The sequence below is a fragment of the Bacillus sp. JJ864 genome (assembly GCF_036963045.1).
Classification (GTDB): domain Bacteria; phylum Bacillota; class Bacilli; order Bacillales; family Bacillaceae_G; genus Bacillus_A; species Bacillus_A pseudomycoides_C.
In genome coordinates this window covers 299-50,125 of record NZ_JBALLY010000135.1, presented here as the reverse complement: position 1 = coordinate 50,125, position 49,827 = coordinate 299, and the positions used below count along the sequence as shown (strand labels likewise).

At 37.3% G+C, this 49,827-nt stretch carries 50 protein-coding genes, 3 riboswitches and 2 other annotated features; of the genes, 42 read left to right on the top strand and 8 right to left on the bottom strand.

From position 1 onward, the window contains the following. Window positions 1-125 precede the first annotated feature (125 nt). The 21 genes from ilvE (at window position 126) to V7024_RS19150 (ending at window position 20,394) form a co-directional block, all read left to right on the top strand. Window positions 126-1,022, top strand: a complete 897-nt coding sequence (ilvE, locus tag V7024_RS19250; protein ID WP_335522817.1) for a branched-chain-amino-acid transaminase — start codon at window positions 126-128, stop codon at window positions 1,020-1,022. Window positions 1,023-1,036: 14 nt separating this feature from the next. Further along, the gene (gene ilvD / locus V7024_RS19245; protein WP_335522815.1) at window positions 1,037-2,704 is read left to right on the top strand and encodes a dihydroxy-acid dehydratase; all 1,668 of its coding nucleotides are present in this window, start codon (window positions 1,037-1,039) and stop codon (window positions 2,702-2,704) included. Window positions 2,705-2,727: 23 nt separating this feature from the next. Next, window positions 2,728-2,954: a binding site (T-box leader), on the top strand. Window positions 2,955-3,027: 73 nt separating this feature from the next. Continuing rightward, complete coding sequence (ilvB, locus tag V7024_RS19240) at window positions 3,028-4,722, top strand: acetolactate synthase large subunit (protein WP_335522813.1); 1,695 nt, start codon at window positions 3,028-3,030, stop codon at window positions 4,720-4,722. Continuing rightward, on the top strand, window positions 4,722-5,237 hold the full coding sequence (gene ilvN, locus V7024_RS19235; RefSeq protein WP_335522811.1) for an acetolactate synthase small subunit: 516 nt from the start codon (window positions 4,722-4,724) through the stop codon (window positions 5,235-5,237). The genes ilvB and ilvN overlap by 1 nt, the downstream gene beginning before the upstream one ends. A 27-nt stretch (window positions 5,238-5,264) precedes the next feature. Then, entirely contained in the window at window positions 5,265-6,275 is a 1,011-nt protein-coding gene (gene ilvC, locus V7024_RS19230; RefSeq protein WP_335522809.1) for a ketol-acid reductoisomerase, read from the top strand. A gap of 1 nt (window position 6,276) precedes the next feature. Further along, window positions 6,277-7,800 (top strand): 2-isopropylmalate synthase, encoded by a 1,524-nt coding sequence (locus tag V7024_RS19225; RefSeq protein WP_335522807.1) that lies wholly within the window; start codon window positions 6,277-6,279, stop codon window positions 7,798-7,800. Window positions 7,801-7,814: 14 nt separating this feature from the next. Continuing rightward, complete coding sequence (gene leuB / locus V7024_RS19220; RefSeq protein ID WP_335522806.1) at window positions 7,815-8,879, top strand: 3-isopropylmalate dehydrogenase; 1,065 nt, start codon at window positions 7,815-7,817, stop codon at window positions 8,877-8,879. Beyond that, window positions 8,879-10,273 (top strand): 3-isopropylmalate dehydratase large subunit, encoded by a 1,395-nt coding sequence (gene leuC, locus V7024_RS19215; protein WP_335522803.1) that lies wholly within the window; start codon window positions 8,879-8,881, stop codon window positions 10,271-10,273. The genes leuB and leuC overlap by 1 nt, the downstream gene beginning before the upstream one ends. Continuing rightward, complete coding sequence (gene leuD / locus V7024_RS19210; RefSeq protein WP_335522801.1) at window positions 10,251-10,829, top strand: 3-isopropylmalate dehydratase small subunit; 579 nt, start codon at window positions 10,251-10,253, stop codon at window positions 10,827-10,829. The genes leuC and leuD overlap by 23 nt, the downstream gene beginning before the upstream one ends. Before the next feature lie 440 nt (window positions 10,830-11,269). Further along, window positions 11,270-12,532 carry an ATP phosphoribosyltransferase regulatory subunit gene (hisZ, locus tag V7024_RS19205; RefSeq protein ID WP_335522798.1) on the top strand — a complete coding sequence of 421 codons (1,263 nt, stop codon included), beginning with the start codon at window positions 11,270-11,272 and terminating at the stop codon, window positions 12,530-12,532. After that, a complete protein-coding gene (hisG, locus tag V7024_RS19200) occupies window positions 12,508-13,143 on the top strand; it encodes an ATP phosphoribosyltransferase (protein ID WP_335522796.1) in 636 nt (211 codons plus the stop codon). The genes hisZ and hisG overlap by 25 nt, the downstream gene beginning before the upstream one ends. Before the next feature lie 14 nt (window positions 13,144-13,157). After that, on the top strand, window positions 13,158-14,450 hold the full coding sequence (gene hisD / locus V7024_RS19195) for a histidinol dehydrogenase (protein ID WP_335522794.1): 1,293 nt from the start codon (window positions 13,158-13,160) through the stop codon (window positions 14,448-14,450). Next, window positions 14,450-15,034 carry an imidazoleglycerol-phosphate dehydratase HisB gene (gene hisB, locus V7024_RS19190; protein ID WP_098915487.1) on the top strand — a complete coding sequence of 195 codons (585 nt, stop codon included), beginning with the start codon at window positions 14,450-14,452 and terminating at the stop codon, window positions 15,032-15,034. The genes hisD and hisB overlap by 1 nt, the downstream gene beginning before the upstream one ends. Window position 15,035: 1 nt before the next feature. Next, on the top strand, window positions 15,036-15,641 hold the full coding sequence (gene hisH, locus V7024_RS19185) for an imidazole glycerol phosphate synthase subunit HisH (protein ID WP_335522791.1): 606 nt from the start codon (window positions 15,036-15,038) through the stop codon (window positions 15,639-15,641). Continuing rightward, window positions 15,638-16,357, top strand: coding sequence for a 1-(5-phosphoribosyl)-5-[(5-phosphoribosylamino)methylideneamino]imidazole-4-carboxamide isomerase (hisA, locus tag V7024_RS19180; protein ID WP_335522789.1), 720 nt, complete (start codon window positions 15,638-15,640; stop codon window positions 16,355-16,357). Before hisH ends, hisA begins: the two co-directional genes overlap by 4 nt. Then, the gene (gene hisF, locus V7024_RS19175; protein WP_335522787.1) at window positions 16,351-17,109 is read left to right on the top strand and encodes an imidazole glycerol phosphate synthase subunit HisF; all 759 of its coding nucleotides are present in this window, start codon (window positions 16,351-16,353) and stop codon (window positions 17,107-17,109) included. Before hisA ends, hisF begins: the two co-directional genes overlap by 7 nt. Further along, window positions 17,106-17,411 carry a phosphoribosyl-AMP cyclohydrolase gene (gene hisI / locus V7024_RS19170; protein WP_098915479.1) on the top strand — a complete coding sequence of 102 codons (306 nt, stop codon included), beginning with the start codon at window positions 17,106-17,108 and terminating at the stop codon, window positions 17,409-17,411. The genes hisF and hisI overlap by 4 nt, the downstream gene beginning before the upstream one ends. A 15-nt stretch (window positions 17,412-17,426) precedes the next feature. Beyond that, a complete protein-coding gene (locus tag V7024_RS19165) occupies window positions 17,427-17,750 on the top strand; it encodes a phosphoribosyl-ATP diphosphatase (RefSeq protein WP_335522784.1) in 324 nt (107 codons plus the stop codon). A gap of 12 nt (window positions 17,751-17,762) precedes the next feature. Continuing rightward, on the top strand, window positions 17,763-18,782 hold the full coding sequence (locus V7024_RS19160; protein WP_335522782.1) for a histidinol phosphate phosphatase domain-containing protein: 1,020 nt from the start codon (window positions 17,763-17,765) through the stop codon (window positions 18,780-18,782). A 110-nt stretch (window positions 18,783-18,892) separates the two neighbouring features. Next, window positions 18,893-19,051 (top strand): DUF4025 domain-containing protein, encoded by a 159-nt coding sequence (locus V7024_RS19155; RefSeq protein WP_335522780.1) that lies wholly within the window; start codon window positions 18,893-18,895, stop codon window positions 19,049-19,051. A 371-nt stretch (window positions 19,052-19,422) separates the two neighbouring features. Next, a complete protein-coding gene (locus V7024_RS19150; RefSeq protein ID WP_335522778.1) occupies window positions 19,423-20,394 on the top strand; it encodes an NAD(P)-dependent oxidoreductase in 972 nt (323 codons plus the stop codon). A gap of 38 nt (window positions 20,395-20,432) precedes the next feature. On the opposite strand, the gene pssA is transcribed toward V7024_RS19150, so the two are convergent. Together pssA and V7024_RS19140 are read right to left on the bottom strand one after the other, a co-directional pair. Further along, a complete protein-coding gene (gene pssA / locus V7024_RS19145) occupies window positions 20,433-21,137 on the bottom strand; it encodes a CDP-diacylglycerol--serine O-phosphatidyltransferase (RefSeq protein WP_098915457.1) in 705 nt (234 codons plus the stop codon). 426 nt (window positions 21,138-21,563) lie between these two features. Next, on the bottom strand, window positions 21,564-23,450 hold the full coding sequence (locus V7024_RS19140; protein ID WP_335522775.1) for an LTA synthase family protein: 1,887 nt from the start codon (window positions 23,448-23,450) through the stop codon (window positions 21,564-21,566). A gap of 191 nt (window positions 23,451-23,641) precedes the next feature. Here V7024_RS19140 and V7024_RS19135 point away from each other — a divergent pair, with 191 nt between their 5' ends. The 8 genes from V7024_RS19135 (at window position 23,642) to V7024_RS19100 (ending at window position 31,820) form a co-directional block, all read left to right on the top strand. After that, the gene (locus tag V7024_RS19135) at window positions 23,642-24,037 is read left to right on the top strand and encodes a DUF3888 domain-containing protein (RefSeq protein WP_335522773.1); all 396 of its coding nucleotides are present in this window, start codon (window positions 23,642-23,644) and stop codon (window positions 24,035-24,037) included. An 89-nt stretch (window positions 24,038-24,126) separates the two neighbouring features. Further along, a riboswitch (Lysine riboswitch) is annotated at window positions 24,127-24,308 on the top strand. A gap of 178 nt (window positions 24,309-24,486) precedes the next feature. Further along, window positions 24,487-25,803 carry a diaminopimelate decarboxylase gene (lysA, locus tag V7024_RS19130; protein WP_335522771.1) on the top strand — a complete coding sequence of 439 codons (1,317 nt, stop codon included), beginning with the start codon at window positions 24,487-24,489 and terminating at the stop codon, window positions 25,801-25,803. A 180-nt stretch (window positions 25,804-25,983) separates the two neighbouring features. Further along, a riboswitch (SAM riboswitch) is annotated at window positions 25,984-26,092 on the top strand. A 69-nt stretch (window positions 26,093-26,161) separates the two neighbouring features. Beyond that, the gene (locus V7024_RS19125) at window positions 26,162-26,305 is read left to right on the top strand and encodes a YezD family protein (protein WP_098915449.1); all 144 of its coding nucleotides are present in this window, start codon (window positions 26,162-26,164) and stop codon (window positions 26,303-26,305) included. Between the two features lie 92 nt (window positions 26,306-26,397). After that, entirely contained in the window at window positions 26,398-27,102 is a 705-nt protein-coding gene (locus V7024_RS19120) for a phosphoadenylyl-sulfate reductase (RefSeq protein ID WP_335522768.1), read from the top strand. Window positions 27,103-27,129: 27 nt separating this feature from the next. Further along, window positions 27,130-28,266: a sulfate adenylyltransferase gene (sat, locus tag V7024_RS19115; protein WP_335522766.1), complete on the top strand. Its 1,137-nt coding sequence runs from the start codon at window positions 27,130-27,132 to the stop codon at window positions 28,264-28,266. A gap of 13 nt (window positions 28,267-28,279) precedes the next feature. After that, window positions 28,280-28,879 carry an adenylyl-sulfate kinase gene (cysC, locus tag V7024_RS19110; protein ID WP_335522764.1) on the top strand — a complete coding sequence of 200 codons (600 nt, stop codon included), beginning with the start codon at window positions 28,280-28,282 and terminating at the stop codon, window positions 28,877-28,879. A 156-nt stretch (window positions 28,880-29,035) separates the two neighbouring features. Beyond that, window positions 29,036-30,067, top strand: a complete 1,032-nt coding sequence (locus tag V7024_RS19105) for an NUDIX domain-containing protein (protein ID WP_335522762.1) — start codon at window positions 29,036-29,038, stop codon at window positions 30,065-30,067. A gap of 54 nt (window positions 30,068-30,121) precedes the next feature. Beyond that, window positions 30,122-30,366 (top strand) — a binding site (T-box leader). 110 nt (window positions 30,367-30,476) lie between these two features. Further along, the gene (locus tag V7024_RS19100; RefSeq protein ID WP_335522759.1) at window positions 30,477-31,820 is read left to right on the top strand and encodes a sodium-dependent transporter; all 1,344 of its coding nucleotides are present in this window, start codon (window positions 30,477-30,479) and stop codon (window positions 31,818-31,820) included. Window positions 31,821-31,851: 31 nt separating this feature from the next. Here the strand turns inward: V7024_RS19100 and V7024_RS19095 are convergent, their stop codons facing one another. Both V7024_RS19095 and V7024_RS19090 read right to left on the bottom strand, forming a co-directional pair. After that, a complete protein-coding gene (locus tag V7024_RS19095; RefSeq protein WP_020060201.1) occupies window positions 31,852-32,019 on the bottom strand; it encodes a hypothetical protein in 168 nt (55 codons plus the stop codon). Window positions 32,020-32,165: 146 nt separating this feature from the next. Continuing rightward, entirely contained in the window at window positions 32,166-33,425 is a 1,260-nt protein-coding gene (locus V7024_RS19090; protein ID WP_335522755.1) for a murein hydrolase activator EnvC family protein, read from the bottom strand. A gap of 431 nt (window positions 33,426-33,856) precedes the next feature. Here V7024_RS19090 and gltP point away from each other — a divergent pair, with 431 nt between their 5' ends. The 7 genes from gltP (at window position 33,857) to V7024_RS19055 (ending at window position 40,973) form a co-directional block, all read left to right on the top strand. Then, window positions 33,857-35,128 (top strand): glutamate/aspartate:proton symporter GltP, encoded by a 1,272-nt coding sequence (gltP, locus tag V7024_RS19085; RefSeq protein WP_098915428.1) that lies wholly within the window; start codon window positions 33,857-33,859, stop codon window positions 35,126-35,128. A gap of 436 nt (window positions 35,129-35,564) precedes the next feature. Beyond that, window positions 35,565-35,670: riboswitch (SAM riboswitch) on the top strand. A 97-nt stretch (window positions 35,671-35,767) separates the two neighbouring features. Beyond that, window positions 35,768-37,084, top strand: coding sequence for a Na+/H+ antiporter NhaC family protein (locus V7024_RS19080; protein ID WP_335522752.1), 1,317 nt, complete (start codon window positions 35,768-35,770; stop codon window positions 37,082-37,084). Window positions 37,085-37,373: 289 nt separating this feature from the next. Beyond that, window positions 37,374-37,730, top strand: a complete 357-nt coding sequence (locus V7024_RS19075; protein ID WP_098915422.1) for a flagellar basal body rod protein — start codon at window positions 37,374-37,376, stop codon at window positions 37,728-37,730. 46 nt (window positions 37,731-37,776) lie between these two features. Then, window positions 37,777-38,427, top strand: coding sequence for a PspA/IM30 family protein (locus tag V7024_RS19070; protein WP_335522748.1), 651 nt, complete (start codon window positions 37,777-37,779; stop codon window positions 38,425-38,427). 119 nt (window positions 38,428-38,546) lie between these two features. Beyond that, window positions 38,547-39,287 (top strand): cell wall-active antibiotics response protein LiaF, encoded by a 741-nt coding sequence (liaF, locus tag V7024_RS19065; RefSeq protein WP_335522746.1) that lies wholly within the window; start codon window positions 38,547-38,549, stop codon window positions 39,285-39,287. Next, entirely contained in the window at window positions 39,287-40,348 is a 1,062-nt protein-coding gene (locus tag V7024_RS19060; protein ID WP_335522744.1) for a sensor histidine kinase, read from the top strand. The genes liaF and V7024_RS19060 overlap by 1 nt, the downstream gene beginning before the upstream one ends. Beyond that, the gene (locus V7024_RS19055; RefSeq protein ID WP_335522742.1) at window positions 40,341-40,973 is read left to right on the top strand and encodes a response regulator transcription factor; all 633 of its coding nucleotides are present in this window, start codon (window positions 40,341-40,343) and stop codon (window positions 40,971-40,973) included. The genes V7024_RS19060 and V7024_RS19055 overlap by 8 nt, the downstream gene beginning before the upstream one ends. A 36-nt stretch (window positions 40,974-41,009) precedes the next feature. Here the strand turns inward: V7024_RS19055 and V7024_RS19050 are convergent, their stop codons facing one another. Next, window positions 41,010-42,551 (bottom strand): bifunctional metallophosphatase/5'-nucleotidase, encoded by a 1,542-nt coding sequence (locus V7024_RS19050; protein ID WP_335522740.1) that lies wholly within the window; start codon window positions 42,549-42,551, stop codon window positions 41,010-41,012. A gap of 241 nt (window positions 42,552-42,792) precedes the next feature. Between V7024_RS19050 and V7024_RS19045 the strand changes: the two genes are divergently transcribed. Beyond that, window positions 42,793-43,002 (top strand): hypothetical protein, encoded by a 210-nt coding sequence (locus V7024_RS19045; protein ID WP_335522819.1) that lies wholly within the window; start codon window positions 42,793-42,795, stop codon window positions 43,000-43,002. 33 nt (window positions 43,003-43,035) lie between these two features. On the opposite strand, the gene V7024_RS19040 is transcribed toward V7024_RS19045, so the two are convergent. Next, on the bottom strand, window positions 43,036-43,812 hold the full coding sequence (locus tag V7024_RS19040) for a class I SAM-dependent methyltransferase (RefSeq protein WP_335522738.1): 777 nt from the start codon (window positions 43,810-43,812) through the stop codon (window positions 43,036-43,038). A gap of 111 nt (window positions 43,813-43,923) precedes the next feature. Here V7024_RS19040 and V7024_RS19035 point away from each other — a divergent pair, with 111 nt between their 5' ends. After that, on the top strand, window positions 43,924-44,790 hold the full coding sequence (locus tag V7024_RS19035) for a hypothetical protein (protein ID WP_335522736.1): 867 nt from the start codon (window positions 43,924-43,926) through the stop codon (window positions 44,788-44,790). Between the two features lie 49 nt (window positions 44,791-44,839). Here V7024_RS19035 and V7024_RS19030 read toward each other — a convergent pair whose 3' ends face one another. After that, on the bottom strand, window positions 44,840-45,037 hold the full coding sequence (locus tag V7024_RS19030) for a hypothetical protein (protein WP_335522734.1): 198 nt from the start codon (window positions 45,035-45,037) through the stop codon (window positions 44,840-44,842). A 121-nt stretch (window positions 45,038-45,158) separates the two neighbouring features. On the opposite strand from V7024_RS19030, the gene V7024_RS19025 reads away from it, so the two are divergent. From V7024_RS19025 to hmpA, 3 genes are all read left to right on the top strand, one after another. Continuing rightward, on the top strand, window positions 45,159-46,256 hold the full coding sequence (locus tag V7024_RS19025) for a site-2 protease family protein (protein WP_335522732.1): 1,098 nt from the start codon (window positions 45,159-45,161) through the stop codon (window positions 46,254-46,256). Between the two features lie 115 nt (window positions 46,257-46,371). After that, a complete protein-coding gene (locus V7024_RS19020) occupies window positions 46,372-46,890 on the top strand; it encodes a hypothetical protein (protein ID WP_335522729.1) in 519 nt (172 codons plus the stop codon). A 243-nt stretch (window positions 46,891-47,133) separates the two neighbouring features. After that, window positions 47,134-48,342, top strand: coding sequence for an NO-inducible flavohemoprotein (gene hmpA / locus V7024_RS19015; RefSeq protein WP_335522726.1), 1,209 nt, complete (start codon window positions 47,134-47,136; stop codon window positions 48,340-48,342). 17 nt (window positions 48,343-48,359) lie between these two features. Here the strand turns inward: hmpA and V7024_RS19010 are convergent, their stop codons facing one another. Further along, entirely contained in the window at window positions 48,360-48,872 is a 513-nt protein-coding gene (locus V7024_RS19010) for a Crp/Fnr family transcriptional regulator (protein WP_335522725.1), read from the bottom strand. A 573-nt stretch (window positions 48,873-49,445) separates the two neighbouring features. Here V7024_RS19010 and V7024_RS19005 point away from each other — a divergent pair. Further along, window positions 49,446-49,670 (top strand): hypothetical protein, encoded by a 225-nt coding sequence (locus V7024_RS19005; RefSeq protein WP_335522723.1) that lies wholly within the window; start codon window positions 49,446-49,448, stop codon window positions 49,668-49,670. Window positions 49,671-49,827: the final 157 nt, after the last annotated feature.

The window sequence follows — 49,827 nt, the reverse complement described above, 5'->3', positions numbered from 1 at the left end:
ATATATAATGGGGTGTCCTTAAAATTAAAAATTTTAAATTTTCAAAAATTTCTTTGATTTATTTGAAAAGGGAGCGTAAACTAGGAAACAATAAAAATTTCAAGGATATAGGGGGGCGCTTTCAAGTGAACGAGCAATGGATTTTCTTAAATGGAGAATTTGTTCCAAAAGATGAAGCAAAAGTTTCTGTTTATGATCATGGATATTTATATGGTGATGGGGTATTTGAAGGCATTCGTGTTTACAGCGGGAATGTTTTTCGATTGAAAGAACACCTCATTCGTTTGTACGAATCAGCAAAATCCATTTTACTAGAAATTCCATATACGTTGGAAGAAGTGACCAATATTGTTGTTGAAACAATAAGGCGTAATCAATTATCCAATGGGTATATTCGTCTAGTTGTATCACGCGGGGCTGGAAATCTTGGTTTAGATCCCGATTCGTGTTTAAAGCCAAATGTTGTTGTAATTGCGGAACAACTAGCACTGTTTCCAACGGAATATTATGAAAAGGGCATCCCGGTTGTGACAGTTGCAACAAGGCGGAATCGTCCAGACGTATTAACACCACAAGTGAAATCATTGAATTACCTTAATAATATTTTAGTTAGAATTGAAGCGAAACTTGCTGGTGTGCAGGAAGCGCTGATGTTAAATGAGCAAGGGTATGTTGCAGAAGGTTCAGGTGACAACGTATTTATTGTAAAAGGCAATAAATTAATTACACCGCCAAGTTCTGCGGGAGCACTGGAAGGAATTACGCGAAATGCGATTATGGAAATTGGTGAGAAGCTTGGCTATGACGTAAGGGAAGAATTATTTACTCGCCATGATGTGTATGTAGCGGATGAAGTATTTTTAACAGGTACAGCAGCTGAAGTTATTGCGGTAACGAAGGTTGACGGAAGAGAAATTGGTGCTGGGAAACCAGGAATGCATACAAATCGTTTGTTAGAAGAATTTCGTAAGCTAGTCGTAGAAGATGGTGAAAAAATTTATGAAGAAAATCAAGTAAGTTGATAGGAGAATAACCGATGCGAAGCAATATGATTAAACAAGGTATTGACCGGGCGCCGCATCGAAGTTTGCTTCATGCGGCAGGCGTTAAAGAAGAAGATTTTCATAAACCATTTATTGCAATTTGTAATTCATATATAGATATTGTTCCAGGACATATTCATTTAAGGGAACTTGCTGATGTAGCGAAAGCTGCCATTCGCGCGGCAGGAGGTGTTCCTTTTGAATTTAATACAATCGGTGTTGATGATGGAATTGCAATGGGACACATTGGAATGCGCTATTCACTTCCAAGTCGGGAGATCATTGCAGATGCGGCAGAAACTGTAATTCAAGCTCATTGGTTTGATGGAGTTATGTTTATGCCGAATTGTGACAAAATTACACCGGGAATGTTAATGGCATCTGTTCGGACGAATGTCCCTTCTGTTTTTGTCTCAGGGGGACCGATGGAAGCTGGAAAAGCAAAAGATGGCACTCCTCTTTCATTAGCATCTGTATTTGAAGGAGTTGGCGCTCATAAATCAGGGAAGTTAAGTTTAGAGCAGCTGATTGATATGGAAAAATCAGCATGTCCAACGTGTGGTTCTTGTTCAGGGATGTTTACAGCAAATTCTATGAATACCATTATGGAAATGCTCGGTGTTGCACTTCCCGGAAATGGAACGATTGTCGCAACAAGTGAAGAACGACATAACTTAATTCGTCAAGCTGCGTCTCATTTAATGGATTTAATTAAGCGTGATATAAAGCCGCGTGACATTATTACGATAGAAGCAATTGATGATGCCTTTGCATTAGATATGGCGATGGGCGGATCGACAAATACCGTTTTACATATGTTAGCCATCGCGAATGAAGCTGGAATTAATTATGACTTGCAGCGTATTAATGATATTGCAAAGCGTGTTCCATACTTGGCGAAAATTAGCCCAGCTTCTCATTATTCTATGCATGATGTACATGAAGCCGGCGGGGTGGCAGCTATTATTAAAGAGCTTTCACAAATTCCAGGGGCAATTCATTCTGAGCGCATGACAATTACAGGGAAAAGCATCTATGAAACAGCAGAAGATGGAAAAATTTTAGATGAAAAAGTAATTCGTCCGAAAGAGCGGCCTTATCGTAAAACAGGTGGTCTTTCCATTCTCTTTGGAAATTTAGCACCAGATGGCTCTGTCCTAAAAGTTGGAGCGATTGATGAATCAGTTACCTCATTTGTGGGTGAAGCAATTTGCTTTGATTCTCACGATGAAGCAGTTGCTGCAATTCATAGTGGTATTGTGAAAGAAGGGCATATTGTAGTCATCCGCTATGAAGGTCCAAAAGGAGGACCTGGTATGCCGGAAATGTTAGCTCCAACATCAGCAATCGTTGGGAGAGGACTTGGAACAAAGGTTGCGTTGATTACTGATGGGCGCTTCTCCGGAGCAACAAGAGGGATTGCGATTGGGCATGTATCGCCTGAAGCGGCTGAAGGAGGACCAATTGCATATGTGAGAGACGGCGATCCCATCATCATTAATGTAAAAGATGGCAGTATTCATTGGGAAATTTCTAACGAAGTATTAGAAGAGCGAAAAAAACAATTTATTTCTCCAGATCCGAAAGTGAAAACTGGGTATTTAGCAAGATACGCAAAGCTTGTTACTTCGGCAAATACTGGAGGAATTATGAAAGTATAAAGTGAAACTTCCGTTTACGGATGGATAAAGCGTTGATAGGGAGGAGTAGTTGATTGTGAAGCCTCACAGAGAGTCGGTGGTTGGTGGAAACCGATGGTTCACGTTGACGAACATCGCCCTTGAGTGCCAAACTGAAGCACTTGCCTAGGTTTGGACGGTAGCTCCGTTATTAGCTTGATTCTATTAGAGTCACTGAGGCAAGAATTTTTCTTGCAAAGAAGGGTGGTACCACGAGTCTTTCGTCCCTTCAGCAAATAGCTGAAGTGTGGGCGAAAGACTTTTTTATTTATATAGGTATTTTATAAAGGAGGTTTGTAGAAACGATGTCTTCAAAAACGGAAGAGAAAATGGCAACCGGTGCACAGCTATTGTTACATGCGCTTAGAAAGGAAAAGGTAGAAGTCATTTTTGGTTATCCAGGAGGAGCTGTTTTGCCGCTATATGATGCGCTTTACGATTGTGAAATTCCTCATATTTTAACTAGGCATGAGCAAGGAGCCATCCATGCGGCAGAAGGGTATGCAAGAATTACCGGAAAGCCTGGTGTTGTAATTGCTACAAGCGGGCCGGGAGCGACAAATGTCATTACTGGTTTAGCGGATGCGATGATGGATTCTTTACCGCTCGTCGTATTTACTGGTCAAGTTGCAACAACGCTCATAGGGAGTGACGCCTTTCAAGAAGCGGATGTTATCGGACTTACAATGCCTGTCACAAAACATAATTATCAAGTGCGAAATGTATCGGATTTACCAAGAATTATAAAAGAAGCATTTCATATTGCTGCAACAGGTAGACCAGGTCCGGTCGTCATTGATCTTCCGAAAAATATGGTTGTAGAAACCGGAGAGCGATGTAGCGATGCCGAGATGGATTTACCTGGATACCAGCCGAATTATCATCCGAATCAATTACAAATTACAAAGCTAATGCAAGCAATTGAAACGGCAAAGAAACCACTTATTTTAGCAGGTGCGGGTGTACTGCATGCAAAAGCGGCAAATGAATTAACCGCATTTGCTCGAATGTATCATCTTCCGGTTGTTCATACATTGCTTGGTCTTGGAGGATTTCCAGCAGATGATCCATTGTTTTTAGGAATGGGGGGCATGCACGGTTCTTACGCAGCAAATATGGCTTTGTATGAATGTGATTTGTTAATAAATATAGGGGCCCGTTTTGATGATCGTTTGACTGGAAATTTAACGTATTTTGCAAAGGAAGCAACGGTAGCTCATATTGATATTGATCCTGCAGAAATTGGAAAGAACGTTGCAACAGAAATTCCAATTGTATCCAGTGCGAAGCATGCTTTAGAAGCGTTGCTAGCGTGTAAAGGAGAGAAACAAAATCATAAAGAATGGCTACAACTTCTGCAAAAAAGAAAGAATCGTTATCCATTTTGTTATGAAGACGATTCGCAAATGTTAAAACCGCAAGCTGCAATTCAAATGCTTTATGAAGTTACAAATGGAAATGCCATTATAACGACGGATGTTGGACAGCATCAAATGTGGGCCGCTCAATATTATAAATTAAAACAACCTGATAAGTGGATCACATCTGGAGGTCTTGGAACAATGGGGTTTGGCTTGCCAGCTGCGATAGGGGCGAAAATTGCCGAGCCGAATGAACTCGTTGTAGCAATTGTAGGTGATGCCGGCTTTCAAATGACATTACAAGAATTAAGTGTTTTAAAGGAACATTGCCTCCCGGTGAAAGTGCTTATTTTAAACAATGAAGCACTTGGAATGGTACGGCAATGGCAAGATGAGTTTTATAATCAGCGTTATTCGCATTCGGTACTTTCTTGTCAACCAGACTTTGTTATGTTAGCCCATGCGTATGGAATAAAAGGGATCCGGATTGAACATCCGTTAACAGCAAAAGAACAATTAAAAGAGGCGATGAATTTACAAGAACCGGTGCTAATTGATTGCCGCGTTTTACAATCTGAAAAAGTTACGCCTATGGTTGCTCCAGGAAAAGGTGTTCATCAAATGGAGGGGGTGGAATAGTGAAACGGATTGTAACAGCGACAGTTCGAAATCAAAGTGGGGTTTTAAATCGTATTACAGGTGTGATGGCGAGAAGGCAATTTAATATTGAAAGTATTTCAGTAGGCCATACAGAATCGGCCCATATTTCAAGAATGACATTTGTTGTTCATGTTGAAAATGTTCAGCAAGTCGAACAGCTTATTAAACAGCTTCATAAACAAATTGATGTATTAAAAGTATCTGATATTACAGAAGAAGCAATGATTGCAAGAGAACTTGCACTCATTAAAGTGTCTACATCAATTGCTTCAAGATCGGAATTGTATAGCTTAATTGAACCATTTCGCGCTGCTGTTATAGATGTTGGAAAGGATTCCATCGTCGTTCAAGTAACAGGAACGCAAGAAAAAGTAGAAGCGCTTATTGAGTTGTTACGTCCATACGGTTTAAAAGAAATTGCAAGAACAGGAGTAACAGCTTTTACGAGAAGTATGAAAAAGCAAGATAAACAACAAGTAATGTTAATTAACTAATTTTTAAAATATAGGAGGAGAAAGAAAATGGCAAAAGTTTATTATGAAAAGGATGTAACAGTAAGTGTATTAAAGGGAAAGAAAGTAGCAATTGTTGGCTATGGATCTCAAGGTCATGCTCATGCGCAAAATTTACGCGATAACGGCTTTGATGTTGTGATAGGTCTACGTCAAGGAAAATCATGGGAAAAGGCGAAAGAAGATGGATTTTCTGTATATAAGGTTGCTGAAGCTACAAAACTAGCAGATGTTGTAATGGTGTTGATTCCAGATGAACAACAGCCGGAAGTATATGAAACAGAAATTGCACCAAATTTGCAAGAAGGAAATGCACTTGTGTTTGCTCATGGGTTTAACGTTCATTTTAATCAAATTACACCACCTGAAGATGTAGATGTATTCCTTGTAGCACCAAAAGGACCGGGTCATCTTGTACGCCGTACATTTGTGGAAGGAGCAGCCGTGCCAGCATTATTTGCAGTTTACCAAGATGCAACAGGAACGGCTTATGAAAAAGCACTATCGTATGCAGATGGAATCGGAGCCACTCGCGCTGGTGTACTCCAAACAACATTTAAAGAAGAAACAGAAACAGATTTATTCGGAGAGCAAGCAGTACTTTGCGGAGGAGCAACTGCTCTTGTGAAAGCAGGTTTTGAAACATTAGTAGAGGCCGGCTACCAACCGGAACTTGCCTATTTTGAATGTTTACATGAACTAAAGCTAATTGTCGATCTTATGTATGAAGGCGGATTAGAAAATATGCGCTATTCGGTTTCGGACACAGCGCAGTGGGGTGATTTCGTATCGGGGCCTCGGGTTGTAACAGAGCATACGAAACAAGCGATGCAAGAAGTGTTAAAAGATATTCAAGATGGAACATTTGCTAGAGGATGGATTGCGGAACATAAAGCAGGAAGACAAAACTTCCATGCAATTAATACAGAGGAGAATGCGCATCAAATTGAAGTAGTTGGACGTAAATTGCGTGAGATGATGCCGTTTGTAAAGCCAAGAGTGAAAATGGAGGTTAAGTAATATGAAGCAAATTTTGTTCATGGATACAACGCTTCGCGATGGGGAGCAATCACCTGGAGTAAACTTAAATGAACAAGAAAAACTACAAATTGCAAAGCAATTAGAACGGCTTGGTATTCATGTGATGGAGGCGGGTTTTGCGTCCGCTTCCGAAGGTGATTTCAGGTCGGTGAAGCGTATTGCTGAAACCATTCAAAATGCTTCTGTTATGAGTCTGGCCCGTGCAAAGGAAAGTGATATTCATACAGCATATGAAGCGTTAAAAGGGGGCGTATCTCCCCGGTTACATGTCTTTCTCGCAACGAGTGATATTCATATGAAATATAAACTCCGTATGTCAAAGGATGAAGTATTAGATACAATTTATCGCTCAGTAAAGCTTGGGAAATCATTATTTCCAGCGGTGCAGTTTTCTGCAGAAGATGCAACACGGACAACCTCTTCTTTTTTAGCGGAAGCTGTAGAAGTTGCGATTCGCGCCGGGGCGGATGTCATTAATATTCCTGATACAGTAGGATACACAAATCCAGAAGAATATTATTCTCTTTTCCGATATTTGCAAGAACATGTTCTATCTTATGAGAAAGCTATTTTCTCTTGTCATTGTCATGATGATCTTGGTATGGCAGTAGCCAACTCATTAGCGGCAATTGAAGGCGGTGCACTTCAAGTAGAAGGAACAATTAATGGCATTGGAGAACGCGCTGGTAATGCTGCTCTCGAAGAAGTTGCGGTTGCACTCCATATTCGAAATGATTATTACGGGGCGTCATCTTCCATACAATTAAAAGAAATTAAAAGGGCGAGTACACTTGTAAGTCGATTAACGGGAATGGTTGTTCCAAAAAACAAAGCAATTGTTGGGGCCAATGCGTTTGCCCATGAATCTGGTATTCATCAAGATGGAGTTTTAAAAGAAGCATCTACTTACGAGATTATTTCACCTTCTCTTATAGGAGAAGAACGAAATCAATTTGTACTTGGGAAACACTCCGGACGACATGCTTTTACAGAGAAGATGAAAGAGTTAGGGTATGATTTTACAGAAGAAGAGAGGGATTTAGCATTTCGTGCTTTTAAACGGTTAGCGGATCGAAAGAAAGAAATTACAGAAGAAGATCTGCGAGCGCTTGTATTAGGGGAAACTGCATTTGCTAAGCAACAATACGATATTAAACAGTTACAAGTTCATTTTGTATCAAACAGCATTCAAAGTGCAACCGTCTGCTTAGAAGATGCTGAGGGGAATGAGCTGAAGGATGCTGCGACTGGAGCAGGTAGTATTGAAGCAATTTATAATGCAATTCAAAGAATTCTTCATTTACAATGTGAACTTGCTGACTATCGTATTCAATCCATTACGCAAGGACAAGATGCGTTAGCTCATGTTCATGTTGAATTGAAAGAAGATGGACATCAAGTTTCTGGTTTTGGCGTAGCGCAAGATGTACTGGAAGCTTCGGCCCGTGCTTACGTATATGCAGCAGGGAAATTAAAAGCGTTACGATCACTTACAAAATCGTAAAGGAGTGCTTGAAGATGGAAAAACGAATTGTATGTTTAGCTGGTGATGGAGTTGGACCGGAAATTATGGCAAGTGCCAAGCAAGTACTGGAAATGGTAGAAAGGTTATACGGGCATCATTTTTATTTACAAGATGAATTGTTTGGAGGAGCCGCCATTGATGCATTTGGTCAGCCGCTTCCATCCCGCACATTAACAGCGTGCTTAGCAAGTGACGCGGTATTATTAGGTGCAGTTGGAGGACCATATTGGGATCATGCGAAAGAACGTCCTGAACAAGGACTTCTAACTCTGCGAAAAGGCTTAGGTGTATTCGCGAACGTTCGCCCAGTTTCTGTAGAAGAAGCAACAGCGCACTTATCACCGTTAAAAGCAGCGGAGCAAGTTGATTTTGTTGTCGTTCGGGAATTAACAGGTGGCATCTATTTTTCGTTTCCGAAAGAGCGGACAGAGGAAACGGCAACAGATACACTTACTTATCATCGACGTGAAGTAGAACGAATTGTTTCCTATGCATTTCAATTAGCGAAAAAACGTCGTAAAAAAGTAACTTCTATTGATAAGGCGAATGTTTTAGAATCTAGTAAACTATGGAGACAAGTTACAGAAGAAGTAGCAGCTCGTCATCCTGAGGTAGAGCTAGAACACTTATTAGTAGATGCTGCCGCAATGGAACTCATTCGTAATCCAAGGCGATTTGATGTTATCGTTACAGAAAATTTATTTGGTGATATTTTAAGTGATGAAGCATCTGTATTAGCAGGTTCATTAGGAATGTTACCGTCTGCAAGTCATGCTGAGAATGGTCCATCTCTTTATGAGCCAGTTCATGGATCAGCGCCAGATATTGTTGGGAAAAATAAAGTAAATCCAATCGCTATGCTTCGCTCAGTCGCAATGATGCTTGGGCAATCATTTGGGTTGAGAAAAGAGGGAGAAGCAATTGAAGAAGCTATTTCTACAGTTCTTCGTTCTGGAAAATGTACTGCAGATTTAGGTGGGAATGAAACGACAGCTTCGTTTACAAAGTATGTATTACAAGCGATGGAAGAGCAGGCACTAGTGGGGAGATGGCGATAATGGGGAAAACACTATTAGATAAACTATGGGAACGACATGTTGTAGCAACAGATGAGAATGGACTGGATTTATTATATATTGATCTTCATCTCGTTCATGAAGTAACATCACCGCAAGCCTTTGAGGGCTTGCGGCTTGCAAATCGAACTGTGCGGCGTCCAGATTTAACGTTTGCGACAATGGATCATAATGTCCCGACAAAGGATGTATGGAACATTACAGATGAAATCGCAAAACAACAGATGGATACGCTTCGTCATAATTGTGAGCAATTCCATGTACGATTAGCGGATATGGGAGATGAAGAACAAGGAATTGTGCATGTGATTGGGCCAGAACTTGGATTAACACAACCGGGAAAAACAATTGTGTGCGGCGATAGTCATACAGCGACACATGGAGCGTTTGGTGCGCTGGCGTTTGGGATTGGTACGAGTGAGGTTGAACATGTATTAGCGACTCAAACATTATGGCAGCGAAAGCCGAAAGCAATGGGAGTAGAATTAAAAGGAACGCTGCCAAAGGGTGTATATGCAAAAGATATTATTTTACATTTACTTGCTACATACGGTGTGTCTATTGGCACAGGACATGTAATAGAGTTCTATGGAGACGCTGTACAAGAAATGACAATGGAAGAGCGAATGACGCTTTGTAATATGGCGATTGAAGGAGGAGCAAAAGCAGGCATGATTGCTCCGGATGAAACGACGTTTGCTTATGTAAGAGAGCGCCAATATGCGCCGAAAGAGTTTGAACAAGCAGTGGAAAACTGGCGTGAATTATACACGGATGAAGATGCGGTGTATGACACAGTCTTTACAGTTGATGTGAAAAAATTGGCGCCGTATGTGACGTGGGGTACTAATCCAGGAATGGGGCTTCGTATCGATGAAATACTTCCGGCACCAAACGATAAAAACGATGAACGTGCCTATGCATATATGGGCCTTCAACCGGGCCAACGTGTAACGGATATTCTAATTCAACACGTGTTTATCGGTTCTTGTACAAATTCCCGCTTGTCTGATTTAGAAATTGCTGCTGCGGTTGTGAGAGGAAGGAAGGTAAAAACGGGCGTGCGAGCTCTTATTGTCCCAGGATCAAAACAAGTGAGAGATGCAGCGATGAAAAAAGGATTACACCTTATTTTTGAAGAAGCGGGATTTGAATGGCGAGAACCTGGGTGTTCAATGTGTCTTGGTATGAATCCAGATCAAGTGCCAGAAGGTGAACATTGTGCTTCTACCTCAAACCGGAATTTTGAAGGAAGACAAGGAAAAGGAGCAAGAACACATCTCGTTAGCCCGGCTATGGCTGCATCCGCAGCAATTCATGGTTATTTTGTTGATGTAAGAAAGGAGAACTACGATGAAGCCATTTCATATTCATAAAGGGAAAATTGCGGTGTTGATGCATGATAATATTGATACCGATCAAATCATTCCGAAGCAGTATTTAAAACGTATTGAAAGGACAGGGTTTGGAGAGTTTCTGTTTGATGAATGGCGTTATTTAGATAACCGTCAAGAAAACCTTGCATTTCCGCTGAACGCTCCTGAGCGAAAAGGGGCTACGATTTTAATTACAGGAGAAAACTTCGGTTGCGGATCTTCTAGAGAACATGCCCCGTGGGCGCTTGCAGATTACGGATTTCGGGTTATTATTGCGGGAAGTTTTGCGGATATTTTTTATATGAATTGTACAAAAAATGGAATTCTTCCGATTGTAATGGAAAAGGAAATTCGTAAGCAGCTTGCATCTATAGCTCCGCAGACGATGATAGAAATAGATTTAGAGAATGAAGTATTAATAACTCCTGAGGATCGTTTTTCTTTTTCTATTGAACGCATGTGGAAAGAAAAGTTGCTGAGCGGTTTAGATGATATTGGGGTTACACTTCAGTATGAGAATGCGATTACTGAATATGAAATGAAAATATGTCGTTAATGGATAGAATTACAAAATGAATGCCACATTTTGTTGAAAGTTAAAAGAAAATTATTTACTTTCAGTTTAATCGGTAGTATACTGACCTAAAACTAAGAGGAGAAAGGGAGTAATGACAATGTTTACTTTCCAATCAGTCATTTTATTTACAGAACATCATCATACGTAAACCCTTGAACCTAGCGTGAAAAAACGTGTAGGTACAAGGGTTATTCCTGTTGTACCTACATTCTCCGAAGAGCTATGTAGGTATTTTTATCTACATAGCTCTTTTTTCGTTTTCTAAGAGCTAAGTTATGGATGTATGAGTAATGGTGAAGATGAAACCGCTAGTGAGCGAAGTTCAAGAAATGAAAAAGGGATATATAAGAGAATCATGTTCAATATGTTATCTTTGTAGATTTATTGAATACATGTGTTAAGAAAGTGGAGGTGTGACGATGAAAAAGTGGAAACGAGCCAATCCAAACGGAACGAGAGATTTTCTGTTTCAAGAATGTACATTAATGGAGGAGACTGAACAAAGGTTAAGGCGTACATTTATTGAGAGAGGATACGAAGAAATACGGACACCTATGATTGAATTTTATGATGTATTTGCGTTTCAAAATCGTCCGATTGACGAGGAGAAGATGTATAAGTTTTTTGATTCTGAGGGACGCATCCTCGTTCTTAGACCTGATATGACAATCCCGCTGGCACGTGTAATTGGAACAAAAAGAATGGAAGCTCCTTTGAAATTAACCTATAGTGGAAATGCTTTTAGGGCAAATGAATCTTTAACAGGAAAATATAATGAAATTACACAAACTGGAATTGAGATTATCGGTATCGATAATATACGTGCTGAAATCGAGTGTATTGTAAGCACGATTGTTGCCTTGCAATCAGTAGGTATTCAATCATTTAAAATTGAAATTGGTCAAGTGGAACTGTATAAGTCCATTGTGAAAAAGTTGTCTTTACGAGAAGAAGATGAATATACATTGCGAGAATGTATTGAGAGTAAAAATTATGCTGCCTTGTCCCAGTTTCTCCAAGAAAAGCAATTAGATATGCAGGATGAAACAGTGCAATTATTACAAAAGTTACCACGTTTATTTGGTGGGTTAGAAGTGGTTGAAGAGGCTGAGAAGCTTGCTGTCAGTAAAGAGATGAAGCGAGCCATTACACGGATCAAAAATATATATGAAAACATGGAACGTCTTGGTTATGGTGGGTATATTTCGATTGATTTGGGGATGATTCAACATCTTCATTATTATACGGGTGTAATCTTTCGTGGATATATAAGTGATATTGGGAAAGAGATTGTTAGTGGTGGGAGATATGATGAACTTATTGGGAATTTTGGAGAGTCTTTATCTGCAGTAGGATTAGCGATACAAGTAAATCAAATTGTCCGAACTTTACAAGAACGGAAGGAAACGCCATATCAAAAACAAATCGATGCTCTTCTATATTACTCATTAGATATGATTTCAGAAGCAGAGAAATTACGTACTTTATTTAGGAAAGATGGTGTAAAAGCAGAACTATCCATGTTAGACAATTTACAAGATACTTTTCAATTTGCAAGAACACTTGATGTAAAGACGGTAATTAATGTATCAGGAGATACGTTAGTCGAGTATATATGGAAAGGGAAATGGATTATGCGGAAAAAAGGAGAGTCCTCATGCGTAACATTCAAATTGCGTTAACGAAAGGAAGACTAGAAAAACATGTAATTCCCCTATTTGAACGAATTGGTATTGATTGTTCGGAGCTAAAAGATAAAGGAAGGAAGCTCGTCTTTCAAAGTAAGAACTCAAACGTTTCATTTATTCTTGTAAAGGCAGTTGATGTCGTAACATATGTCGAGCATGGTATAGCTGATATTGGTATTGTTGGGAAAGATATTTTACTTGAATACGAGAATGATATATATGAAATGATTGACTTAGGAGTAGGCTGTTGTAAAGTTTGTGTTGCTTCCACTTTGTCTTATAATCCAAACGGTTATAACAAAAAAAGGATAGCAACTAAATATCCGAATATTACTTCTGCATATTTTCGGAAGAAGGGAGAAGATGTAGAGATTATTAAAATAGAAGGTTCTGTTGAGATTGCTCCTTTGTTAGGATTAGCAGATGCAATCGTCGATATTGTAGAAACAGGACAAACGTTGAAAGAAAACGGCTTAGTCGTATTCGAAGAAGTTTGCGACATTTCAGCACGTTTCATTGTAAATAAAGCATCTTTAAAAATGAAAAAAGACGAAATATTCAATATTATAAATAAAATAGAGAATGTTGTAGCAGAAAAGAAGTAAAGGGGGAAGGAAAGATGGACGTTATATATGAGGATTATTCTACTATTTTATGTAAAGTGAAACAGCTGCGAGAACAAGCAAATACAGTAGAAGAAACGATTCAACAAGATGTGAAGAGAATTGTTACAAGTGTAAAGGAAAAGAAAGATGAAGCGCTTTTTTCGTATACAAAGGCTTTTGACGGAGTAGAGTTGTCTCAATTTCAAGTTTCGGAAGAAGAATTAGAATTCGCATATAGACGTGTCGACTCTGCATTTTTAGCAGCATTGCAAGAAGCAAAAAATAATATCATTTCATACCACGAAAAGCAAAAAAGACAGGCGTTTATTGATACAGAGGAAGAAGGGGTTATTCGAGGTCAAGTTGTTAGGCCGCTGCAAACCGTTGGCGTGTATGTACCAGGGGGAACGGCAGCATACCCATCATCGGTTCTAATGAATGTTTTGCCAGCAAAAATTGCGGGCGTCAATAAAATTGTCATGGTAACACCGCCAAACCGTGAAGGAGTAGACTCTCATATTTTAGCAGCCGCAAAAGTTGCTGGGGCTGATGAGGTGTATACAGTGGGAGGAGCGCAAGCAATTGCTGCGTTAGCATACGGAACGGAATCGATTCCGCGTGTTGATAAGATTGTAGGACCAGGAAATATATATGTTGCATTAGCGAAGCGCGAAGTATTTGGTTCCGTTCATATCGATATGATTGCTGGTCCTTCTGAAATTGTTGTTATTGCTGATGAAACGGGAAATGCGGCATATATTGCGGCTGATTTATTATCACAAGCAGAGCATGACAGACGAGCAACTGCTATTTGCATCACAACTTGTTTGGAATTAGCACAGGAAGTGAATAGAGAAATAGAAAAACAATTGATGAATCTCCCAAGAAGTGAAATAGCTCGTGAATCCATTAACAGAAACGGAGCGATTCTTGTTGTAGAATCACTGGAGCAAGCATTCCAACTCTCAAATGAAATTGCGCCGGAACATTTAGAACTGCATATAAAGGAACCAATGACAGCTCTCTCGTTTATTCAACATGCAGGCTCTATATTTTTAGGTCCATATGCGCCAGAGCCGTTAGGTGACTATATGGCAGGTCCGAATCACGTGTTACCAACAAGTGGAACAGCAAGATTCTTTTCCCCATTATCTGTTGATGATTTTATTAAAAAATCGAGCTTTTTATTTTATACAAAAGAGGCTCTTGGAAAGGTGCAACATCATATTGTCAATTTAGCGGAAAAAGAAGGGTTACAAGCTCATGCGAGAGCAATTGAGATTCGTTTTAAGGGAGGAGAAAAGTGATGCGCGCTGCAAAACAAACGAGAAATACAACAGAAACAAAAATTTCTGTAGCACTGCAATTAGATGGGAATCAAGAAATTTCAATTCAAACAGGAGTTGGTTTTTTTGATCATATGCTGACTTTATTTGCAAAGCATGGTCGTTTCGGATTGCAAATTGAAGCCGATGGTGATGTGCATATTGATGCCCATCATACAGTAGAAGATGTTGGGATTGTTCTGGGAAGTTGTTTGAAAGAAGCACTTGGTGATAAAGCGGGAATTAACCGTTACGGTACAGCTTATGTACCAATGGATGAAGCATTAGGATTTGTTACGGTTGATATAAGCGGAAGGTCGTATCTCGTATTTGATGGTGAATTTACAAATCCTAAACTTGGGGACTTTGATACAGAGCTAGCAGAAGAATTTTTTCGTGCAGTTGCTCATACGGCGAACATAACATTACATGTACGTGCTTTATATGGAAGCAACACGCATCACAAAATTGAAGCGCTCTTTAAAGCATTTGGACGTGCACTCTGTGAGGCTACCGAGAAAAATGAAAAAATTGTCGGGGTAAATTCTACGAAAGGACTGTTGTAATTTGATTGCAATTGTAGATTATGGAATGGGCAATATTCGAAGTGTCGAGCAAGCATTAAAGCATATTGGTGCAACGTATGTTGTAACAGATGAAGCAGAAAGAATTGTAAATAGCAATGGTGTTATTTTGCCAGGAGTTGGTGCATTTCCAAGAGCGATGCGCTGTTTACAAGAGAAAGGACTTATTTCTGTTATACAAAAGGTTGCTCATGCAGGAAAACCGCTTTTGGGAATTTGTTTAGGCATGCAGCTTTTATTTGAAGAAAGTGAAGAGATTGAGAGAACGAAAGGGTTGGGTTTGCTGCCAGGAAGAGTAAGGAAATTAAATGTGCCGTATAAAATTCCCCATATGGGATGGAATCAGCTGCAAAAGAAAATGGACCATTCTTTATGGAATGAAATAGAGGAAGAGCCCTTTGTTTATTATGTTCATTCTTATTATGTAGAATGTCCAATTGAGGTTGTAGTTGGTGGGAGTGAGTACGGTGTTTTCGTACCAGGGCTTGTTGCAAAAGAAAATGTATTCGGAGCTCAGTTTCACCCTGAAAAAAGTGGAGAAATAGGAATTCAAATATTACGAAATTTTAAGGAGGTTATCAAGGCATGAAGGTCTTCCCAGCTATTGATTTGAAAAATGGTCGTTGCGTTCGGTTATATCAAGGGAAATTTCAACAAGAAACAGTAATGAATGAAAACCCTGTTGCTCAGGCGTTGTTATTTGAACAACTAGGTGCACGTGTATTGCACCTTGTCGATTTAGACGGTGCAGTTGCCGGTCGTTCAGAGAATTTTTCTGTCATTGAAGACATTTGCAAAGCAGTGCGCATTCCAGTGCAAGTTGGAGGAGGGATTCGTTCGATTGCTGGGATCGAAACACTTTTATCAGTTGGAGTGATGAAAGTAATTCTTGGAACGGCGACATTGTATGATCGTACATTTTTAGAAGAGGCAGTTCGTTTATACGGCGACAAAATTATCGTTGGAATTGATGCGAAAAATGGATATGTAGCAACGCGAGGATGGCTAGATATATCTGAAATGCCTTATGTACAATTAGCAAAGGAAATGGAGGAAGTAGGTGTACAGACACTTGTTTTTACTGACATTTCTAAAGATGGAACTCTTGCTGGTCCAAATTTCGAACAATTACAAAAATTAAAAGATGAGGTTTCGCTTCAAATTGTTGCTTCTGGTGGTGTGAGTTGTCTTGCTGATGTTGAGAAGTTACAGAATATGAATTTGTACGGCGTGATTATAGGGAAAGCACTATATGATAAAAAAGTTATGTTAGAAGAAGCATTGCAGGTGACAGGGGCATGTTAACGAAGCGAATTATTCCTTGTTTAGATGTGAAAAATGGTCGTGTTGTAAAAGGAGTAAATTTTGTAGGAATACAAGATGTTGGGGATCCTGTTGCAATCGCTGCTGCATACAACGAAGCAGGTGCGGATGAGCTTGTATTTTTAGATATTACGGCAACGTACGAAGATAGGAAAACGATGGTTGATGTCGTAGAACGCACAGCATCGGAGGTATTTATTCCTCTTACAGTTGGCGGCGGGATCACCACTGTTCAAGATATGTATGGATTACTTCGGGCAGGTGCAGATAAAGTTTCATTAAACTCAGCGGCAGTGAAAAGGCCGGCATTAATTGAAGAAGGAGCAGAGCAATTTGGCTCTCAATGTATAGTTGTTGCAATTGATGCTAAGAAGAGTGGAGAAAACAAATGGAATGTGTATGTAAATGGCGGCCGCATTGATACAGGAATGGATGTAGTCGAATGGGCAAAGCGCGTGGAATGCCTAGGGGCTGGTGAATTACTGTTAACGAGCATGGATGCTGATGGAACAAAAGATGGCTATGATTTATTGTTCACAGAAACAGTTTCAAAAGCGGTTGGTATTCCGGTGATTGCTTCGGGGGGATGTGGATCCGTTGAACATATTGCAGAGGTTTTTCAGCGAACATCGGCAAATGCCGCATTAGCAGCTTCCATTTTTCATTACGGCGAGGCAACGATTCAAGAAACGAAACAAAAGTTGCAAAAAGCGAAAATTGAGGTGAGATTGTGAAACCAGATTTTTCAAAAGGGTTATTACCAGCTGTTGTGATTGAAGAGGGGACAAAAGACATATTGATGTTAGCTTACATGAATGAAGAAGCGTATGAAAAAACAGTAGATACAAAAACGACGTGGTTTTATTCGCGCTCACGAAGAGGTTTGTGGAATAAGGGGGAAACATCAGGACATATTCAGCACGTCAAATCACTATATTTAGATTGCGATCAAGATGCGATTATGGTAGTTGTCCAGCAGATAGGTGTAGCTTGTCATACAGGAGAAAAATCATGTTTTCATAATAAGGTGCTATAAAGGGGGGACAAGAAAATGAATGATGTGTTAAAACAGTTGTATGAAACGATTGAGCAGCGAAAAGATAATCCTGTTTCTGAGTCGTATACAAATTACTTATTTACAAAAGGAGAAGATAAAATATTAAAGAAGTTAGGAGAAGAATGTACGGAAGTTATCATTGCAGCGAAAAATAATACAAAAGACGAGTTGATAAAAGAAGTTACGGATCTTACGTATCATTGCTTAGTATTACTCGTAGAAAAAAATGTCTCATTACAAGAGATAACGGAAGAATTACAAAAACGGCAAGGTCAATTATCAAAAGTGGGCGACCGAAAAGACATTGATGCCTTATAGGAGGGGAGAAAAATGAGAGTAGATTATCACCTTCATTTAGAAGAAGGACCGTATTCAATGCGGTGGTTATCTCGCACAAATGAAGCGCTTGAGTATTTCACACCGATTGAAGAAGAGAAACATTCAATGGAATGGATCTTAAAAGCTGGGGAACGTTTGCAAAAGCGTGTAAAGGAAGGCGCATTTGCACAGGAGTGGATTGATTTATATTTAGAGGAAGCAGTGCGCAAAGGAATACGGGAAGTTGGAATAGTTGACCACTTATATCGTTTTTACGAAGCAAAGGAATACTATGAGCGCTATGTCGATATTAGTGATACAGAACTTGGACATTTGCAAAAAGAATGGCTCGATCAGGTGAGAGTAGAATCAATTGCAAATTTCACAAGAGCAATTGAAGATGCGAAAGAAAGATGGAGAAAACGAGGCGTGACATTACGACTTGGGATAGAAGCAGATTATTTCATCGGCGGAGAAGAAGAACTGGAAAAGTTATTAGCATTAGGAAATTTGGATTATGTGATTGGTTCTGTTCATTTTATAAATGGATGGGGATTTGATAACCCGGATACAGACAATTATTTTAGGCAGCATGATTTACATGCGTTATATCATACATTTTTTCAAACGTTAGAAAAAGCAATACGTTCTAGCTTATTTGATATTGTTGCACATTTAGATAATATAAAAGTGTTTAATTATCGCATAGATGAAAATGAGCAATTACCATATTACGAAACAGTTGCGAAAGCTTTGATTGAAACGAATACAGCTACGGAAGTGAATGCTGGATTATATTATCGATATCCTGTAAGAGAAATGTGTCCGAGTCCTTTGTTTTTACAGCGTTTAGTACATCATGGTGTTCCAATTACCATCTCGTCTGATGCACATTTTCCGAATGATTTAGGAAGTTACGTACAAGAAAATATAGAATCGCTTCGTAATCACGGTGTTACGCATATAGCAACATTTGAAAAAAGAATTCGAAGCATGAAACCGCTTGAATATGTAAAAGAGAATGTTTTGTGATAAAGTGAAACTTCCATCTTGAATTGGTGGGGACTTACTGCCCGCGAATAGCGGGATGAAAACCTCCTTCTTTGTTTACACTAACGTTGAATAAAAAAGGAGGTTTTCTTATGGCGAAACAACAATATAAAGATACTGGGAAGTTAACAAATGAGAATAATGCTCAACAAAAAGATCAATCAGAGCAATCGGTTATACAAGAACAAATTAGTGATACAGTAGCAGAAGGAACAATTGATGTGAAGCTGGGACAAGGAAGAGATAAATAAAGTGAAACAAACTTCTATATAAATACAAATTAGACCTAAAAACCCTCTTTCTTTTTAGGTGGGCGAGAGCATCTGGCCATGCATAGAAGCGGTCAGGGCCTTTTTCTGCCACATGCAAGGTTTATAACAAAAGAAGGAAGCAAGTCGCGGCCATGTTAACTTCTACATAGCAGCGACTTAAATGTCGAAAATTAAAATGGATATCTAGTAGTGAGAGGCTGAATGTATTCAGCCTCTTTTTCACGATTTTGTAAAGAAAAGTGATAAGAATAATGATAATGTAATCAAATTCCTTGTCTTTTTTCGACGGAATTTTTTACAATAATATTGAATGAGCATATTTTTATGTAAAAAAGAAAGGATGCTTAAACATGGCGAAAATTTTAATAGCAGGAAAAATTCCAGAAATCGGACTACAGTTGTTACGAGATCATGAAGTGGAAATGTATGATAAAGAAGAATTGATTGGCACAGAAGAGCTAGTAGCACGTGTAACAGATAAGGATGCGTTATTAAGCTTACTTTCAACAAAAGTTCCGAAAGAAGTCATCGATGCAGCACCGCATTTGAAAATTATTGCAAACTACGGAGCTGGATATGACAATATTGATTATAAGTATGCAGTGGAAAAGGATATAGCGGTTACGAATACACCGAAAGTTTCCACAGAGGCAACAGCAGAGCTAACATTTGCAATTCTGTTAGCGGCAGCGCGCCGTATTCCAGAAGGAGATACACTATGTCGTACAGTTGGTTTTAATGGCTGGGCGCCGCTCTTTTTCTTAGGACGTGAAGTATACGGGAAAACGATTGGTATTATTGGTCTAGGAGAAATCGGAAAGGCGGTAGCTAAGCGAGCAAAAGCCTTTGGGATGAAGATTGTGTATACAGGACCAAGTCGTAAATATGAGGCGGAGCAAGAATTAGGGGCAACATATGTAACGCTAGAAGAACTATTACAAACAGCTGATTTTATTACGATTAACTGTGCATATAATCCGAAGTTACATCACATGATTGATGAAGAACAGTTTAGACTAATGAAAAAAACGGCTTACATTATTAATGCGGCACGTGGTCCCATTATGAATGAAGAAGCGCTTGCAATTGCATTAGAAAGAAAGGAAATTGAAGGGGCAGCGCTTGATGTCTTTGAATTTGAACCGAAAATTACAGAGAGATTAAAAGAATTAACAAATGTTGTGTTAACACCGCATATTGGAAACGCAACGATTGAGACGCGCGATGCAATGGCAGAAATGGCAGTGCGTAATATTTTAGCAGTATTAGAAGGAAATGAACCATTAACGCCAGTGTATAAAAAAGAACTTGTGACGAAATAAAAACAGAAACCTTCCTAATTATAAGGAAGGTTTCTGTTTTATTCTTTGTTTGCTCGCTTTTTTTGTGACGGGCGTTGTCTAAGAAATTGAGATAGCATATACAAAATATAGAGCGGAATAGCAATGAATAAAAACACTGAAATATTACCGAAGCTCGTTTTGTACATCGTATAAATGATTCCGACTAAAAAGAGTGTCACGATAATACTATATTTTGGAATCGGTACATCTTTCATACTTGGAATACGAATGCGACTAACCATAAGAAAAGCAAATGTCACGAATACTGTAATGAGTACGATTTTTGGAATCACATGTGAAAATAAAGTAAGGAAGGCAACAAGGCCACCTGCAGCTGTAATTGGTACACCGGTAAAGTATTTCATTGATGTTGATGATGGTGTGACATTGAAGCGAGCTAATCTGTATGCTCCAAATAGAGGGAAAAGTCCTGCTATGTATAATCCGATAATACCGTAATTAGAGAAGGATGTGTAATACATCAATACTGCGGGTGCAGCACCAAATGTAACTACGTCTGCTAATGAATCAAGTTCTTTTCCGAGCTGTGAATCGACGCGAAGTAGGCGTGCAATCCTTCCATCGAGGCTATCTAGCATCATTCCGATTAAAACTAAAATTGCCGCTGATTTGTAGTATCCTAATGAAGCGTAGCCGATGGATAGAAATCCACTATATAAATTTCCGAGCGTAAATAAGTTTGGAATGGCTGCTCTGTACAAAATCTGATCCCTTGCTTTCTATTATAGATTCTTGATTAGTTTATGAAAGTTTATCTTTTTTATCATAACATAAATTTCCTATGCTCGTCGAAAAAAATCTTCATTTTGAGAAAGATTTTAGCGTGTTTTTTATTTGTTGTAAGCCCAGAAGAAATAACTGTAATTGCTGCTTCATTTGTTTTATTCAAAGCCATCATATTATATATTATTTTTTCGGCGTATAAGTGGCTGCTATGTGTAATACGACATGACCGCTACTTGCTTTCTCCTTTTGTTTTAAATTTTGCATGTGGCCAGGAACAGGCTCTGACCGTTTCTATACGTGGCCAGATGTTCTCGTCCCCCGAACCAGAAAGGGAGGGTGTCTTTTTTACTTGTATATATAAAAAATGAACCTCGAATCGTCATTGTTCGAGGTTCATTTTCTTATTCAAATTTGGTTGTCATCGTACCAGTCTTATATTGATTATGCGAATCAAATCGTAATAAATCACCGTAAATGAGTTTATCAGAGTAACTTAGTTCTGTTTTTGCTTTTTCAATATACGGTTGACAAATAGAAATATCAGTTGGCTCACCAGTTTTTTTGTTGTAGCATACATTTTTTGTATACAGATAATCATTTGTTACGAAGCTTCCGTCACGCATAACCATAAGTGGCTGATCATTTGTTTCAAATAAATCTGTGCCAAATTCAATAGAATTGTTTGTTTTTATACCGAGTAAATGTAGAAGTGTTGGCTTCACATCAATTTGCCCAGAAACTTTTGAAATGACTTGTCCTTTTTGACCGGGAATGTGAATGATGAGCGGTACTCTTTGTAGCTGCATCGTATCAAAAGGAGTAAGTGTTTCCTTTCCTAAAAATTGGGCCATAGCTGCATTATGGTTTTCAGAAATACCATAATGATCTCCGTAAATAATGATAATAGAATTATCGTATAATCCTTCTTTTTTTAGTTGTTCAACAAAATGTTTTAATGCTTCATCTGTATAACGTACAGTTGGAAAATAACGATTTACAACGCCGCTTTCTGAAGTGTATTCATTAATGAATTGATCTTCCGGTTGCAGCAAAAATGGAAAATGATTTGTTAATGTAATGAATTTCGTATAGAACGGCTGTGGTAAAGATTTTAATTTTGGGATAGATTGTTCGAAAAATTCTTTATCTTTTAATCCCCAACCAACAGACATTTGTTCCGCATTTGTATAGTCTTGCAAATTGAAATAGCGATCATATCCGAGTGTAGGATACATCAAATCACGATTCCAAAATGTTTTATCGTTTGAATGAAATACAGCAGAGTAATATCCATGTTTTTTTAGTTGTTCTGGTGTGGCTGTATATTCATTATTAGCATGTGTAAAGAAAACAGAGCCGCGATCAAGCGGATATAAAGAGTTTTCAATAATAAATTCGGCGTCTGATGTTTTCCCTTGTCCAGTTTGATGATAAAAGTTATTGAAATAATAGCTTTCTTTAATGAAGTCATTTAAAAATGGTGTAATTTCTTTTCCATTTATTTTTTGATTGATGACAAAACTTTGCGTAGATTCCATGGAGATTAAAATAACATTTTTTCCTTTTGCCACGCCGAACAATTCTTTATTTGCTTGTCTATCTTTTGTTTTCACATAGTTATCAATTTCAGAAAAGGTATCACCACTTGCGAAGGCACGCTGAGCAGACGATTTCGATTGCAGCGCAATATCATAAATATGATATGTATATAAGCCAAGATTTTTCACAACTGTTTGGCGATCAAATGAATGTGAAAAGAGTTGTGGTTTATAAATAACTGAAATAATCATTTGCAAGGCTAATGCTGCTGTTACACCACTAAAAAAGGTTTGTTTTTCTTTTCTCGATAAAGGAGTTGTGTCACAAAAACTAGGGAATTTCCGAGATAATATGGCTAAAATAATGGTATCTGCAAATAAAAGAAGTGTTTTATATGTAAATAGTTCTTTTATACTCGTTCCTAAATCAGCCATGTTATTCGTTTGAAATAATACTGGGAATGTTACAAAGTCATTGTAAAATCCATAAAACATGGCGTTGCCAAATAAAATAAATGATAACACCATACTAATACTAATAATGATACGATTTCGATATTTTGTTGCTAATAAAGCGAAACCGAAAAATAATAATAATGAAGCTAATGGATTAAAGAACAACATGATTTGTTCGAAAGCGTTATTGATCTTCATATCAAAAGCTAATTTGTATACAATATATGTTTTGATCCATAATAGGACGACTGCTATGAGAGCGAATCGTATTTTTGGAAACAAGCGTTGCATCATATTGGGCTCCTCCTACTACCTACAAGTAACCGTTCGTTTCTGTATATAACCGGTTACATATTTCTATGTTTTTTTGCTATGTGTACTATTATATAAAAACATAGTGAATTTGTGGATGCTTTTCTCATAATTGGGTAGAAAAAGGGAAGATGGATAAAATAATGTCATCGATGGAAAAGTGGAGGAGTACTATGAAGAAAATATGTTGTTTTATAGTAAGCTGCTTCATTTTACTTGGAAATCCAGCTCCTTTTTTGGCTGAACATGAACCGTTATTATTAGAAGATGCACTTTATTCGGTGCTGTTTCCGAGAATAAATGAAGCGATTCAAAAGTATTATGGAAAACAAAAGCCATATGAATGTCCGAAAATCGTTAGCATGAAAAAAATGTACAGCGGTACATATTTGTTCCGTGCTTCTATTGAAATAATTAAATATGAACCAGGGATAGGAGGGGAAAAACTCCCGCCGTTTGAAAAAGTAATAATTACCTTTGAAAATGATGATGGTGAATGGACTGTGAAGAATATAGGTGTAAAGCGCTTACCAGATAATACAAAAATAAATTGTCGTAAACCAATTTAAAAAAGTATTTGACAAATAAATTACTCATTTGCTATTGTTAATAGCAATAAAAAGGTGCTTGAAAATTAAATAGACTTACCTCATCTACACTCAAGGGTAGAGGCCGCGATAATCAAAAGTAAGCTATAGGAAATAAAGTGGTATTCATGATTATAGTCTGAAAGGGATTTTCGCCGAAATATATGAATACCCACTTATTCATATATTGGGACTGCATTAAATAAATGTAGTACTGTCATAAGTTTTTGACTTATGGAGAGCTATTAGGAGATGTTTGATGCGGTTTCTTATTTGAGAAAATAACACAAGTTTATTTTTTCATCCTATATTTTTCTAATAAGAAACGCGTGTGAACATTGTTCCGCGCGTTTTTTGTTTACCTAATTAGGGATAATATGAACAACTAAGGGATGTAATAGATGGTTTTGAGAAAAAAGGGAGGAATTCACATGTATTTACACGGCACAAGCCGCATTAACGAGCAAGGACATTTAGAAATTGGGGGATGCGATGCTACTGAACTTACAGCGACATATGGTACACCTCTTTATGTATATGATGAAGCAGCAATTCGTGAGAAATGTCGTGCATTTCATCGTGCTTTTAGAGAGAGTGGGTTCTCTTATCAAGTAGCATATGCAAGCAAAGCGTTCTTGTGCATGGAAATGTGCCGATTAGCTGCGGAAGAAAATATGTCGCTGGATGTTGTGTCTAGCGGAGAGTTATATACGGCATTGCAAGCAGGATTTTCAGCTGAACGTATCCATTTTCATGGCAATAATAAAACAGAAGAAGAGCTGAGAATGGCGCTAGAAGCTAATATTGGGTGTTTCGTTGTAGATAATTTTTTAGAACTAGAAATATTACATGATTTGGCGAAAGAATACGGAAAAGTTGCCAGTGTTCTGCTTCGTGTGACTCCAGGAGTAGAAGCGCATACGCATGAATATATTACAACGGGTCAAGATGATTCTAAGTTTGGTTTTGGTATTTCAACAGGGCATGCATTACAAGCAATGAAAAGTGCATTAGAAAAATCAAATTACAATGTGCTAGGAATTCATTCTCATATAGGATCACAAATTTTTGAAACTGCAGGATTTGTTCGTGCAATTGAAGTGCTTCACAAATTTCTAGAATTAGTGAGAAAAGAAATGGATTATGTAGCACCCGTATTAAATGTCGGCGGTGGTTTTGGAATTCGTTATACGGAAGGGGATACACCGCTTGCTCTTGGCGAATATGTGCAAGCTGTGACAGATGCGGTACGCGAGCAATTTACAGCATGTGAATATCCACTTCCAGAAATTTGGGTAGAGCCAGGTCGTAGTATTGTTGGTGATGCAGGAACAACTTTGTATACAGTGGGAGCGATTAAAGATATTCCAGGCATTCGGAAATATGTATCAGTTGATGGTGGCATGACAGATAACCTTCGACCGGCACTTTACGGAGCGCGTTACGAAGCATTACTAGCAAACCGAGCGAATGAATCTGCTGAAGAGGTTGTTTCCATTGCAGGGAAGTGTTGCGAAAGCGGGGATATGCTCATTTGGGATATAGCGCTCCCGAAAGTTGTTTCGTGTGATCTCTTAGCTATCTCTTGTACAGGGGCATATGGCTATTCGATGGCAAACAATTACAATCGCATTCGTCGACCAGCAGTTGTGTTTGTGAAAAATGGAAAATCTCATGTTGTTGTTGAGAGGGAATCGTTTGAAAATATTATCGGAAACGATCGCATACGTGTAAAGGAATTTGTATAAAGTGAAACTTCTATCAGTGGGGATCTTACTGCCTGTTAATGCGGGATAAATACGTTCTCGTTTAGTTGAAGAAGGAGTCTTTTAGGTGAACAACTCCTTCTTCTTTTAAAATAATAAATTTTATCGGAAAACTAGGATTGAAAAAATTCAGAATCGTGTTAAAATACAGTTATAATTAAATTCTTATCAAGAGCGGCGGAGGGAACTGGCCCAAAGAAGCCCGGCAACCTACTTTATAAAAGTAAGGTGCTACTTCCAGCAAAATGGAATCCATTTTGGAAGATAAGGTAGATACGTTACCGGAACAGTCTTTTCGAAATGGGAAAGATTTTTTTTATGAAAAAAGGGGGGACTGTTCGTGGGGGTACAAGGACAATTTGAAGAAGTAGCAAGTAAGATTCAAGCAATGCTTGCTGATATGAAATATGGTTCAATTACAATTGTTGTGCAAGATGGGAAAGTGATTCAGCTTGAAAAAAGTGAAAAGGTGCGCTTGAAATAAGCATGCTGACTAGAAAAACTAGAGGCGGCTTTAATCTATTTTAATTAGATTAAAGCCGCCTTTTTGTATAGGTTTTATGAAGGGGGAGAACGATGTTAACGTATGAAACATGGAAAGATCATTTTGTATCATTTCCAGAGGATGATGAAACGAGAGGTGCTTTAGCAGCGGTGCGCTGGGCCTATGAACAATATGGGCAGGATATTGTGTATGCATGCAGCTTTGGGATAGAAGGAATGGTTTTACTGCACTTGATTAACCAAGTAAATCCATCTGCAAAGGTTGTGTTTTTAGATACAAATGTTCATTTTCAAGAAACGTATGACTTAATCCAAAAAGTACGAGAACGATACTCTAAGTTGCAGATTATTGAAAAGCAACCGGAGCTTACACTTGAAGAGCAGGCAAAGGAGTATGGTGATAAATTGTGGGAACATAATCCAAACCTTTGTTGTCAATTAAGAAAAATTAAGCCGTTAGAAGAAGTATTAACAGGCAGGAAAGCTTGGATATCTGGTTTGAGAGGAGAGCAGTCTGAAACGCGAAAAAATATACAGTTTGTTAATCAAGACCATCGTTTTCAATCTGTAAAAATTTGTCCGCTTATTCATTGGACTTGGAAAGACGTATGGCGTTACGTATACAAGCATAATTTGCCATACAATCCGCTTCATGATATTGGATATCCGAGTATCGGATGTAAAACATGCACTATGCAGGTGCAAGAAGGCGGCGATTTGCGAGATGGACGGTGGGCTGGAAAGACAAAAACGGAATGTGGTCTTCATTATCAATAAAGGCTGATAAAAAAGGAGAAGAAGAGAATGAGTGATAGAAAAACATTAGTGAATCGAATTGATACAACATATGAAACAGCACATATTGTAAAGGAAATTGAGTTGGATGGAGTGGCATTAAGTGATTTAGAGCTTATTGCTATCGGTGGATATAGTCCGCTTACTGGTTTTTTAGGGGAAAGCGATTATACGTCCGTAGTCGAGGAAATGAGATTAACAGATGGAGAGGTATGGAGCATTCCAATTACATTGTCTATAACAGAAGAAAAAGCGAAAGAATTGCAAGTAGGAGAAGAAGTTAGGCTCGTAAAAGAAGGAGTGACTTATGGTGTGATTCAAGTTGAAGAGATTTACACGCCTAACAAAGAAAAAGAGGCATTCCTTGTTTATAAAACGGTAGAAGACATACATCCGGGTGTTAAGAAATTATACGATCGTCCTAATGTATATGTAGGAGGACCAATTACGCTTGTGAAACGAACGAAAAAAGAAAAATTTGCTGCTTATTATTTGGATCCAAGTGAAACGCGGGCAGAGTTTCTACGGCGTGGCTGGAAAACAATCGTCGGCTTTCAAACGAGAAATCCAGTTCATCGGGCGCATGAATATATTCAAAAAGCAGCTCTTGAAATAGTTGACGGTTTGTTTTTAAATCCGCTCGTTGGTGAAACGAAGTCAGATGATATTCCAGCTGATGTTCGAATGGAAAGTTACGAAGTACTTCTTAAAAACTACTATCCAAAAAATCGCGTCTTTTTAGCGGTATTTCCAGCAGCAATGCGATATGCGGGGCCTCGTGAGGCGATTTTTCATGCACTTGTAAGAAAAAACTTTGGATGTACACATTTTATTGTAGGTCGTGACCACGCTGGCGTTGGAAATTACTATGGCACGTATGAAGCACAGGAGATTTTCAACAAATTTACAGTAGAAGAGTTAGGGATTACACCTCTCTTTTTTGAACATAGTTTTTATTGTGCAAAATGCGAGGGAATGGCATCGACAAAAACATGTCCGCATGGAAAAGAAGAGCATGTCATTTTATCAGGTACAAAGGTAAGAGAGCTTTTACGAAATGGAGAACTACCACCAAGCACGTTTAGTCGTAAGGAAGTTGTAGAAGTCTTAATTCGCGGTTTGCAAAAAGAAGTTGTAACAAAGTAAGGGGAGAAAATAGATGGGAACAAATATTACTTGGCACGCAGCATCAGTTTCAAAAGAAGAACGCCGAAAACAAAACAAGAATCATAGTTTTGTTCTATGGTTTACAGGTTTATCGGCTTCTGGGAAGTCCACAGTAGCCAATGCGGTAGCTCGCAAATTATTTGAGAAGAGTACCGGTAATTATGTATTAGACGGAGATAATATTCGTCACGGTTTAAATAAAGATCTAGGATTTTCCGAGCATGATCGTATAGAAAATATTCGGCGTATCGGTAAGGTGGCGAAACTATTTGTTGATAATGGAAGCATTGTACTAACAGCATTTATTTCACCATTTCGAGAAGATCGCAGGCAAGTGCGTGACATATTAGAACAAGATGAGTTTGTTGAAGTATTTGTAAAGTGTCCGATTGAAGAATGTGAAAAGCGTGATCCAAAAGGGTTGTATAAAAAGGCAAGAAGCGGAGAGATTGAACAGTTTACGGGAATTGACTCTCCATATGAAGAGCCAATTCAAGCTGAGGTTATTGTGGAAACGCATCGTTATTCGATTGAAGAATGTGCACAGCAAATTATTGCTTATTTGCAAAAACGAAGCTTTATCCCGCATTAACGGGCAGTAATACTCCCACCTTAAAATTCAGCGAAAGCAAAGAGGTTGGGTGGGAGATAAACTGTCCGTAAATGCCCGATTGGTTCAACTAATAATCAGTGGGAATGAAGAATCCCCCACTGATTAAAGTTTCACTTTATCTAGGGAGGGTAAAATATGGGTTCTGAAAAAGTATGGGCAAACAATGAAAAATTAAATACAACAGAGAAAAAGAAATTAGAAAAAGACGGTTTAGAAATTTTTAAAGCCATTCCGTATTATGCTGAACATGGATTTGCGTCTATTCCGAAAGAAGAATGGGATTCTTTTAAGTGGGCAGGTTTATATTTGCAGCGCCCAAAAGAGGCGGGATATTTTATGATGCGTGTGAATATCCCATCTGGAATTATAACAAATGAACAAGTTGAAGCTCTTGCTTCTATTGCAGAAGATTACGGCCGTGATGTGATCGATATTACAACGCGTCAAGCGATTCAGTTTCATTGGCTACAAATTGAGCAAATTCCAGACATTTTTGAGCGGTTAGAAAAAGTAGGTTTATCGACAGCAGGTGCATGCGGTGATATTACACGTAATATTACAGGGAATCCACTCGCAGGAATTGATGAAAATGAATTGTTTGATACACAAGTAATTGTGCGGGAGGTATACGAACATTTTCAGCATAATGAAGAATTTTCAAATCTACCTCGAAAATTTAAAATGTCCATTAGCTCAAATGTGTACAATTCAGCAAATGCCGAGATTAACTGCGTCGCATTTACACCTGCAACGAAAGTAATTAAAAAGCACGATCATGATGGGGAATATTATCTATTAGTTGGCGGAGGTCAAGAGCCGGGGGAAACATTTACAGAGACGGTAAAACGTGAGTGTTTGGAAGAAATCGATGCTGAAGTGTGGCCAAATGAGTTACTATTTATTAGAGAATATATTGGCAAAAATCATGAACATGCGGAGTCTGATTTTGGTGTTCACCAAATTGAATATATGTTCTCATGTACACTTCTGAGTGAACCGGATATGAAGCGAGCAACGCAGTTAGATACGGATCAAGTTGGCATAGAGTGGTTACCTTTACATAACATTACAGAGTATCGTTTATACCCACAAACATTATGTGCACAATTACAGAAACATTTTATTCATCATGAAAAAACGGAAGTATACTTAGGGGATGTAAATTAATTTATTCTTTACAAATGAAATCATCTCCTCTATAATCACAAGTAACTTCAATACATGAAATCGATGAGCAAGAAGAGTACGTATATTTGAAGCGTTCAGAGAGCTGGGGAAAGGTGTGAGCCCGGTACGATAAAATATACAGAATGGGCTTGCGAGAGGTATGTTGAATTAAAAGTAGGCAACCCGGGTTCCGCCGTTACAAGGATAAGGTATCGGAAGTATTCCTGTACCTGAAAAGTGGGATAACTTATCCAATTGAGGTGGTACCACGGTATTATATTATATATATCGTCCTCTACATGCATAATAGCGTGTAGAGGACTTTTTTATTTTCTAAAGGAGGTGGCGAGTATGAACTGAAAGTGTACGGTTAGTAAAAGTAGGAAAAAGCAGATAAGGAGAAATGAACATGAAAGAAACACAGCAATGGACGTCGAAAATTGGTTTTGTACTCGCAGCCGCCGGGGCAGCAGTAGGACTTGGGGCGATTTGGAAATTCCCGTATGTTGCCGGAAATAGTGGAGGAGGAGCCTTTTTCCTTGTCTTTTTATTGATGACAATATTTATCGGTATGCCGCTTTTAGTGGCGGAATTTGTGATCGGTCGCAGTACGCAAAAAGAAGCAGTGACAGCTTATAAAGTATTAGTACCAAATAGTAAACTATATCCATGGATTGGTCGTATGGGAGTAGTGACATGTTTTAGTGTTTTATCATTTTATAGTGTTGTGGGAGGTTGGATTTTACTTTATTTATTTTACAGTGTAACAGGTGGATTATGGGGGAATGGTGCTGATTACGCAAAGTTATTTGGAGAAACAATCTCAAATCCAATAAGTGCCATTGGAGCACAATTTATTTTTATGCTTTGTACCATTTTTATCGTAAGTAAAGGTGTAGAAAAAGGAATTGAAAAAGCAAGTAAGTATATGATGCCGCTTTTATTTGTTCTGTTTCTTGCAATCATTGTTCGTTCTCTTACACTGGACGGAGCGTGGAAAGGTGTCGAGTTTTTCTTAAAACCCGATTTCTCAAAGTTAACAGCAAAAACAATTTTATATGCGATGGGACAATCGTTCTTTTCACTTACGGTTGGAGCTTCGGTTATGGTCACATATAGCTCTTATTTGAAAAAAGAAGAACATTTAGCAAAATCAGCAACGTCAATTACAAGCCTAACAGTCTTTGTTACTGTACTTGCAGGACTAGCAATTTTTCCGGCAATTTTTGCATTAGGTGTTAGTCCGACAGAAGGACCTGGATTATTATTTATCGTTCTTCCAGCTGTATTTGGAGAAATTCCTTTCGGGCATTTTTTCTTTATTTTATTCTTAATTCTGTTTTTCTTTGCAACAATCACATCGGCAATTTCTATGCTGGAAATTGTTGTTGCTTCTGTAGCGAAAGAGGATGAGAAGAAGCGTCCATCAGCATCACTCATCATTGGATTACTCATTTTCGTAGTTGGAATTCCAGCGGCTTTATCATTTGGAGTTTTGAGTGATGTGAAATTTTTCGGAAAGACATTTTTTGATTTAGTAGACTTTATGGTGAGCAACATATTACTTCCGTTTGGCGTGTTAGCCATTTCGCTCTTTGTACCAAATAAAATGAAGAAAGAGTTGTTAATGCAAGAATTAGAGGTCAAAGAAACAAGTGGGAAAATATTATTTTATGTATGGTTCTTCTTGCTTCGTTATATCATTCCGATTACAGTTATTCTTGTATTTTTAAATGTTATTGGTGTATTTTAGTTAAAAAAGACGGAGAATATTCTCCGTTTTTTTATGATGTAGAAGTTTGTAATAGACGAGTATATGTTTTAAAAGCTACAACGGCTGCGATGAAGGAACCGATAAAAAAGATACCGGATCCAACTACTGAAAATATTCGGCCTATAAATGTCTCTTTGGCTTCTTGTAATACTGCAACTGCCTGTGATTCTTGAACCATGTGTGGACCTCCTCAAAAAAGCTTTTATGTTATTGTATGTGTAATGCCTAGAAGGTGTTCAATATCGAAAAATAATAAGAAGTATATAAAGAGTGGTTGGCTTATTTTACATAAATAAAAAAACTCGGCAATTGCCGAGTTTTTTATTACAGCCCTATATAAGGTGATGGATCAACAGCGTTTGTTTTTGTTTGATTCCATTCACCGATATGAAGTTCGAAATGTAAATGCTGTCCATAAGACTGTCCAGTATTCCCCATAAATCCAAGTTGTTGTCCTTGTTTCACTGTTTGTCCGACAGAAACGGAACGGCTGCTCATATGAGCGTAAACAGTTGTATACGTTTTTCCGTTTATACGGTGTGATAAATACACAACATTTCCATAGCTAGTAGATAAATCGGAACGAATTACGACACCGTCGGCAGCTGCTATAATTGGCACTGTTCCTGATGCAGCAATATCAATTCCTTTATGATTGTCCATTTCACGTGCACCAAATCCTGAAGTTTTCGATCCAGCTGCTGGTTTGATGAAACCGCCAGTACTTTCTCCTTGAGGTGCAGGGGCAGTTGGAGATGAAGGAGCAGTTTGCTGTTGCCCTTCAGCCTTTTTCGCTTCAGCAGCTTTTTTAGCGTCTTCAGCTCGCTTGTCCTCTTCAATTGCATTTTGGACAGCTTTTCGCTGATTTTCTAAAATACCTTTTGATTCTTCTAAGCTTTCCATCTCAGAATCTATTTTTGAAGCTTTTGCGTGCAAGTCAGCAATTAAAGTTTGTTGTTGTTGTTGATTTGCTTGAAGTTCTTGCTGTTGTTTCTGTAATGTTTGCTCCGCCTCTTTTAGTTGTTGTTCTTTTTTCTCAACCGCTTCTTTTTCTTTTTTAACGGTATCCTGGTCGTGTGTTTGTTGTTTTATGATATCTGTATCACTATTTAAAATTAAACTAACAGAATACACATTTTCTAATAGTTCTGCAATATTATTCGTATTAATTAATACCTCAGTAATTAAATTTGTACGGGGTTTTTCTTGCATAGATTGTAATCTTTGCTTAATTAATTCTTGACGTGTATTGATTTGCTTTTGCAATTCTTCAATATGCTTTTTTTTCTCTGTGATACTTGCTTGTGTTTTTTCAATTTCCGTTTTTGTTGCTTTTAAATCTGCCTCATTTTTATTAATAGAAGCAGTTAATTCATCAATCTTTTTCTGTAAATCTTGTATTTCTTTTTCTATTTTTTGTTTTTCTTCTACTTTCATATGTAATTCTTGTTGCTTACCGTCTAGTTGTGATTGAATATTAGATAATTTATCTTGACTCGTCTCCGCATACGCTGTCGAAAGCACGGGAGAAACGAAAATAGTACCGGCTGTCAATAAACTAAACGCAGTTATTTTTTTGTTCATCTGCCTATCTCCTTTCCCTATGTTTCTATCTAATCATAGAAAGGCGAAAAATGTCTATTGTTGTAATGATAATGTAAAAAAATATTTAAGGAATTGTTATTAAATGGCGAAAATTAGAAGAATTTTACGTCTTAATTGTTCGTTTCTATGACTTGTATTAATTTATCGTAGTAAATAGATTCAGTGCAATAAATAAGAAATAAGGAATCGTTCTCATGTGAGGTTTCCTAACATGGTTTTATTCTTGTCAACAAAAATATTTGCATACTGGTAAACTTATTTAGTTGTCAGATTTCTATTTTTGTCTTATCATTTTAGGAGGGGAAGAAAGTATTGAATAGTCGAACAATATTTAATACTTCTATTTTCATATTTTATAGAAAAATAGAATGTGAAAATTAAGAACATCTAAGAAGGGGGTTGCAGCAAGTATGAAAAGAATTGGACTTGCATGGCAAATTTTAATAGGTCTTGCTCTCGGTATTCTTGTAGGGGCAATTTTTTATCAAGATCCGATGGTTGGGAAAGTTTTACAACCGATTGGTGATATTTTTATCCGTTTAATTAAAATGATTGTTGTGCCAATTGTAGTAGCTAGTATTGTTGTTGGTGTTGCCGGCGTTGGAGATGTGAAAAAGCTTGGACGTTTAGGCGGAAAAACAATTATTTATTTTGAAATTATTACAACGATTGCGATTGTTGTTGGTTTATTAGTAGCAAACATATTCCAGCCAGGAAAAGGCGTGAATATGTCAGAATTACAAAAAACAGATATTTCTAAGTATACAGCTACAACAGAGCAAGTACAGCATCATTCATTTGCAGATACGTTTGTAAATATCGTTCCAACGAATATTATGGATTCGTTGGCAAAAGGAGATATGCTTGCAATTATTTTCTTCTCTGTATTATTTGGTTTAGGAGTAGCGGCAATTGGAGAAAGAGGAAAACCAGTTCTGAATTTCTTCCAAGGTGTTGCAGATGCAATGTTTTATGTAACAAACCAGGTAATGAAGTTCGCGCCGTTTGGTGTGTTTGCGTTAATTGGCGTAACGGTTTCTAAGTTTGGTGTAACGTCATTAATTCCATTAGGTAAGTTAGTTATTGTTGTTTACGGAGCGATGATTTTCTTCGTTGTTGTTGTATTAGGTCTTACGGCAAAGTTATTTGGAATTAATATTTTCCAATTCTTTAAGATTTTAAAAGACGAGCTTATTTTAGCATTTTCTACAGCAAGCTCAGAGACGGTTCTACCAAAGATTATGGAAAAGATGGAGCGTTTCGGTTGTCCGAAAGCAATTACATCTTTCGTTATTCCGACAGGTTATTCATTTAACTTAGATGGTTCAACATTATATCAAGCAATTGCGGCAATTTTCTTAGCGCAAATGTATGGTATTCATTTATCTCTTACACAACAAATTACATTGCTTCTTGTATTGATGCTTACTTCAAAAGGGATTGCCGGTGTACCGGGCGTATCATTCGTTGTATTATTAGCAACGCTTCATACAGTAGGTATTCCGTCTGAAGGTTTAGCGTTTATCGCTGGTATTGACCGTATTTTAGATATGGCACGTACAGCAGTAAACGTAGTAGGTAACTCATTAGCTGCAGTTGTTATGTCTAAATGGGAAGGACAATATGACGCAGAAAAAGGACAAGCTTATTTGAAAGAGATCTCAGAGAAGCAAGTAGCTTAATTGATAGAAAGGCCTTCACGGTGCACGTGAAGGCCTTTTTCTATATAAATACAAATTAAAAACCCTTTCTTTTTAGGCGGGCGAGAGGACCTGGCCATGCATAGAAGCGGTCAGTGCCTATTTTGCGACATGCAAGGGTTAAAACAAAAGGAGAAAGCAAATAGCGGCCATGCTGTATTCTGAATAGCAGCGACTTATATGACACAATATATTGCTTCCTTTGTTTCCGTTTTGCTCGTGGTAGGAAAAGGGCTATTCGTTTCTATATGGAGGCAGATGCTTTCGTCCTCCGAAAAAGGAAAGTGATTGTTTCGATAGATATTTGTATAATATCAAAAAAATACCAACTATTTTGATAGAAATAATATTTGACATTTTCTCTTGCAGCAAGTAAAGTAAGGAAAGATTGATTTACACAAAAATATAATATGAAACCTTCTTATCAAGAGAGGCGGAGGGACTGGCCCTACGATGCCTCGGCAGCGGACTCATAATAGAGTGCTGTGCCAAATCCAGCAAGCGATATGCTTGATAGATGAGAAGAGTGTTTCTTATATGATATATAAGACCTCTTCTCTTTAGAAGAGGTCTTTTTCGCTCTTGTGAAGAATAGGTTTAGAAATAGGAGAGGATATAACTTTGGAACAAACAAAAGGAAATGCGTGGGCATTATTGCCACTTGGCATATTTTTAGCGTTATTTATTGGGTCTGGTGTAATTACAGGGGATTTTTATAAGTTACCAATTTTGGTTGCTATTTTAATTGCAGTTGCAGCTGCATTAGTAATGAACAGAAAAGAAAACTTTACAACAAAGGTTGAACGCTTTGCTAAAGGGGCTGGCAATCCAGATATCATGATTATGGTATTGATCTTTGTGTTAGCAGGTGCATTTTCTGAAACGGCAAAGGGTATGGGCGGCGTTGAAGCAACTGTAAACTTAGCTCTTTCTATTTTGCCGCAAGGGTTTTTAGTGGTTGGTTTATTTGTTATCGGTGCTTTTATTTCATTAGCAATGGGAACGTCAATGGGGACGATTGCAGCATTGGCTCCAATTGCAGTAGGGATTAGTGGAAACACGGATATTTCTATGGCGCTTGCTATGGCAACAGTTGTTGGCGGTGCGATGTTTGGCGATAACTTATCTTTTATTTCAGATACGACTATTGCAGCTGTACGTACACAAGGAACGGAAATGAAAGATAAATTTAAAACAAATTTCTTAATTGTATTACCAGCTGCTATTGTTACGTGTGTACTGTTAGTCGTTCTTACGTCAGGCACCCATTCAAATATGACGGCACATGCGTTTAATTGGGTGAAAATTTTACCGTACGCTGGAGTATTAATTACAGCACTACTTGGATGTAACGTACTAGTTGTATTAACTGGGGGAACAGTGCTAGCGGGTATTATTGGGATGGTAGACGGAAGCTATACACTAGCAAGCTTCTTTAAAAGTGTTACAGTAGGAATTAATGGTATGATGGAGCTTGTATTATTAGCAATTTTAATCGGTGGAATGGTTGAAATTATTCAATATAACGGTGGTATTCATTATTTAATGAATGTGCTAACGCGTAATATTCGTTCGAAAAAAGGTGCAGAATTTGGAATTGCTGGTCTTGTAAGTATGACAAATATGTGCACAGCAAATAATACGATTTCTATTATTTTCACAGGTCCACTAGCAAAGAATGTTGCAGACCAATATAATATTGATCCGAAAAAATCTGCGAGCTTGTTAGACTTATTCTCATGTAGCGTACAAGGATTAATCCCATACGGTGCGCAAATGTTAACGGCGGCAGGATTTGCTTCACTTTCACCAATTGAATTATTACCGTACTCATTTTATCCAATGTTAGTTGCGGTTTGCGGTATTATCTCAATTATAATTAATTTCCCGCGTCTCTCGCCTAAAGCTGAGAAAAAGGAATATCAAAAAACAGCATAATGAACAAAAGAGGATGTCTTATAGAAGGCATCCTCTTTTGTTTTGGATATCACAACGATAGAACTCCATTTTAATTTTTCAACATATAAGTCGCTGCTAGGGCTGGCCAGATGCTCTCGACCGCTTAAAAAGAAAAAGGGTTCTTATGTCGATTTTTTAATTTGTATTTATATAGGTCTGATAATAAATAGGACTTAAGTCTGAGAGAAAAACGGTTCTTAAGCTCGTTATAGAAAAACGAAAAGATAGGTAAGATAAGAGTATCAAAACGAAGGGAGGCAAGCACAAGATGAAACAATTTTTAGCGTTTATGGCAGCCGGTATTTTGGCTTTAATTGCTCTTGGAAGTCTTGCTGGTATTGTAGGATTAGCAATTGGAGCAGGGATTGTGTATTGGAGCTATAAATCATTTGTGCGAGCACAATCATTTTTTGGAAAGTTAGCTTGGGGGATCGTTGGTTTAATTGGCTTGTCAATTGCCCTATCTCATTCTCCAGCGTTAATCGGTATTGCGGCATTAGTCGTTCTATACTACGGATACCGTGAATGGAAAAAAGAGAAGCATGTAGTAGATGTTGATTCAGATAGCTCGAAGCCATATAGCAATTTTGAAGATGAGTGGAACAGATTAATGAAAAATAACTAATATGAAATAACAAAATATAATAGAGTAGAAGAGAGGAAGATTATAAATGAAACAATCATTATTCGGACGTGTACGTGATGCAGTACTTGCAGATTTTCATAATGTATTAGACGAGAAAGAAAGAAAAAATCCAATTGCGATGTTAAATCAATATTTACGTAATAGCGAGCGTGAGGTAATAAAAATTGAAAAATTAATTGAGCGTCACAAAACATTAAAATCTAATTTTGCTCATGAGCTTGAAGGGGCGCGTTATTTCGTAAATAAGAGATCCAAGCAAGCTGTAATTGCAAAGGAAGCAGGAGAAATGCAACTGCATGAACGTGCATTAGAAGAAATGGCATATTACGAAGGGCAAGTCGCTCGCTTAGAAAAAATGTATGCAGGGGTTGTAGAACAAATAGATGAGCTAGAACGTCGTCTATCTGAAATGAAAAATAAATTAAAAGAAATGAATGCAAAACGTATGGAATTAATGGCGCGTGAAAATATGGCACATGCAAACCGTCGTATGAATACAGCCCTTCATAAAATGGATGAAAACAACCCATTTTTACGCTTTGAAGAAATTGAAAATCACATTCGTGATTTAGAACTTCGCATCAATGAAGATCATGAACGTGACACATTTGATATGAAAATTGCAAAGCTTGAACGCGAAATGAAAGAGAAAAAAGAAGTATCTTTAGACAAATAAGTAATAAAATAATTGTAGTATATTATAAAACAAGCTTATGATATAGTGATAGAAGAAAAGGTGTTGGAATACAATGCCTTTTTCTTCTATGTACATACAATAAAGAAGGGGGAGCTGCAATGAAGAAACAATTTTCGAAAACACAATTATTAGGGATGCTCCTCGTCATATTTGCATTCGGTCTTTTTCTCGATATGATTCTTGGACATTTTGAGCCTGGTGCTCTTATTTTTGCCTTTATTATGATCATGTTTGGAAGACATTATCGAAAAAAGAATCGATATGTGAGAGGGAATGTGTGTCTATTTGTTGGGGGACTTGTTTTCTTATTTTTCCTATTTTCATCAGCAGCTTTCGTTCTCGTTTTATTTGCTTGCTTAGCTTTCATTGGTTACCAACTGATGCAAGGTCAGCAGAAGACAAAAGCGGTACAGGTAGAAATTAAGGAAAAAGAATATATAAATGAAGAAAAACCAATCTATCGAACAGAACCGTATATAAAGAATATAATGGTTGGTAACGTACGAATAATGGACCATATATATGAGTTAGAAGATGTTAATATTCAATATGGAGTCGGTGATGTTGAAATTGATTTAACAACAGCTATGATTCCAGAAGGCGAAACGGTCATTGTCATTCGCGGTGTGATTGGTAATATTCGTCTGTATGTTCCGTACGATATTGAACTATCTTTGAATCATTCTGTTATTGTTGGAAGAGTTTTACTACCATCGTATGAAGAAACAGGCTTTAATCGTAATGTGAAGTTTAGAACGGAACAGTATAAAGAAGCTCCTCGACGTATTAAAATTATTTCTTCGCTTATCGTAGGCGATACGGAAGTGAGGAAAATATAATGAAAAAACAGAAGAACATTTCATGGATGTATATTCGCTACTCGATATTGTCTTCTATGAGTATTGCACTTATTTGTACTTTCGTTTATATATGGAAAAGCCAGCAAAATGTGTATGATTTATTGTGGAAAGAATCTATTGCTTCTGTTCCTGTTAGTTTGTTTATTTTAGGTACGAGTCTCCTCATTGGTGGAATTGTTGGATATGCAATTGGTTATTATATGCAGCAGCGTATCCAAGGGTTAACGACTTTTTTATTTGAAGTAGAAAGAGGGAATTTTCCAAGAGATGCTTCGTTTACAGGGGAAGATGAATTTCAAGAAGTAGAACGGAAGGTAATTGCGCTTGCTAGACGGTTAGAAGAGCAAGCAGGATTATTTCAAAAAGTAACGAATGAACGAGCGCAGTGGAATGAAGAAATGAGACAACAGGCCATTTCAGAGGAGCGGCATCGTTTAGCGAGAGAGCTTCATGATTCTGTCAGTCAACAGCTCTTTGCGATGTCGATGATGATGTCAGCAATTAATGAGCAAACCACTCATATACCAGAGGGTACGCAAAAACAATTAAAACTTGTTGAAAATATGGTTGTAAATGCTCAATCAGAAATGAGAGCGCTGCTTCTTCATTTACGTCCCGTCCAATTAGAAGGTAAAAAGTTAACAGAAGGCATTGAAGAATTATTAACAGAGCTTTCAAGAAAACAGCATATGAAGATTGAATGGTTGATTGAGCCAATTCAATTGAAAAAAGGTGTAGAAGATCACTTATTCCGTATTGTACAAGAAGCACTATCTAATACATTGCGGCATGCAAAAGCGAAGAAAACAGAAGTAAGACTGCGTCAAATTGATGAATATGCAATTTTAAAAATAATTGATGATGGTGTAGGCTTTGAAGTAGGCGTGAACAAAGCCGGATCATATGGTCTTCGCTCTATGCAAGAGCGCGTTCATGAAATTGGCGGAACTTTAAAGGTATTAAGTTTTCCGAATAAAGGAACGCAAATTGAGGTGAAAGTGCCGATTCTTTTAGAAAGAGGGGAGGAACAAGATGATTAAAGTATTGCTTGTTGACGATCATGAAATGGTTCGTATGGGTGTATCGGCCTATTTATCGACTCAGCCGGACATTGAAGTTGTAGGAGAAGCGGAAAATGGAAGAAAAGGTTCAGAATTAGCACTATTACTAAAACCAGATATTATTTTAATGGATCTTGTTATGGATGAAATGGACGGAGTTGAAGCAACGAGAGCGATTATTCAAGAATGGCCAGAAGCAAAAATTGTTGTTGTGACAAGCTTCTTAGACGATGAAAAGTTATATCCGGTTATTGAAGCTGGTGCAACTAGCTATTTGTTGAAAACATCTAGAGCAAGTGATATAGCAGATGCAGTTCGAGCGACATACGATGGGGAAACAGTGCTCGAACCGAAAGTTACCGGAAAAATGATGTCACGTATGCGTCAAAAGAAGGAACAGCCGCTGCATGAAGAGTTAACAGAACGAGAATTTGAAATTTTATTATTGATTGCCGAGGGAAAGAGTAATCAAGAAATTGCTGATGAACTATTTATTGCTTTAAAAACAGTGAAGACCCATGTAAGTAATATTTTAAATAAATTACATGTAAGTGATCGGACACAAGCAGTTATTTATGCGTTTCGTCACCAGCTTGCAAAATAAAAAGGCTGTCGAGAAGCCTTTTTATTTTGTAAGTGTTCACTGTACTTTTTGAATATGATTCCCTTGAACATTTTCTAAAGATGGATTAGAACGGATGAAATTTGCGAATGCTTCTTGATCTGTCGGGCCTTCAACGCGATTACGCCCTTTTTGAAATATGGTAAACTTATCTCCTCCATTTGCTAGGAAAGAATTTACTACGACAGAGTATGTTGTATGATCTTGGAGCGGCTCACCGTTTTCTAGTGTAATTGATTCTACCCCATTTTTTCCCCATGTGTAACGAATTCCACATACTTGTAACATCCGTATTTCATCATCCCATTGTTCGTGCAGGACATTTCGAATTTCTTTACCGGTTAAATCCATTTTAATGAGTTTATTTTCAAAAGGTTGGATGAGAAATGTATGTTCCCATGTAATGAAACTAGCTGGTAAATTATGGCGTATTGTACCGGGGTTAACAAATGCAATGTCAGCTTGCATAGCTTGACGCTGGGATGCAGCAAGAAGAGCACCAAGATCTGATTCTCCGTCATTATTTTGATCTCGCGTCAGCTCGTGTACACTTTTTCCAAGTACTTGCTCGGTTATTGGAGCTATTTTTGCTTGATAGCTTTGAATCCATGATTGGATAATCGGATTAGGTTGCATTTCGCCGTGATAAGTAGGAATAATCTTTGCTGTTTTTCTTGTGATATCTTTTGTTTTGCGATTAATTGTAAACTGTACATTTGCCAAAGCTCTTCCGTAAGAGTACGCTTCAACAAGTAATTTTCCATTCACATATCCATTCATATAAGAATGATTGTGTCCACCAAATAGTATATCTACATCATCATCAAGTCTGCTGGCTAAATCAGCAAGTGGCCCGTAGGTATGTCCGTCTGTTGTCTTACCATCTAAGTGAGCAAGAACGATAATAGCATGGATGCCTTTTTGCTGTAATTCTCGTACGTATGTTTGAACAGCCGTAGCTTCATCTATAAAAGTGACTGCTGACGTATCATTGTGCATCGTAAGAAAAGGTGTTTCTTTTGTAACGATGCCAATAAAAGCGATGGGAATACCATCAATCCATTTAATTGCATATGGTGGGAGTAGAGGTTTATTTGTGTTAGCATTTAATACATTTGCACAAACGTAAGGGAAATTACTACCTGGAAACATACCTGTTTTTGGATGAAACCCGCCATCAATTAGGCGTTTTAGCTCTTCTACACCTTCGTCAAACTCATGATTACCAATTGTTCCAACGTCAAATTGTAGCATATTTAAAAATTCTATCGTTGGCTCATCTTGAAAGAGAGCCGAAATGGGGGGACTGCCGCCAATCATATCACCAGTATGAACAAGTAAGGTATGAGGAAATTGTTGTTTATAGGCGTTGATATAGGAGGCTATGTAGTCAGCGCGACCGGCAGGCTTTCCGTGCAGCGGTGTAGTTGTGTTAATTTGTCCGTGTAAATCGTTTAATCCAATTATTTGTACGGGTATTTCAGGAGACTCTTGAGGGGAAAAAACAGAAGAAAGAGTGATAGAAATGAGAAAAGGAATATACATAAGAAAAATAAACATGTTGTCACTCCTTTACATATACTGGTATTTTTATTGTATTAGAGGGACAACTTTTTATTTTATTAAAAAATCGTAAATCTTTTATGGAATTTATAAAATTTGTTGTTTCTTATCAATTAACTTTAAATTCCCCCTAAGGGAATTTTTATTTTAGGACGAAAAGAAGGAGTTATTGTTTATTATAGAGAATTATGTAATCATCCACTTGCTGGAAAGAACAGACGAAGAAGAGGTGACGAAAATGCTTGTAATGGGTGTATTGTTATGTATTACTGCAATTTGTGGTTTTATATGGTTATATTATTCTCGTTCGTTTAAACAAGCAGGAGTGTTACTTTTTGATAAAGGTAGTTTGTTTGCAAACCAATCCAGATTTTTAGTATGTCCGAAGTGTGGTAGTGCACAGGAAAGAAATGGTGGATATCAAGAGTGTTGCCGAACAAGGTTATGAAAGAGTAACAAGCCTCACGTGATGTGAGGCTTGTTATTCTTTCACAGCTGTCCAAATTGTCCAACGATCTTGTTCTATAATAGAAGATTCCTCGTAAAGCTTAGAGTGAATATGTTGTAATAAGTGAGAAAGTTCATTGTCTGATAATTCATGGAGAATAGAGCGGCCTGTACGTGGTGATAAGTCTTGAAGTAAATCTTCAATTGAAGGATGGATTTTACGAACTTCCCAAAAAGTTTGAATCGGATTTGTCTGAAAGCCGTTATCATGTAACAAATAAAATATTTGATTTGTTTTTGGTCTTCGTTTTGCTTCTATGTGGATTAATTTTGGATAGCAAGAAAAGAAATAGCCACGAATGTGTTCTGGGCTTCCTGGAATCGTACAGTCTTCAATTGTCCGGTCTTGGAGAATAAGGATACCGTTTCGTTTTAAAATGCGATATGCTTCTTGAAGAAATTTCGGAATATGATCTAGATGATGAATGACAGCTCGTGAGAGAACAATATCAAATGATTCATCTGCAAAAGGGATGTTATAAGCGTCGCCTTGTATAAAAGAAATATTTGATATATGAGCACAATTTTCTTTGGCAGCTTGGACCATCTGATTTGAAAAATCAACACCAATTACTTCAGCTGCCCCCATCAAAGCGAGTTGTTTCGTATAAATACCGCCGCCGCATCCAATATCAATTACTCTTTTTTCTTTGACATCTACAATATTTTGTATCATATGTATCCATGAATCTGTTGCTTGACGATTGGTATACGTATATTTGTTGTCTGAACTATAAAAATTTATCGGCATGTTGTAACATCCTTTTCATGTATATTATATCGAATTTCATTTGTTAGGTTGATTTTGTTTTCTTACGAGGATAATAAGTTTTTCTTATTTTGAGGAATGAGGATGAGAGCTATGCGAAAAAAATGGTTATTCATGTTCTTTCTTTTTTTATTAGTGGCATGTAATCAAACGGATGAGAAAAAAGAACAAAGTGAAAAATCAACAAAAGAAGCGGGGCGTATTATGGAAGAGAATATAGAAGTAATTGTATCTCTCGTAGGGAAAAAAGAAGCGATATTGAAGGATGACGAAGCAAAAATAGCGGCTAATATTATAAGTAAAGCAGAGAAACAGAACGTAATTGGTGAATTAGGTGAACCTGAATATGTAATTACTGTTAAGAAAAATGGACAAGAAGAGAAATATAAAGCTTGGCTTCGTTCAGAAGCGAGAACAGGGTGGTTACAAAAAGAAACGGATCCAAAAAATTTTTATCTTATATCAAAAGTGGATACAGAAAAACTTCTTTCTTTATTCCCGTCAGCTCCTTTAACACAAAATGAGGAGGGGCAGCAATCAGCTTTAACTGAAATCACTAAAAAAGATTTACAAATTACTCGTTTTCACATTAAAACAAAGGAAAATACAGTGTATTATACAGTGTATTATACGATTTCAGATGCATTATATAAAAAGCTGGAAAAAGAAAAAAATTATTATTTTCAATTGCAATTTCCTTCGAAAGTACAAAAGATAATAAATAAAGAAAACAGTGAACAAGTACAAGGTGAATTAGTGAAAGAAGGATATAAACAATATGAGGTGAACTTTGTTGTTCCTGTTAGCGGTATATCATCATCTCAATTAAAAGTGTTAGAAGCGTATTATGATCAATACAATCTAAAAGTATTTAATCATAAAAAAGAAGAGAAAGGTGCGTTTCAAAACATTATTGAAATAGTGAAAGAATATGGAGAGAAGATGCAGTTAGAAAGATAATGGTTGTTATAGGAAATGAGAAAAAGAGTGATAAAATATCATCACTCTTTTATTTTGTTTTTGTGGAAGGCACACTCATGGATTTTCGCGTAATAAAATAAGCGATAATAAGTGCAGAAAGGATAATGGAGCTAATAAAAATATTGTCGGGTAACCAATCTAAAAGTAATACATGTCCAACAGTATAAAAAATTAGCATAGAAGCTAGAAAAGATAAGGCACCGATCATAACAGATTGCAATGTCACCGTTTTCACCTCCTTGCATTGATAGTATTGGCTAAAAATGGAGGGAATAAACGATAGTTTCCAATAAACTTAAAAAATATGACATAATAAAAAGAAAACGATTATCGGTAAGGAGAGGAATATGAAACAAAATACAAAAGGATTATGGGGAATTATTGCAGCATTTGGTGTTTTTCTGTTGTCTAAATTAAAATGGGTATTTGCTATTGTGAAATTAGCAAAGTTTTCTACTATATTTAGTATGTTGCTATCTCTTGGCGCTTATGCAGCAATATACGGATGGAAATTTGGCGTTGCGCTTATATACTTATTACTTATTCATGAAATGGGTCATTTGTGGGCAGCAAGACGAAAAGGGATCGCGACATCACCGGCTATTTTTATCCCATTTATGGGAGCGGTTATAGGAATGAAAGAATTGCCGAAAAATGCAAAAGATGAGGCATATATTGCATATATGGGACCATTATTTGGCTTACTCTCTTTTTTACCAGCGATTCCGCTGTATATGATAACGAATGACCCGTTTTGGGCACTAGTAATTGTACTTGGTAGTATGATTAATTTCTTTAACTTAATTCCCGTATCACCGCTTGATGGTGGACGAATTGTTTCTGTTGTAAGTACGAAAATTTGGGCGCTTGGCCTTGCTATATTGCTCGGTTATGCAATTGTGCAAAAAAGTATATTTCTTGGATTTATTTTTATATTAGGTTGTCTAGAATGGCACAGAGTTTCAAAGCGAAATCAACCAATCCAAGAGCTTGGGTGGAAAATAAATACTGTAAAAGAATATATTATACGTTTGAAAGAAGAAATGCGAGAAACAGGTGCACTTCATCGTACCATCTATATGATGCATCATGAAGTGATGATGCTTAGTCAAAAAGAACGAGATAAAACAGTAACAAAAGAAGAGCGTCAAAGAAAAATAGCTTTAGATTACTTGCATCCTAAATTTGAACCACTTGATTACGTCCCGTATGAAGAGGAAAGAGAACAGCACTTTTTATTGATGCAAGATGCAGTAGCGGTGTCTGAGCGAAAACTACATAAGTGGGAAGAAGAAAAAGAACAGCATGAAAAGTACTATTCTGCAAATCTGAAAACACGTATAAGTATGTTCATTTTGTACATGTTATTACTTGCAGTTCTTGGATATGCCTCCTATCAAGCAAATATTATTTTGCAAGATCAACTTCCGACACGTAATTTGTAAAAAAACGTTGTCGAAATGGTAAGAACAATTTATACAGGAATCCTCATTTTTTTATAGAATATTACTCTTTTTAGAAATAAATGTAATGTTTACATAAAGAAAAGGGGTAGGGTGTATGAAAAAAATGTGGAGTATACTTGGAATTCTTCTTATCATGGGAATCGCTAGTTACGGCTTAAGTAAATTTTTTATACACTATGCGAGTAAACCAGTTGGTGTAGCATCAATGACAAAAGTAGAAGATGTGAATGAGACGAAAGAAATACTACAATTTATCGGAACAACACATGAAAGCTACAATAACTTTTTAAATTACGGAAAAGCAGAAAAGTATACAGATGGAGATTGGGACCAATTAACGAAATGGTTTCAAGAACAGGAGAATGCTTTAAAAGATTTTGAGAAGAAGGTAAAAAACAAACAAATAAAACGAGATGTGAAACGAAGTTATGAAATTTTGAAAAAGGGAGTAACTACTCGAAATATCGAATATGTTGTTTATGCACATCGTGTATATCATGATCTCGATATTATTGTAAACAAATATACAGGTGAAACGAATATTTGGGGCTATACAGAGTTTGGAAATGGAAAAGATGTAAAAGTAATCGAACAGGTGTTGCAAGCACCGTAAAAAGACATACGTAGTATGTCTTTTTATTATGGATTCAATATACAGAAATATTTATCTCAATCTCACGAGGAATTTCTTTAAAAAGATAGATTGTTCATTAGTAAAAAGGAGACGATGTTAAGGGGAATTTCACTTTATGATGTTTTTCACAAAACCATCATGTTTATAGTGATTAAAATCACAACCTCTATTTTGCGTATACTATACAATGGAAGTAGATAAAGAAATAGAGGAGTGAATAGTATGTTAAGTGCAAAAACAATTGAAATCGTAAAATCAACTGTACCGTTATTACAAGAAAAAGGTGTAGAGATTACAACACGTTTTTATCAAATTATGTTTTCTGAGCATCCAGAACTATTAAATATTTTTAACCATACAAATCAAAAAAAAGGAAGACAGCAACAAGCTTTAGCAAATGCAGTATACGCAGCTGCTAATTATATTGATAACTTAGCAGTAATCATTCCAGTTGTAAAGCAAATTGGGCATAAACATCGCAGCTTAGGTATTAAAGCAGAACACTATCCGATTGTTGGAACATGTTTATTGCAAGCGATTAAAGAAGTAGCTCATGCACCGCAAGAAGTATTAGATGCTTGGGGTGAAGCTTATGGTGTAATAGCTGATGCGTTTATTAGTATAGAAGCAGAGATGTATGAAGAAGCGGCAACAAAAACAGGTGGTTGGAGAGATTTCCGTAACTTTATTGTCGTGAAAAAAGAGAAAGAGAGCGATGTGATTACATCCTTTTATTTAAAACCGGAAGATGGAGGGGTGCTATCCCCATTCTTACCAGGACAATATGTAAGTGTACAGCTAAACATTGAAGGAGAAACATATACACATAATCGTCAGTATAGTTTATCCGATGCTCCTGGAAAGGATTATTATCGAATTAGTGTAAAACGTGAGAAAAGCATGGAAGGTCCAGAGGGAGTGATATCTAATTATTTACATGATCATGTAAAAGAAGGAGATATTTTACCACTAAGTGCACCGGCAGGAGATTTTGTACTTAATATGGATTCACAATTACCAGTTGTGTTAATTAGCGGTGGGGTAGGAATTACACCGATGATGAGTATGTTAAATACATTAATTCAGCAATCACCAAACCGTAATGTATACTTTATTCACGGTGCGTTAAACAGCGATGTACACGCAATGAAAGATTATGTTGTAAATATAGCGCAAGAGCATGAACAAGTAAAAGCATATACTTGCTACTCTGCACCAACTGAGCAAGATAAGAATGTAAAAAATTATGATAGAGAAGGATTCGTTGATTTAGCGTGGTTACAAACTATTATTCCTTCCAATGAAGCAGATTTCTATTTCTGCGGACCAGTACCATTTATGAAGCATATTCATGCAGCTTTGACAGAATGGGGCGTTTCATCAGAACGTATTCACTTTGAATTTTTTGGACCAGCAGCAAGCTTACAGTAATTAGAAAGAACGAGGTGTTAGTTCACCTCGTTCTTTGTTTGTTCTCGAAGGAGACGATTTACGGTTTCACGGCGAATGCCAATTAATTGCCCAATTTCAGTTTGAGTTAAGATTCTATAAATGGGGATATCTCCCAAATAGGTTACGAGCCATTCTTGCAAACGATAAAGGCGTTCTTTTGGTGAGACGGTTGTAAGCTGGTCGATACGTTGCTGCATCATGCGTAATTTTGTTTGCAGCTGGAGGGCGATCTTGGCATAAGATTCAGGGGTTGTTTGTAATTGTTCATACCATGAGTTGCATGTAATCGGTGTTACTTCTGTTTTAATTAAAGCGATTGCAGTACCATGATATTCTTTCGGTGAGATTAAAGAGTGATGAGGAATTGTTTCACCTGGAACAATAATGTTAAATAAAAAAGGTGTGCCATCTTCTTGGACACGAACGACTTTTAATAGACCGCTTTTTATAAAATATAGAGGGCCTTCCTCTCCTTGGCGAAATAATATTTCTCCTTTATGTAAAATCACTGTAAGCACCTCTTTATATTTTGCTGTTAATTTCATTATAGAGGAATTGTTTATATAAAACTATACTTGATAAAGATAGAGACGACTGTAAATATAAATACAAATTAAAAAAAACGACATAAAAACCCTCTTTCTTTTTAGGTGGGCGAGAGCATCTGGCCATGCATAGAAACGGTCAGGGCCTTTTCCTACCACATGCTAGGCTTAAAACAAAAAGGAGAAAGTGAGTGCAGGTCATGTTGCATTCTGCATAGAAGCGGTTAGTTCCTTTTTCTGCCACGTGCAAGGATTATGACAAAAGGAGAAAGCAAGTAGCGGTTATGTTTTGTTTTATATAGCCGCGACGTATATGTTGAAAAATCAAAATGAATTTTTAGAGCCTTATCAAATCACTTATTAGTAGTAAGATGTGTGTGATAAGGTTAAGAGAGTGGTATATTTAGTAGAGAGGACATTCACTTACATAAAGTCCATTAATTATATTGACGAAAGATACTGTATTAAAGTAGTATACTGTTTAGTGTGTATGTGTAAGAACGGTACTAGAAAGGAATATTTTTTAGGGGGCATACCATGTTAGAAGAAAAAATGACTGATGTGAGAATTTCAGCTGATGCAGTGATACATGTAGAAGAAATGAAGGGCGGAGTTGTTCTATCAGTCGAAATAGATGGACAAATCATTTATACGATGGCTTATGATGAAGAAACTGATAGTTATGCAGAGTTATACGATCGAAATGATAAACGGGCAAGACAAGTTCATGAAGATTTTATGGGATGGTCACTTGTACACTAATGGTAATTTTAACAATCCAATACATGCTGCTTTTCATTTATGAAAGAAGCATGTATTGGATTGTTTTATAATTACATGTTAAAAAACGAACATAAAGCATCTTCACTTTTTAGATGGGTGAGAGCAACTTGCTGCGCATAGAAACGGTCAGGGCCTT

Excerpts from the sequence above, each read along its gene's own strand:
- V7024_RS19120 (WP_335522768.1), top strand. The coding sequence starts at position 26,398 with ATGTTAACGTATGAAACATGGAAAGATCATTTTGTATCATTTCCAGAG.
- ilvD (WP_335522815.1), top strand. The coding sequence starts at position 1,037 with ATGCGAAGCAATATGATTAAACAAGGTATTGACCGGGCGCCGCATCGA.
- V7024_RS19165 (WP_335522784.1), top strand. The coding sequence starts at position 17,427 with ATGAATGATGTGTTAAAACAGTTGTATGAAACGATTGAGCAGCGAAAA.
- leuC (WP_335522803.1), top strand. The coding sequence starts at position 8,879 with ATGGGGAAAACACTATTAGATAAACTATGGGAACGACATGTTGTAGCA.
- hisG (WP_335522796.1), top strand. The coding sequence starts at position 12,508 with ATGCGTAACATTCAAATTGCGTTAACGAAAGGAAGACTAGAAAAACAT.
- V7024_RS19090 (WP_335522755.1), bottom strand. The coding sequence starts at position 33,425 with ATGAACAAAAAAATAACTGCGTTTAGTTTATTGACAGCCGGTACTATT.
- liaF (WP_335522746.1), top strand. The coding sequence starts at position 38,547 with ATGAAGAAACAATTTTCGAAAACACAATTATTAGGGATGCTCCTCGTC.
- hmpA (WP_335522726.1), top strand. The coding sequence starts at position 47,134 with ATGTTAAGTGCAAAAACAATTGAAATCGTAAAATCAACTGTACCGTTA.
- V7024_RS19225 (WP_335522807.1), top strand. The coding sequence starts at position 6,277 with ATGAAGCAAATTTTGTTCATGGATACAACGCTTCGCGATGGGGAGCAA.
- hisB (WP_098915487.1), top strand. The coding sequence starts at position 14,450 with ATGCGCGCTGCAAAACAAACGAGAAATACAACAGAAACAAAAATTTCT.
- V7024_RS19025 (WP_335522732.1), top strand. The coding sequence starts at position 45,159 with ATGAAACAAAATACAAAAGGATTATGGGGAATTATTGCAGCATTTGGT.
- cysC (WP_335522764.1), top strand. The coding sequence starts at position 28,280 with ATGGGAACAAATATTACTTGGCACGCAGCATCAGTTTCAAAAGAAGAA.
- V7024_RS19020 (WP_335522729.1), top strand. The coding sequence starts at position 46,372 with ATGAAAAAAATGTGGAGTATACTTGGAATTCTTCTTATCATGGGAATC.
- V7024_RS19040 (WP_335522738.1), bottom strand. The coding sequence starts at position 43,812 with ATGCCGATAAATTTTTATAGTTCAGACAACAAATATACGTATACCAAT.
- V7024_RS19055 (WP_335522742.1), top strand. The coding sequence starts at position 40,341 with ATGATTAAAGTATTGCTTGTTGACGATCATGAAATGGTTCGTATGGGT.
- V7024_RS19100 (WP_335522759.1), top strand. The coding sequence starts at position 30,477 with ATGAAAGAAACACAGCAATGGACGTCGAAAATTGGTTTTGTACTCGCA.
- gltP (WP_098915428.1), top strand. The coding sequence starts at position 33,857 with ATGAAAAGAATTGGACTTGCATGGCAAATTTTAATAGGTCTTGCTCTC.
- V7024_RS19150 (WP_335522778.1), top strand. The coding sequence starts at position 19,423 with ATGGCGAAAATTTTAATAGCAGGAAAAATTCCAGAAATCGGACTACAG.
- V7024_RS19035 (WP_335522736.1), top strand. The coding sequence starts at position 43,924 with ATGCGAAAAAAATGGTTATTCATGTTCTTTCTTTTTTTATTAGTGGCA.
- V7024_RS19155 (WP_335522780.1), top strand. The coding sequence starts at position 18,893 with ATGGCGAAACAACAATATAAAGATACTGGGAAGTTAACAAATGAGAAT.
- V7024_RS19050 (WP_335522740.1), bottom strand. The coding sequence starts at position 42,551 with ATGTTTATTTTTCTTATGTATATTCCTTTTCTCATTTCTATCACTCTT.
- V7024_RS19060 (WP_335522744.1), top strand. The coding sequence starts at position 39,287 with ATGAAAAAACAGAAGAACATTTCATGGATGTATATTCGCTACTCGATA.
- V7024_RS19075 (WP_098915422.1), top strand. The coding sequence starts at position 37,374 with ATGAAACAATTTTTAGCGTTTATGGCAGCCGGTATTTTGGCTTTAATT.
- hisD (WP_335522794.1), top strand. The coding sequence starts at position 13,158 with ATGGACGTTATATATGAGGATTATTCTACTATTTTATGTAAAGTGAAA.
- hisZ (WP_335522798.1), top strand. The coding sequence starts at position 11,270 with ATGAAAAAGTGGAAACGAGCCAATCCAAACGGAACGAGAGATTTTCTG.
- V7024_RS19140 (WP_335522775.1), bottom strand. The coding sequence starts at position 23,450 with ATGATGCAACGCTTGTTTCCAAAAATACGATTCGCTCTCATAGCAGTC.
- lysA (WP_335522771.1), top strand. The coding sequence starts at position 24,487 with ATGTATTTACACGGCACAAGCCGCATTAACGAGCAAGGACATTTAGAA.
- V7024_RS19045 (WP_335522819.1), top strand. The coding sequence starts at position 42,793 with ATGCTTGTAATGGGTGTATTGTTATGTATTACTGCAATTTGTGGTTTT.
- V7024_RS19005 (WP_335522723.1), top strand. The coding sequence starts at position 49,446 with ATGTTAGAAGAAAAAATGACTGATGTGAGAATTTCAGCTGATGCAGTG.
- V7024_RS19160 (WP_335522782.1), top strand. The coding sequence starts at position 17,763 with ATGAGAGTAGATTATCACCTTCATTTAGAAGAAGGACCGTATTCAATG.
- hisF (WP_335522787.1), top strand. The coding sequence starts at position 16,351 with ATGTTAACGAAGCGAATTATTCCTTGTTTAGATGTGAAAAATGGTCGT.
- V7024_RS19105 (WP_335522762.1), top strand. The coding sequence starts at position 29,036 with ATGGGTTCTGAAAAAGTATGGGCAAACAATGAAAAATTAAATACAACA.
- V7024_RS19135 (WP_335522773.1), top strand. The coding sequence starts at position 23,642 with ATGAAGAAAATATGTTGTTTTATAGTAAGCTGCTTCATTTTACTTGGA.
- V7024_RS19095 (WP_020060201.1), bottom strand. The coding sequence starts at position 32,019 with ATGGTTCAAGAATCACAGGCAGTTGCAGTATTACAAGAAGCCAAAGAG.
- V7024_RS19070 (WP_335522748.1), top strand. The coding sequence starts at position 37,777 with ATGAAACAATCATTATTCGGACGTGTACGTGATGCAGTACTTGCAGAT.
- hisA (WP_335522789.1), top strand. The coding sequence starts at position 15,638 with ATGAAGGTCTTCCCAGCTATTGATTTGAAAAATGGTCGTTGCGTTCGG.
- ilvC (WP_335522809.1), top strand. The coding sequence starts at position 5,265 with ATGGCAAAAGTTTATTATGAAAAGGATGTAACAGTAAGTGTATTAAAG.
- leuB (WP_335522806.1), top strand. The coding sequence starts at position 7,815 with ATGGAAAAACGAATTGTATGTTTAGCTGGTGATGGAGTTGGACCGGAA.
- ilvB (WP_335522813.1), top strand. The coding sequence starts at position 3,028 with ATGTCTTCAAAAACGGAAGAGAAAATGGCAACCGGTGCACAGCTATTG.
- leuD (WP_335522801.1), top strand. The coding sequence starts at position 10,251 with ATGAAGCCATTTCATATTCATAAAGGGAAAATTGCGGTGTTGATGCAT.
- sat (WP_335522766.1), top strand. The coding sequence starts at position 27,130 with ATGAGTGATAGAAAAACATTAGTGAATCGAATTGATACAACATATGAA.